The 57,671-nt window shown below is 53.6% G+C and carries 49 protein-coding genes and 1 pseudogene (1 of these 50 only partly in view); 35 read left to right on the top strand and 15 right to left on the bottom strand.

The window, feature by feature from the left end; genetic code table 11:
* From CA54_RS10420 to CA54_RS10410, 3 genes are all read left to right on the top strand, one after another.
* On the top strand, positions 1–326 hold the 3' portion of the coding sequence (locus CA54_RS10420; RefSeq protein ID WP_146370709.1) for a doxx family protein. It extends 166 nt beyond the left edge of the window; only the last 326 of its 492 coding nucleotides appear in the window; its start codon lies off the left edge, out of view; its stop codon occupies positions 324–326.
* Positions 327–361: 35 nt separating this feature from the next.
* Complete coding sequence (locus CA54_RS10415) at positions 362–1,921, top strand: cytochrome B6 (RefSeq protein WP_197532362.1); 1,560 nt, start codon at positions 362–364, stop codon at positions 1,919–1,921.
* Between the two features lie 466 nt (positions 1,922–2,387).
* Positions 2,388–3,719, top strand: a complete 1,332-nt coding sequence (locus CA54_RS10410) for a hypothetical protein (protein ID WP_197532361.1) — start codon at positions 2,388–2,390, stop codon at positions 3,717–3,719.
* 265 nt (positions 3,720–3,984) lie between these two features.
* Here CA54_RS10410 and CA54_RS10405 read toward each other — a convergent pair whose 3' ends face one another.
* Entirely contained in the window at positions 3,985–4,323 is a 339-nt protein-coding gene (locus CA54_RS10405) for a hypothetical protein (protein ID WP_146370708.1), read from the bottom strand.
* A 260-nt stretch (positions 4,324–4,583) separates the two neighbouring features.
* Here CA54_RS10405 and CA54_RS29255 point away from each other — a divergent pair, with 260 nt between their 5' ends.
* From CA54_RS29255 to CA54_RS10375, 9 genes and pseudogenes are all read left to right on the top strand, one after another.
* A complete protein-coding gene (locus tag CA54_RS29255; protein ID WP_197532360.1) occupies positions 4,584–4,751 on the top strand; it encodes a hypothetical protein in 168 nt (55 codons plus the stop codon).
* Between the two features lie 112 nt (positions 4,752–4,863).
* Positions 4,864–5,112 (top strand): hypothetical protein, encoded by a 249-nt coding sequence (locus CA54_RS10400; RefSeq protein ID WP_146370707.1) that lies wholly within the window; start codon positions 4,864–4,866, stop codon positions 5,110–5,112.
* Positions 5,113–5,168: 56 nt separating this feature from the next.
* Positions 5,169–5,336, top strand: coding sequence for a hypothetical protein (locus tag CA54_RS29250; protein ID WP_197532359.1), 168 nt, complete (start codon positions 5,169–5,171; stop codon positions 5,334–5,336).
* Positions 5,337–5,622: 286 nt separating this feature from the next.
* A pseudogene (locus tag CA54_RS30185) lies at positions 5,623–5,988 on the top strand (Crp/Fnr family transcriptional regulator); the annotation flags it as partial.
* A 195-nt stretch (positions 5,989–6,183) separates the two neighbouring features.
* On the top strand, positions 6,184–7,482 hold the full coding sequence (locus tag CA54_RS30090; RefSeq protein ID WP_315851700.1) for a patatin-like phospholipase family protein: 1,299 nt from the start codon (positions 6,184–6,186) through the stop codon (positions 7,480–7,482).
* Between the two features lie 251 nt (positions 7,483–7,733).
* On the top strand, positions 7,734–8,075 hold the full coding sequence (locus CA54_RS10390) for a DUF3302 domain-containing protein (RefSeq protein WP_146370705.1): 342 nt from the start codon (positions 7,734–7,736) through the stop codon (positions 8,073–8,075).
* Positions 8,072–9,367: an HlyD family secretion protein gene (locus tag CA54_RS10385; RefSeq protein WP_146370704.1), complete on the top strand. Its 1,296-nt coding sequence runs from the start codon at positions 8,072–8,074 to the stop codon at positions 9,365–9,367. Before CA54_RS10390 ends, CA54_RS10385 begins: the two co-directional genes overlap by 4 nt.
* Before the next feature lie 71 nt (positions 9,368–9,438).
* On the top strand, positions 9,439–10,431 hold the full coding sequence (locus CA54_RS10380) for a hypothetical protein (protein ID WP_146370703.1): 993 nt from the start codon (positions 9,439–9,441) through the stop codon (positions 10,429–10,431).
* Positions 10,432–10,783: 352 nt separating this feature from the next.
* The gene (locus tag CA54_RS10375) at positions 10,784–13,273 is read left to right on the top strand and encodes a patatin-like phospholipase family protein (RefSeq protein ID WP_146370702.1); all 2,490 of its coding nucleotides are present in this window, start codon (positions 10,784–10,786) and stop codon (positions 13,271–13,273) included.
* Positions 13,274–13,343: 70 nt separating this feature from the next.
* On the opposite strand, the gene CA54_RS10370 is transcribed toward CA54_RS10375, so the two are convergent.
* Positions 13,344–15,068 (bottom strand): DUF389 domain-containing protein, encoded by a 1,725-nt coding sequence (locus tag CA54_RS10370; RefSeq protein WP_197532357.1) that lies wholly within the window; start codon positions 15,066–15,068, stop codon positions 13,344–13,346.
* A gap of 318 nt (positions 15,069–15,386) precedes the next feature.
* Here CA54_RS10370 and CA54_RS29995 point away from each other — a divergent pair, with 318 nt between their 5' ends.
* Positions 15,387–15,518 (top strand): hypothetical protein, encoded by a 132-nt coding sequence (locus tag CA54_RS29995; RefSeq protein ID WP_261343716.1) that lies wholly within the window; start codon positions 15,387–15,389, stop codon positions 15,516–15,518.
* Positions 15,519–15,542: 24 nt separating this feature from the next.
* On the opposite strand, the gene CA54_RS10365 is transcribed toward CA54_RS29995, so the two are convergent.
* Positions 15,543–16,292 (bottom strand): hypothetical protein, encoded by a 750-nt coding sequence (locus CA54_RS10365; RefSeq protein ID WP_146370700.1) that lies wholly within the window; start codon positions 16,290–16,292, stop codon positions 15,543–15,545.
* Between the two features lie 67 nt (positions 16,293–16,359).
* Here CA54_RS10365 and CA54_RS29245 point away from each other — a divergent pair, with 67 nt between their 5' ends.
* The 6 genes from CA54_RS29245 to CA54_RS29240 all read left to right on the top strand — a co-directional run bounded on the left by CA54_RS29245 (position 16,360) and on the right by CA54_RS29240 (position 24,286).
* Positions 16,360–16,533 (top strand): hypothetical protein, encoded by a 174-nt coding sequence (locus tag CA54_RS29245; RefSeq protein WP_197532356.1) that lies wholly within the window; start codon positions 16,360–16,362, stop codon positions 16,531–16,533.
* A gap of 151 nt (positions 16,534–16,684) precedes the next feature.
* Positions 16,685–18,340, top strand: coding sequence for a DUF1559 family PulG-like putative transporter (locus tag CA54_RS10360; protein ID WP_197532355.1), 1,656 nt, complete (start codon positions 16,685–16,687; stop codon positions 18,338–18,340).
* A gap of 72 nt (positions 18,341–18,412) precedes the next feature.
* Positions 18,413–20,014 carry a DUF1553 domain-containing protein gene (locus CA54_RS10355; protein ID WP_146370698.1) on the top strand — a complete coding sequence of 534 codons (1,602 nt, stop codon included), beginning with the start codon at positions 18,413–18,415 and terminating at the stop codon, positions 20,012–20,014.
* Between the two features lie 55 nt (positions 20,015–20,069).
* Entirely contained in the window at positions 20,070–21,431 is a 1,362-nt protein-coding gene (locus CA54_RS10350) for a DUF1501 domain-containing protein (protein WP_146370697.1), read from the top strand.
* The gene (locus CA54_RS10345) at positions 21,428–23,029 is read left to right on the top strand and encodes a hypothetical protein (protein WP_146372353.1); all 1,602 of its coding nucleotides are present in this window, start codon (positions 21,428–21,430) and stop codon (positions 23,027–23,029) included. The genes CA54_RS10350 and CA54_RS10345 overlap by 4 nt, the downstream gene beginning before the upstream one ends.
* 1,101 nt (positions 23,030–24,130) lie before the next feature.
* Entirely contained in the window at positions 24,131–24,286 is a 156-nt protein-coding gene (locus CA54_RS29240; protein ID WP_197532354.1) for a hypothetical protein, read from the top strand.
* 116 nt (positions 24,287–24,402) lie between these two features.
* Here CA54_RS29240 and CA54_RS10340 read toward each other — a convergent pair whose 3' ends face one another.
* Complete coding sequence (locus CA54_RS10340; RefSeq protein ID WP_197532353.1) at positions 24,403–25,164, bottom strand: TIGR02391 family protein; 762 nt, start codon at positions 25,162–25,164, stop codon at positions 24,403–24,405.
* Positions 25,139–25,867 (bottom strand): hypothetical protein, encoded by a 729-nt coding sequence (locus CA54_RS10335; protein ID WP_146370695.1) that lies wholly within the window; start codon positions 25,865–25,867, stop codon positions 25,139–25,141. Before CA54_RS10335 ends, CA54_RS10340 begins: the two co-directional genes overlap by 26 nt.
* 105 nt (positions 25,868–25,972) lie before the next feature.
* On the opposite strand from CA54_RS10335, the gene CA54_RS10330 reads away from it, so the two are divergent.
* From CA54_RS10330 to CA54_RS10285, 10 genes are all read left to right on the top strand, one after another.
* Positions 25,973–26,644: an AAA family ATPase gene (locus tag CA54_RS10330; protein ID WP_197532352.1), complete on the top strand. Its 672-nt coding sequence runs from the start codon at positions 25,973–25,975 to the stop codon at positions 26,642–26,644.
* An 875-nt stretch (positions 26,645–27,519) separates the two neighbouring features.
* Positions 27,520–27,753, top strand: a complete 234-nt coding sequence (locus tag CA54_RS10320) for a hypothetical protein (protein ID WP_146370692.1) — start codon at positions 27,520–27,522, stop codon at positions 27,751–27,753.
* Positions 27,731–28,432 carry a hypothetical protein gene (locus tag CA54_RS10315; RefSeq protein ID WP_146370691.1) on the top strand — a complete coding sequence of 234 codons (702 nt, stop codon included), beginning with the start codon at positions 27,731–27,733 and terminating at the stop codon, positions 28,430–28,432. The genes CA54_RS10320 and CA54_RS10315 overlap by 23 nt, the downstream gene beginning before the upstream one ends.
* A 12-nt stretch (positions 28,433–28,444) precedes the next feature.
* Positions 28,445–29,131: a hypothetical protein gene (locus CA54_RS10310; protein ID WP_146370690.1), complete on the top strand. Its 687-nt coding sequence runs from the start codon at positions 28,445–28,447 to the stop codon at positions 29,129–29,131.
* A gap of 184 nt (positions 29,132–29,315) precedes the next feature.
* Positions 29,316–29,777 (top strand): DUF2924 domain-containing protein, encoded by a 462-nt coding sequence (locus CA54_RS10305; RefSeq protein WP_146370689.1) that lies wholly within the window; start codon positions 29,316–29,318, stop codon positions 29,775–29,777.
* Positions 29,774–30,895 (top strand): recombinase family protein, encoded by a 1,122-nt coding sequence (locus tag CA54_RS10300; RefSeq protein ID WP_146370688.1) that lies wholly within the window; start codon positions 29,774–29,776, stop codon positions 30,893–30,895. Before CA54_RS10305 ends, CA54_RS10300 begins: the two co-directional genes overlap by 4 nt.
* A gap of 26 nt (positions 30,896–30,921) precedes the next feature.
* The gene (locus tag CA54_RS29235; RefSeq protein ID WP_197532351.1) at positions 30,922–31,227 is read left to right on the top strand and encodes a hypothetical protein; all 306 of its coding nucleotides are present in this window, start codon (positions 30,922–30,924) and stop codon (positions 31,225–31,227) included.
* Positions 31,224–31,610, top strand: coding sequence for a hypothetical protein (locus CA54_RS10295; protein ID WP_146370687.1), 387 nt, complete (start codon positions 31,224–31,226; stop codon positions 31,608–31,610). Before CA54_RS29235 ends, CA54_RS10295 begins: the two co-directional genes overlap by 4 nt.
* A 309-nt stretch (positions 31,611–31,919) precedes the next feature.
* The gene (locus tag CA54_RS10290) at positions 31,920–34,613 is read left to right on the top strand and encodes a CHASE domain-containing protein (protein WP_146370686.1); all 2,694 of its coding nucleotides are present in this window, start codon (positions 31,920–31,922) and stop codon (positions 34,611–34,613) included.
* Positions 34,606–35,211: a response regulator transcription factor gene (locus tag CA54_RS10285; RefSeq protein WP_146370685.1), complete on the top strand. Its 606-nt coding sequence runs from the start codon at positions 34,606–34,608 to the stop codon at positions 35,209–35,211. Before CA54_RS10290 ends, CA54_RS10285 begins: the two co-directional genes overlap by 8 nt.
* Positions 35,212–35,517: 306 nt before the next feature.
* On the opposite strand, the gene CA54_RS10280 is transcribed toward CA54_RS10285, so the two are convergent.
* Positions 35,518–35,724, bottom strand: coding sequence for a carbon storage regulator (locus tag CA54_RS10280; RefSeq protein WP_146370684.1), 207 nt, complete (start codon positions 35,722–35,724; stop codon positions 35,518–35,520).
* 725 nt (positions 35,725–36,449) lie between these two features.
* On the opposite strand from CA54_RS10280, the gene CA54_RS10275 reads away from it, so the two are divergent.
* On the top strand, positions 36,450–38,921 hold the full coding sequence (locus CA54_RS10275) for a PAS domain S-box protein (protein WP_146370683.1): 2,472 nt from the start codon (positions 36,450–36,452) through the stop codon (positions 38,919–38,921).
* Positions 38,922–39,568: 647 nt separating this feature from the next.
* Here CA54_RS10275 and CA54_RS10270 read toward each other — a convergent pair.
* From CA54_RS10270 to CA54_RS10240, 7 genes are all read right to left on the bottom strand, one after another.
* The gene (locus tag CA54_RS10270; protein ID WP_146370682.1) at positions 39,569–40,768 is read right to left on the bottom strand and encodes a DinB family protein; all 1,200 of its coding nucleotides are present in this window, start codon (positions 40,766–40,768) and stop codon (positions 39,569–39,571) included.
* Positions 40,769–40,943: 175 nt separating this feature from the next.
* A complete protein-coding gene (locus tag CA54_RS10265; RefSeq protein WP_197532350.1) occupies positions 40,944–42,929 on the bottom strand; it encodes a DUF4838 domain-containing protein in 1,986 nt (661 codons plus the stop codon).
* A 595-nt stretch (positions 42,930–43,524) separates the two neighbouring features.
* Positions 43,525–44,127 carry a recombinase family protein gene (locus tag CA54_RS10260; protein WP_146370680.1) on the bottom strand — a complete coding sequence of 201 codons (603 nt, stop codon included), beginning with the start codon at positions 44,125–44,127 and terminating at the stop codon, positions 43,525–43,527.
* Between the two features lie 170 nt (positions 44,128–44,297).
* The gene (locus tag CA54_RS10255; RefSeq protein WP_146370679.1) at positions 44,298–45,278 is read right to left on the bottom strand and encodes a hypothetical protein; all 981 of its coding nucleotides are present in this window, start codon (positions 45,276–45,278) and stop codon (positions 44,298–44,300) included.
* Positions 45,279–45,365: 87 nt separating this feature from the next.
* Positions 45,366–46,208 (bottom strand): ArdC-like ssDNA-binding domain-containing protein, encoded by an 843-nt coding sequence (locus CA54_RS10250; RefSeq protein ID WP_146370678.1) that lies wholly within the window; start codon positions 46,206–46,208, stop codon positions 45,366–45,368.
* 168 nt (positions 46,209–46,376) lie between these two features.
* Complete coding sequence (locus tag CA54_RS10245) at positions 46,377–47,030, bottom strand: AAA family ATPase (protein ID WP_146370677.1); 654 nt, start codon at positions 47,028–47,030, stop codon at positions 46,377–46,379.
* Between the two features lie 835 nt (positions 47,031–47,865).
* Positions 47,866–48,885 carry an AraC family transcriptional regulator gene (locus CA54_RS10240; RefSeq protein WP_146370676.1) on the bottom strand — a complete coding sequence of 340 codons (1,020 nt, stop codon included), beginning with the start codon at positions 48,883–48,885 and terminating at the stop codon, positions 47,866–47,868.
* A gap of 300 nt (positions 48,886–49,185) precedes the next feature.
* On the opposite strand from CA54_RS10240, the gene CA54_RS10235 reads away from it, so the two are divergent.
* The 5 genes from CA54_RS10235 to CA54_RS10215 all read left to right on the top strand — a co-directional run bounded on the left by CA54_RS10235 (position 49,186) and on the right by CA54_RS10215 (position 55,358).
* Positions 49,186–49,929: a DUF3299 domain-containing protein gene (locus tag CA54_RS10235; protein ID WP_146370675.1), complete on the top strand. Its 744-nt coding sequence runs from the start codon at positions 49,186–49,188 to the stop codon at positions 49,927–49,929.
* Entirely contained in the window at positions 49,910–51,496 is a 1,587-nt protein-coding gene (locus CA54_RS10230) for a metal-dependent hydrolase family protein (protein ID WP_146370674.1), read from the top strand. The genes CA54_RS10235 and CA54_RS10230 overlap by 20 nt, the downstream gene beginning before the upstream one ends.
* A 97-nt stretch (positions 51,497–51,593) precedes the next feature.
* The gene (locus tag CA54_RS10225; RefSeq protein WP_146370673.1) at positions 51,594–52,721 is read left to right on the top strand and encodes an alkaline phosphatase D family protein; all 1,128 of its coding nucleotides are present in this window, start codon (positions 51,594–51,596) and stop codon (positions 52,719–52,721) included.
* A 142-nt stretch (positions 52,722–52,863) separates the two neighbouring features.
* Positions 52,864–54,174, top strand: a complete 1,311-nt coding sequence (locus tag CA54_RS10220) for a carbohydrate porin (protein ID WP_146370672.1) — start codon at positions 52,864–52,866, stop codon at positions 54,172–54,174.
* 293 nt (positions 54,175–54,467) lie between these two features.
* Positions 54,468–55,358, top strand: a complete 891-nt coding sequence (locus CA54_RS10215; RefSeq protein WP_146370671.1) for a sialate O-acetylesterase — start codon at positions 54,468–54,470, stop codon at positions 55,356–55,358.
* 400 nt (positions 55,359–55,758) lie between these two features.
* On the opposite strand, the gene CA54_RS10210 is transcribed toward CA54_RS10215, so the two are convergent.
* Together CA54_RS10210 and CA54_RS10205 are read right to left on the bottom strand one after the other, a co-directional pair.
* Positions 55,759–56,280, bottom strand: coding sequence for a hypothetical protein (locus CA54_RS10210; protein ID WP_146370670.1), 522 nt, complete (start codon positions 56,278–56,280; stop codon positions 55,759–55,761).
* Between the two features lie 667 nt (positions 56,281–56,947).
* A complete protein-coding gene (locus CA54_RS10205) occupies positions 56,948–57,508 on the bottom strand; it encodes a hypothetical protein (protein ID WP_197532349.1) in 561 nt (186 codons plus the stop codon).
* Positions 57,509–57,671: the final 163 nt, after the last annotated feature.

Genomic DNA, 57,671 nt, shown 5'->3' with positions numbered 1-57,671 from the left:
TAGCGACGCAGACTGTCATGATTGTCAGCTTTCATTTCTTCGATGCGCAGTCCGCGCAATTTGCGCTGGCGATCCTCGAAACGGCGATTGGCATAGGATTTCTTCTCAATATTTTTCCGCGCATCACGTTTGTTCTCTTTAGTGCTCACATGATTGGGACCTTTTTGCCGTTGGTGTTGCTGCCGGAGCTCACTTTCAAAATTGCTCCGCTGGCTCCCAACATAGAAGGCCAATACATCTTCAAGAACATCGTTTTTGTTGCGGCCGGCTGGACCGTTCTATTGCCGCAAGTTCTTCCGCGGCGCCAAAGCGATAGTGAAAACTAAGCACATCTATTTTTATTCGTTCCAAGGAAATTCCAATGAAGTCGTTTATCAAGAAGAATTTATCCAGGGCAATTCTTGTGCTCGTTCTACTGGGTCTAACGTTTGGCATCCACCTGACGTACGACAAATATCGCGGGACGGGGCTTAGCCGGATTCCGGTTGGCAGCGCCAGACTCGAAGCCGCAGAACCACAAGAAACCGGCGATGTTCCTGTGACTGCCAAAAACGTATCGTACCGCCGTATCTCTCCGGTGAAGCCGTTCGAGGAAGACGGGCTTAAGCTTTACCCCACGATCACGAAGGGGATGCGTACGCCGTTCGATCTTTGGAACTACTACGGACGCGGCGGCTCATCCTTCGGATCGCCTATCCTTCCTATGCGGTTCGAGCAATGGCTCGAGTTTCATCGCAAACAAAAACCGGAACTGATGGCGGATGTCCATGCTTATATGAATGATCGTTTCGACTTCTCCGGTGAGGCGATTGAAGGAAAATCTATGTCGGGTGGCAAGCCGATCATGCGCGGCCCCGTGGCCCGTCTGGCCTCCGTGAAGTCGTTCGAAGAACTGGCGGCGATGACGCCAAACGAGATTCGCGAGCAGGACCTGTTTCCCTACAAGCCTCTGGCCCATCCGCTGCAATCAAACGCGCACATGCTGTTCCCGGAAACGTGGATCAAAGCGCACCCCGAACATCGTCGTATCGACGTCGACCTGGATATTCCGGATGAGTATTTGCCGGAATTCCCCCCCCCATTATTTCTCTCAAATCACAAGGAACTTGGGGACGTCACCAACGGCCAGGAAGTCACCTTAGACAACTACTACGAAATTTTCGACGGACTGCTAACTCCTGAGCAGATGGAGGGACTCAAGGAGTTATTACGGCCCACGCCGACCACTTGGTTCAATCACACCGATCATCGCGTGACGGAAAAGCCTTCGAAGGGAGTCGCGTGCTTCGATTGCCACGTGAACGGACATACCAACGGTGCCATTGAACTGGGACCTGACTCACGGCCGAATATGGCCCGTCTCCGTACCGACACACCGACCATGCGGGGCAACTACAACCTGATGCAACTCTCGTCGAAGCGCTCGATACGCAGCATGGATCACTTCTCCGAAGTGGAAGAGTATTTCGATGGCGATCCGGGTATGCAACAAGCGATCGGCCCCAGAGCCGCAAAACGCGAAGTCACGAACCGGATGGGCGACTTCAATTCGATCATCGACTACCCGCCGGCGGAAAAGCTGAATCCACTCATGCGTCTCATTCCAGAACTTGCAACGCAGCAAGAACTTCGAGGAGAGGAGCTATTTCATGGAAAGGCCCAGTGCGCGAAATGCCACTACGGCCCCGCCTTCGTTGATGACTATATGCATGACTTGCGCCTGGAGCGGTTCTTCGTTTGCCGTCCGGAAGGTCCGATCAAGACGTTTCCGCTGCGAGGCATTAAAGACTCCCCGCCCTACCTGCACGACGGACGATGCCCGACACTGCATGACACTGTGGAATTCTTCAACCTCGTGCTAGAGCTAAAACTCACCAAGAGGGAGAAAGACGACCTTGTGGCCTATCTGCTCTGTCTCTAGTTGGCAGGTGCGGTTGGCCGGGCGCCTCACGCGCAGAATCGTCATGCCGATTTTGGCCTACCGCACCGATTCTCATTTTTTCTCGCCAGACGATGAGGCACCAACGGATTCTTGGTAGACTCGGCGTCGTCTTCCGCCGCAGACCGACAGCTGATGGATCCGGTTCTACTCCCCAGTTACGTGACATTTGGACCGCAAGCGAGATTTCGATACCGTCCAGGATCTGAACCAGCCCCCTGCCCCGCTCTCGAACCTCGTGACCGTGGAGCAGCCTTCTGTATTGGTAACGGAGTCGGCCTAGTGAACTTTGACATCCATTCCCAAGCTCTGTTATTAACTTGCTTCGTGAGAACGACATCTTATTATTGAGTTGGTCTTAGATTCATGCGTCGAGCAAATCAACTGCGGGAACGCCTGATACTAGGCACGAACATGTCAACAATCGCGAAGACTCTGGGTCAAGGCAATGAACACGACCGACGATTACGCCGATGTGATCTCCAAAACGATCGGGATGGTGCGTGACGAGGCAACTCAACGCCTGGCCCAAAAAAACGGCCTCCACGTTCTGGATGTTACTTGGGAAGACACGGCACGATTTGACAATTCTGCTGTCGGGCCGAACATCAGCGATATGACAATTCAGGTCCAGCACAAGATCGCTGGCAGCGACGAATTCGAACTCAGCTGCATGCCAGTCATCCGGTATCCGAACTTTTCAGACCTGAGTGCTGACATCTCGCCCGACGAGTTCTACTTGCTGGTGGGCAACGAAAAGGAACAGCCGCTGGAGAAGATCACCCTTCGTGAACTGCTGCGAAACCTCCGCACTTACCTCACAGATTCTAAGAGTTGGAAAGGGGACGGCAAATCGCTACTGGCAGACGACCGTGACTCCCATGTTTTGGTCAGCTCTCAAGCCTGTTTTTTACCGATTCCGAAGGACGGCATCGCCGAATTCAACCCCGTCTTGTTCAACTACCAATCTCGTGCCGGCGACCCAGCGGTCCTCACGATTCTTGCCACGCGGGAAGGTACGAGCGTCACGGTAATCGACAATACCCGTGATGGGTTCGAGGCGGGCGAAACCTGGGGCCAACGGTTATTCTTCAATCAGAACGGAGAACGAGCCAGCCTCACCGGGCAGAGAAAGAGCGACTTTCTGGCTGCAACCGATGATATAGCCACAGGAGAGTCGACTGAGGCGCCGTCTCCCGAAGATCGTGAGGGACTGAATCTGGTGTTGCTGATCCAGGTGCCGCTCAAACAGAAGGAGCCCATGCAATTTGATACAATGCCTGTCGGCTTTGCCGGGGGAGACACCGGCATCCTCATGTACTGCGATGCAGGACTGAGCGATGTTGAAGAAGCCGTCATCGGACACGGTAAGGTCGAGGGGCCGTTCACAGAGATCGACGGTCTGGAGATCGAGCGTGACGACACGTATCCGATTCGAGTGACGGTGCAGTTTTACAAAGCCACGAGCAACGGTGTCGTCTCGGAACAGGACATGATGGACATCGCCAAGCAGATCAACAAGGTCTACCAACAAGCCGACTACGTGGGGAGTCTGGTCGTGGAAGGCCCCACGGGCCGGCCTACCGAATATCACGGAATGCACGTTGAGCCACCGCACTGGTGGGAAGCCTTCTGGCAGCGACATGGCGAGAACACGGGGCAGACGCGTGAGCAAGCGATCGCCATGATGCGAAAGCTGCTCGGTGAAAATTGGCAAGAAGTGTCAATGGAAGAAGCGGAGCAGGCAATCGCCCAGAAAAAGCCACATCTGAAGGAGTGAATGAGCAGCGGCTTGAAAGTAACGAATAGCGACGCGATTCCACCACTGAAATGCCAAAGCATGAAGTAGCATTTGACGTTCCCAAGCGACCCTTGGGCCGATCCGACATTGAGTTCACTGTTAAGGAAAACGGCAGCGTCCTCGGAACAATGACCGTTTCCAATGGTTCCATCGTATGGTTCCCGAAAGGAAAAACCTACGGCTGCAAGATGGGATGGGCATCCTGTGCGGCTTGTCTGGGAGATTGGTGAAGACTGGCCGGCTTCTACTCGTCAAGCTTTGCCCTTAACTGGTCCAACTCGGCCTCCTTTGCTGCCAACGCTTGGCGGAGTTGTTGAACCTGGAATTTTTCGTACAGACTTTTTGATTCGGGCCTGCCGTCATAGTCTTCGTTGTCTTCAGCTGCGGCGATAACCCCTTTATCGTAAAGTTGTTCTTCTAATTCAAAAAACCGTTGTTCCAGACCATAGTGTGGGAATTGTTCATGGAACCTCCATGTCAGTTTTCTTAAGTTGACTTCAAAGGTGATCAGTTTCTCTTGCACGGCTTCTTGGAAGTCCCTGAAATCTGTTTCGAGGACTTCCATTTTTTCTTCAATGTTCATGGACGGTTCGCTCCCTTGGGTTGTTGGGTGACACACAGCACCGAACGTCTATCGTAACCCATCACCGGCGTCGATTCACTTGGGTTCCACCGCCGATGTTGCGGTTTTTGGCCTGGTTACCCCGGCCTGGGTCCCTATCACGACTTAGGCCACCTGAGCGGCCGTTGTGGACGCTCGACGGGGCGTGCCAGTAGATAGCCAATTGCCTTGTTGAAAACACCCCTTGAAATGTTGGCTGCGTCGCGCTCAATGTATTTTCCATGAGCCAACCCCAGCAAACGAACGTGCTGTTAGAAGTCGCTTCTCTGTTGATGCAGCTGGCCACGAAATTCATCCAGCCCTATTCGCACCCCAAAAGCCCGCAGAAATTCACACAGTCGCAGCTGTTGACGATCCTGATTCTCAAGGCGTACTTGAAAATGACCTAATCGCAGCATCATCGAAATTCTCGACACGTCCAACCCATTGAAAAAACGGTTGGACCTCAAACGCTTGCCGCACTACTCGACGCTGAAGTAATTCGCCAATCGATCGCACGTCTTGGAAATCGGCGATACCATGTTGGCGGAGATCGTAAAGGAATTCGCCACCGATGCGGACGAGGCGTCGATCGATTCGACCGGTTTGGAAACGTCGTCAGCCAGTGCGTACTTTCGCGCGCGGAGCGGAAAAACACGGAAGAAATATGTGAAACTCTCGGTCTGTATCGTGGCCGGCTCGATGTTGCCGGCTGGTTTGGTGGTCAGTTGGGGACCGTACAACGACAAGCGTGAAGCGCCTGAATTGTAATCCAAGGTGCGGCACGTCGTGCGGACAGCAGCGTCGGCGGTGAGTATCGGCAACAGATGACGAAACGGCGGCTGAAGAAAAACGGTTACGGCCGGCGCTGGTTGGTGGAATCGTTCATGAGTGGCTTGAAACAGACACTGGGTTCGGCACTGGCGGCCCGCTCCGAGAGCAGCCTATTCACCGAAGCCGGCCTCAAAGTTCTGGCCTACGCCCTGCGGCGTTAGCTCGCGATGCGGGACGGTTGGGTTAGTTTTCAACAAGGCAAAACTGGTTGGAGCTGTCCAATCTTGAGATCGGGATTCGGGGTGGCGCGGAAGCCGGAATCTGATATTGCTCCTGCATGGAACGGGCGATTCGGCATTTAAGTTGAGGACGCCTTTGGAAACATTGCCGTATCATATTGTCGTTGGGGCACTTTTTTGTAACGATGAATAGTTTGTCGCCGTCGGCACTTCCCGTCCAAGCGCGAAGTGGATCATATTGTTGGTTGCTGTTTTAATGTAATATCTTGTGAAAGGATTTGGCTTGTCGGTAACTAATGACAAACTTCTCCTGTTTCGATCGCATGATTGTTCAAGCGGATTGAGTGAACATGCGCTGCAAAAAATTAGTGACGCTGCAGAACTCGTGCAACTTGAGCCAGGTGATTATCTTCATCATGCGAACCAGGCGGTTATGGCGGTTTCACTCGTCGTACATGGCCGCCTGAAACAGTCTGTCGTTGACATGCACGGCAACGTCCTTTTGCAGCGGTTCTTAACGCGCGGGTCGCAGTTCGGCGTCTTGGGTGCTGCACAAGCCGATCCAGTGCCCGTGGACGTAATCGCGGTCGAGCCATCTGCGGTGCTAAAGTTAGACTTTGAAACGACCCTTCGGTTCACACGCGAACACGCGACGTTTGGCCTCAATCTGACTCGTTCTATAACGAACATGGTTCGGCAAGTCTTGCTCTCGGATCGTCGACCAAAGACGCCGTCTCTTGTTACCATTTTTCACGAATCACAAACTAGTCGACCGTTGACGCGGAGATTGATTCGACGTTTGTCAGACCTGGGGGAAACGCCTTGTTTGATGAGCGATCAAACGGACGGAGAATTAATCGACAGCGTTCCCTTTCGGTCACTCATTGACGATGGAGAGTACCTGACACGTGAAGATTTTCGCCGTCAGATCAATCAATGGTCAGATTCGGGGCGAGTCATTGTCGATGTAGACGGGGCTTTGGATCCAATTCACGCTTCGTTGCTCGTCGAATTTAGCGAGCAAGTGATTTGGTGTAGCAGTCACGACAAAATTGAGTCAAGCGTCTATCGCCTCAAAGCTATTGAAGCGCGGGCACCGGGATGGCGAGATAAGATCAATCTTGTCTGGATACTTGAAGACGATTCCTGGGTCGCGCCGTCTGCCACGGAGTTACGCGGTCTCGTTAATCGAGATTTCAAAATCTCGTTTTCAGAGCCTCAACCAAACCAAGGGCGTATGCTCCTGGATGGTTTTGAACGGCTCGTGCATCATCTGCGCGGCGTGCGGATTGGTCTGGCCCTAGGAGGAGGAGGTGCCCGTGGGATGGCCCATTTGGGAGTCCTCAAAGCCTTAGCACAAAGCGGAATCGTTGTCGACATGATTGCCGGTACCAGTGCCGGGGCTATGACAGGAATACTCGGTGCGGCGGGACTGGACGCCGAACACTTGACCAAATTATTTGCCCAAGACTTGAAACCCGCATGGCCATTTCGACTACTGCCCCGTGGTAGCCATTTGTATTTGTTGTATAAATATCGATTAGGCCAGTTCGATCGGATGTTGAGGAAATATATCTCGAACTGGACTTTGCAGCAGTTGCCGGTGCCGGTGAAATCGGTGACGGTCGATTTGGTGTCCGGAAAACCGCTAGTACGCGATAGCGGCGATGCCACCGATTCCATTTTGGAGAGCATCAACATCCCAGTGTTTTCCAAGCCAATTGTCCGTAATGGACAGGCGTTAGTTGATGGCGGATTAGTGAATAATATTCCGGCCGACGTGCTCGTTGAGAGTGGCTGCAATTTTGTCATCGCCGTGAGTGTCACGGCAAAACTGGAACTTGAATTCGCCAAAAACCGGCCGGATACGCCGACTTCAGAAATGACATCCGCCTCGATATTGCAAACGATTTTGCGAAGTTACCTCGTCCAAAGCGTGAACATGCACTCGTTCGGAGTACAACCTGCCGACGTCGTGATTGAACCGGATGTCACGGGAATCGATTTGAGCGAATTCTCACGAACCAACGAACTGGCCGCCATTGGTGAAAAGGCGACCCTCGAAGCCATTCCCAAGATCAAAGCCCTTTTGACTCAACTTGATGATCAACTGTTTCCCGAGAATTAGGAATCAGAAATTGTGCAATATACGTCTTTCCCGATATCTTCCGGGCGAATCGCGTTTGGGGGTCATTTCGAATTGCCAGTTGTGTGACACTTCTACGACGGTCCGGGGTAGAATGGACGCCTTGAATGGGCCAATCAGAAGTAATACTTCGGACTGCTGTTTGACTGACGTCCCGTGCTTATTTAGGCGATGAAAGAATTGGAAGGAATTCTTCTTTCAAAACATCCCTGTCTTCAAATGGATCAATTCTCATGAGTGTCCTTGATATTGCCGCTCTTTTAATACTTATCATTCTCGCCCTGCTGATCGGTGCGCTATTTTGGTACCTGGGAGCACTCCCAGGCCACATCGCCAAAGAACGAGATCATCCGTACGAGCAGGCCATCATGGTAGGAGGCTGGACAACGCTAATCCTGGGCGCTGTCGCTTGGCCTTTCGTACTGATGTGGGCCTATACACCAATCCGATTCGGTGGAGATAAAGAGCGATCAGATGAAAACAAGGTTGATCTGCATAATGAAATCAAGTCATTGCAGGTTCAAGTTGAAAAGCTGACACAAGAGTTCAAAGCACAAAGAGGGGCAAATCAATGATCTTGGTTCTTGTCGCCGCCTGGCTTGGATTTCTTTCGCTTCTGGTCAGATTTGGCATCCTGAAAAGCTGGACTCGATGGATGAAGCTTTCCCCCTTGGTGATGTTCCTGGCTTGCCAAATATTCTTATTAATTCCGATGAGTTTTGGAGCACCCAGCGGTAGAGCGGTGGTCATGAAGAATACGATCCAGATCATTCCGAGTGTCTCGGGGATGGTGATCGATGTTCCCATCGAAAGTGAAGTGGAATTGCATAAAGGACAGGTGTTGTTCACGATAGATCCAGCACCCTATCAGGCTGAAGTGAATCGCCTAGAGGCCGCCCTCAAGGAAACTCAGCAAGCGGCCAAGATGTTGCCGTCGGATCTTGCGGCTGCCAACGCTGCTGTTCTTCAGACTGAGGCAGCCCTCATCTCGGCAAACAAGCAGGCTGAGTCATTGAAAGTGTTGGTTGACGCTGCCGATGCTTCGGTTGCTAAGCAAAAGGCCCAAGCTGAATTGGCGAAGGCAGAATTTGGGCGTGCTAAGGAGCTTGCTGCCAGCAAAGCAATGACTGAGGCTGAATTGGAAGCCAATGAGCGAAATCTTGCAGCAGCCAAGGCAGGCCTCGAAGAAGCGAAAGCCAAACGTCAGCAGGCTCAACTTGCACTTGATTCGCAAATCGACGGTGTCAACACGATCGTGATCCAAGCCGAAGAGGCGTTGCAAATAGCTCAAGCTCGTCGGGTTAAAGCCAAACTCGCTCTCGAATCGACCATCAATGGCGAAGACGCTGACGTGGCTCAAATTCAAGCGCAACTGGAATTAGCCAAGATTAAACTTTCCTGGACTTCGGTGGAAGCGCCAACAACGGGGTTCGTCGTGAATGTTAGTTTACAGCCCGGCGCTATGGTGCTTGCCGAAAAAAGTGAGGTCTTGTCGTTTGTTGACGAATCAACACAGGTGATAGGTGCTCAAATCGACCAAATTCACTTGCGCCATATCGAAGTCGGTCAACCGGCCGAGGTAATCTTCAAACTCTATCCAGGAAAAGTGTTTGAAGCTCAAGTTGACAAAGTTATCCGAGCATCTCCATCAGGCCAGGTCGCGCCAAGCGGCTTCGCCTTGGAATCTTTTGAAATCTCACCCGATCCTTTTTGGGTACGGCTGGCGATTAAGGACAAATCATTGTCGTTTCCCCCAGGAGCGGTAGGAACAGTGGCCATATATACCAACCATTACAAAGTGTCCCACATTTTTCGACAACTTATCCTGCGTATGGAGAACTGGTTGAATTACTGCCGTGCGGATTGAAGAAAAAGTCCTGTCGAAGATGCCAGGTAATTTTCTAAGGTCAGTCGAAACGTTATTCATGGTGGTTGGTCATGCGAGAGGATCACATCGAGTCGGAGATCGCCTCCGACGAGTCGATGCCTGTAATGTTGGCGAAGTCCAAGTACGCTGGGCAACCGGTGGACGTCACTAGCAGGCGGTCGATTGAGATTCTACAAGATCGCGAAGACAAGGCAACGATTGCGCGAGAGGCCAGCCACACCGAAGTAAATTATTTCTACCACGAGGGCCGATTTTGGCGTGCGGTTATTCCTCTGAATGGCGTCGATCAGATCTACGGCCAAGCGTTCAATTTCTCAAAACCCAGAACACGACGGTGTAAAGACGGTCGTGAGATTCTGTTCGATAAACATGGGCTGCCACGGCGTACGATTCCGTTCCTGAATCATGTTCAAAGTCGTTTTAAACTGAAGCCAGATCAGCCGGTCGAGCTGTTTCCCTTGGGGAGTGATAACGACGATTGTCCCGTCCACCGGATTCAAGACATCATCTATTCACTTGAGGCGGTCGGCCCGGTCGGAGTTGGTTTCAATCTTCGGGATGGACTTTCAGGAAACTTGTTGAGCGCTCATCGATTCATGTCGATTGAGGAAATGGTTTTTGAGCGGCTTGTGGTCGAGAACGAGTACGTCACAGAATCTCCGCCGCTGCCGCTGGACGAGCGGGAAAAGCGCGCGGTATTGATTGGGTCATTGCTGCACAGCCACCAAGCCGGCATGAGGGAGCGATACTACATTTACCGGCTATTCGGAACGAATAATTGCACTTCAAGCCCCTTCCAAATCGTGGACAGTGTCGTGAAATATCGATGGCCTCAGCGAATCGGTTCCGCACTGTATCGCCTACCATTCAGTCCTCGTTTCTATCTTTGGGTACGAGGATTGGATTCGGATCCGTCGATTCGCAAACTGGTGCGGAGCGAATTTCAAGCATATATCGCTGGCTCCAGTATTCAACAGCGGAAACAGGAGTATTTACGAGGAGTGGCTCACGATCGACAGTGCATCAGTAAAGAACTTTCGTAGTATCTTGCGCGGATCGTCATTGCGTCCCTGACTCGCATAAACAAGCGGTTTACGTCGCAGCATGAAGCTCCAGTTTGTTTAAGCACCTTCTGTTTTTTACGGGAGCTCTGCGAGCCCCATTTGTCGAGATCGAGCTGAGGTCACCCCCCGCACAAACTCCGGTAGCGTCAAATGTCTCGACCTTGTAAACGATTTCATCGTCATAAACCGTTCTCCAATGTTCCAACTGCCTGCTTTTGTTGATTTCTCATCTGATGCGATGAAAATCTTCGCGACACGACGCAATACCTCAGGTAGATTGGAGAGAAGAGTTTGACTGAGGTTTGTTGCGTCTTTGCTGAGGAATTGGGGCATGGATCGGTTGGGACTGGCTTTGTCCGGCGGTGGATTTCGCGGAGTCCTGTATCACTTGGGAGTCGTACGCTTCCTACGTGACGCAGGGATCCTCGATAAGGTCACGCATATCACATCAGTCTCAGGCGGAAGTATCATAGGCGCGCACTTGGTCCTGAATTGGGACAAATACTGCGGCTCCGATGAAGATTTTGATCAGATGGCGGATGAGTTGGTTCGATATGTGCAACTCGACGTTCGCAACCGCATTGTACGTCGGTTTCCCTTCGCTTCGGCGCTTAACACCTTGCGACGGCTTTTACGAATGGGCAGCAGTCGGCGGCTCACACGGGCCGGCCTGCTGGAGAAGTTCTACGAGAAACACTTGTACGGCGATACCAGCTTATTCCAGCTGCCTGATCGGCCGCGGTTGCATATTCTTTCCACCAATCTAAGCGAAGGCTGCTTGAGTTCGTTTCACAAAGACGGTCTGTTGCTGCAACGCCGCGTGCCAGGGCGTCGCGACCGGTTTGAAAGCGTCCATATGGGATTGGCTACCGTGCCGATGGCTGTAGCGGCTTCGTCAGCATTTCCCGGTTTTTTTCCGCCGCTAGAGATCAACGGTTCTGAGGTCGGTGCCGAGGCGGGCGAATTCATTTGCCAGGCCTTTACCGATGGCGGGGTATACGACAACTTGGGTTTGCGGATGTTTCGCTGCATCGAACAATCCACGGTACGCGAAACAACGCCATTGAATAAAGCCGATTTCCTAGAGCTTGACGACGTAACCGCTGCGTTGATTTCAGCCGATAATTTGCCGGAAAACACACCGTTACGACGCCTGCGCGAGCTATTGATAGCGCACGATCCCAAGCGACTTGGGTGTCAGGAACCGCGACCCGAAAATGACATCGCCGATGCGCTGATCGAAGGGCTGTGGGAGATCATCCGTTCGAAAGCACTGTATCGCGACTCCAGTTTTAGAAACATGGAGCTTGCCGACGCGAGTGCACAAATGTTGTTGAATTACGTGATTGAGTCGAACCGCCATCCGGATATGAACGACCAACTGTGGCTCAATCGGCAGATTGTGGAAGCGGCGCTGCGTCAGGTGATCGGTAAACCGTGTCTCCGCATCAGCCGTAAGAAATTCGACGGCATTATTGTTAGTGACTCTTCCGGAAAATTCAAAGTCAATCCTAACAGCCGCGCAGAGGGATTGTTGCGAACGACGATGCGGGCATCAGATATCCTTATGGACCGCGTCTGGCAACTTGAGGGTGAGGCGTTTGAAAATTCGCCGGGCGTATTATTTTTGCCGATTTCGGATATTGTGGAGAAGTCTCAGGACCGGACAGCTCCGCATCCGGAAATTCAATATCACGCGGCTCGGATACGCACGGATATGGACCAGTTTTCCGATCTGGAAGTGCGAGCACTTGTCCAACACGGATACTGTGTAGCCCGCAAGGGGTGCCGCAGACACTCTGAAATATTCAAAACTGACATACCCATGCAGGCGCCTTGGGACCCGATTGTGGCGGCAAGTAATAATGGCCAACCGCTTGATTCCGTACTACCTGATCTCAACGATGTCAACACGGCCACCTCATTGGCCCGCGAATTGCAAGGTTCGTCGCAGCGGAGGGTCTGGAGCACGCTTCTCAGTTTCCGCGATTGGCCCTCCTATATCTGGGGACCGTTGATGGTCTGCCTCGCGTTATATCTGCCCTATTCGATCTACAAGATGAACCAACACGCTCGCCAGCAGGGCGTCGTCCTGTCGGCGCTTGCCCAATCCAGCCCGATCTACGGCAAGGTCATTGAATTGATGGACCAAGGTCCAGCCGGTCCGTTGCCCTCAGTCGAATACGAAGTCGTGACCGCCATTGATGACGCGGATTATACCGGATTCGAAATTATATCAGACTCTCGGATCTATGATCTTCGTGGCTGGGAAGAAGGGACGAATGAGCAGGGTGAAGTCACAGCGTATACGCGGCTCCGTATCCGCCGGCGTGAAGAGAATATGCACAACACACATGTGCGTCTCATTTATGAAACGAATGCCGACACCCTTCGCGGCACCATTCAGCCACAGCGAATCAGTCCAAAATGGAAGCGGATGAGTTTGGGCAAAGGCCGCTATCGATGGGAACTTGACATGGACTTCAGCCGAATTCCAATGGATGACGACGTGGAATTGATGTTGGATTTCAATCTCAACCAGGAGGTGGCCACCCAGTCCAACCACTCAGGGAAATTTTTCTTCTCAATTCCGTTCAGAACGGGATTGTCACAGGTTTGGGTGCTGATGCCCGAGGGCCGCACTTACAACTCCTTCGAGGTCAGCAGCTTCCCGATTGGCCGGCCTGATCAGGTAGAACTGGTGGTGCCTGATTCTAAGGTGGAATTGCCGTTTGGCTCTATCGCCACGTTCCGGCTGATCAACCCTGACGCAGACCACCGCTTCGAGTGCCGTTGGACATGGACGGAATCGGACGAGTGATGACCGTTCCAAATGCCCTACGCAGGCTGCCATCCCATTCGCTACTGTTTCCAGGACAGAATCGATCCCGTCATTGCCTACCTTGCAGGCCTTCGTCAGAGTCGCTGAGCCATAAACCTTGCAATGCGATGACGATGACCGGCACTTCTGGATCATTCATTTCTACTCGTACGATCGCTCTCAGTTCGTCGGCATATGACGGTGGAAGATCTTGATTTGAGGCGATGTGAATCAGGACACCCTCATGGACACTCGGCCGCCCGAGAAGTGTGATTTCTACACCACTATCCTGGGCCACACGTTCATGGAGGGCGCGAGACACGGCGCGCGTGACTGGGTATATCGCAGTTTGAGAGCGACCTTCGTCAAATTGTCCAAGTAACATAAAGCTAAGCGGACCAGAGATAATGACCATCAGGCCTACGAGTCCCCATCGTCCCCACCACGCCAAAAAGCGATGTCGGGGCAGTGTTCGATAAGGTGCTATACCAAGAAGCGCAAATGTGAATCGGGAAGCCACGATGATTGCGATCAGGTTTGTTCCAAACAGCAGCATTGCTCCTAGCGAATTGCCGTACGATCCATGAGACAGTGATAGTCCAGCAGCGCAAACCGGCGGCACAAGCGCCGTAGCGATTGCCACACCCGCTACGGCGCCCGAGAGATTTGGCCTCGCCATTGCAAACGTGGCAGCCATCGCTGAGAAAAATGCAATGAGCAAATCCCAAATATTGGGTGCTCCGCGCGAGAGGACCTCGGGAGGTAGAGTTTCGCGTGCAGGTGTGATGATCCCCAACAACAAACTAATGGCAAACGTGAGAAGGGTTCCATAAGCAATGGACGTTGCACAAGCCTTTGCCAATTTCAAATTGGCTTGTGCCAATGCGAGACCGGTACCAATCATTGGCGTCATCAGAGGTGCCAAGAGCATCGAGCCGATCACGACAGCGGTCGAATTCTGCATCAAACCTAGTGTGGCAATGGCCGAGGCCAGCGCCAGCATCCCCACAAAATCACTATTCCAACGAGAGCCTTGGCGCAGGTCTTGCAGTAATTCAGCATGATCTCGAGGATTGACATGCGGAAACCACTCCACGATTGATCGAAGCCGAAGCGGTGGATTGCGCTTGATGATGATGGCCGTTGTTTCATTCAATGACTGCCTCAGCGGCCAAATGTCACGGGTGCTTTCGCTACCCGAGATGATCAGATCATGGCCCTCGTAGCATTTGCGTATCCCGCGATGACGAATCCGATCCACGACCACCTTGGTTTCGAATGGTTCTTCATCCAGGTCCGCGTCGTGTAGTAGAGACTGAATCGCCCTTTCGCCCGCATGCTCCGCTTTTGCATTTGATTCGTCCTCAATCGTGGCAATCGTGAGTGTGGCGTTGGATTTACGACGCAGTTGGTCGGCAAATCGCAGTGCCGCCATGTCGTGCGGCCCGGAATTGGCGATCAACAAAATTTTCCGAATGTCTTTGAGTGGAGTCTGACCAAATAGAGCCATGTAGGTGGCACAAGGTGCAGAGCGAATCAAGTCTTCCGACGTCTGAGTGCGTATTCCTGTCACGTCGAGAGATTCGATCGCGAAACGCACCGTCACGAGTTTGCTGGCCCGTACAGATCGACACCTTTCCACAACCGTATCCACAATATTCCGTGCAGCGCTTCCCCCGACAACTGACTGTGTATCGCCATTCTGTTTCAAAAACGCGCGGACAGCCGCCTGAGTTTTTCCTGCTGAATCGCGCTCATAACAGATGTATTCCACCGTTTCCTTGTCGCCGTTCAAAGCTTGAGCCCACCGAACGACCGACTGTGAAGCATCTGGATGAGGAACAAATGCGATAATAGTCATTTTGATTTACTTCGTACGGAGGCAAGGCATGTGTGTTGAATCGAGCGACGCATGGGTCGTTTGCGATTAATACGTTTGATGTTATCGAACCTGTGAATGAGACCGCCCTGACCTGCCCCCATAGCTGACACCAGTCACATGACTGAGTGTTCAATTGTATCAAGGACTGTTCTGTTCGAATCCTGGAGCGTAGCGAATGCCATCGAACAGAACAGCTTCGTCTCCGGCACCGGGACTCGATAGCCAAGAGAAATGTGGAAGACGCTCAAGAGGCGGGAGCAAGCGGAATTGCTGCAATTGCTGGTGGCTGATATGGAGTTCGACGCCGGTGATAACAGCATTGCGTTTGAATTTCATACGACGGTGATTAAGGGGTTGGCATGATCACGGTGAAACGGAAGCTGCACTTTACAAAGGTCTCCAAGCGGCGGCAACGGATTCAGAAGGATCCGGTCGCCACTGAGACTGCGGGAGAGGGGCGCGTGCCATGGATTTCGCGACTGATAGCGTTGGCCATTCATTGTTGTGACCAATTGGTCCGTGACGGTGAGGTGGCGGAGCAGACCGAACTGGCCCGGCTGTTCTGGAGGTACCATATGTAATCGGGATTCCCATCCGGCCCGTCCTTGACGGCGCGCCTCCTTGCGCGTTGCCGTTGGCGAGGTCCATCGGGTTCAGCGGGGTGAACGCATAATCGCTGCTGGCGGTGGGGGTGAGGAAGCGGCCGGCAGTGGGATCGTACCAGCGACTCCCGGCGCGGTACAAACCGGTCGCCGCGTCGAGTTCCATGCCACCGATGTACAGCGGCACGGCGGCGAGATGGTCGTCGGCCAACCCAGCCGGATCGCCAACGACGTCGTACAGATTCCCAAACTCATCCGTTAGCCGGTGCAGCAGCAACCAAACGCTGTTGGCGGTATCGTAACGCCCGACCGTACGAATCACGGTGCCCGGGTCGGCGAATAACCAAGTGGTGTGTGTTACCCCGGTTGCCGTGTCGCCCAGAGCAACATCGACGGCCGCTAGATTGCCGAGCGGATCGTAGAAGTTCGCCCGGCGGATGCCGGCGGATGTGGTTCCGTCGGAAAGATCGATTGCCAGCGACTGCCGCCTGCGCCAGTGCGTACGCGTGGCAGTGTAACATCCCCGATAACTCAACCAAACTCGACGTCAGTGGATCAATGTGTCTGATCGCGCGCGAATGCCCTTACGTGGACCGTATTCAATGATCGAAATCTGGTCTCAGCACCATGTTTTTATCTACGACATCCATGGCCTTGTTGAAAACAGGCCTGGAATTGTTGCCTTCATCGCGCCAAATGTAATTCCCAAGCCCATTCGATTCCAAGTCAATTTCCAGTCGAATTACGCCATTTTGGCAAAAATGATCGTCGGCTAAACAAATCTTCATTGAGGTTGGTTCTATTCTATTGAGGGGAATGTCCTTATGTGCACGTTACAAGCAGGCCTCAAACCCTAAGCCGAAATACTATTATCGGATAGGGGATTACAGACCGCATCGCCGGTTTACACAATCAAAGGGATACGCCGTGAAATATTTGCATCCACTCTCGATGGTCACCGTTGTCTTGGTGGCCAGTGTACTCTCGCTCGCCTGTAACCGTGTCGGGCTAGCTCAAGTTGAATCGAAATCCGAATCACCTGCGGAAGGCAAGTCTGCTGTAACGGGATTGGAGTATGTCCCGCCGGATGCCATGCTGGTCGCTTCCATCCGGCCGGCCGCTTTACTTTCCCATCCCGCCGTAAAAAATTTGCGTGACATTGTCGCCAAAGATGAAATGTCACAACGACTGTTTGGCATGCCTTTGGCCGATATTTCACAGATAACCGCCATCCCCTTGCCAGCGGATCGACCGGACGCACGCGATGCATTTGGTTTTGTAATCCATACGGTCAATCCAATTGATGAGCAGGGTATCTTAGACGTGGTTGCACCCAGCGCGGAAAAGAAAAAATTCGAGGGCCATGTTTACTATCAAGACAAACCGCGCCGCCAACTACGCTATATCTATTTTCCGGACAATCGAACTGTGATCTTTGCAGACCAGGAAGCCGCTTTCCAACATCTGATTCACGCGGGTCGATCCGGTGCCGGCTCCGCAGATTGGACCAAGTCCTGGTCTGCTGCCAAAGATGCGCACGTTGCAATCGTTGGCAATCCAGATCAAATCAAAGCGTTTATGGACAAGGCCACGGCGGGAGCTCCTGAAGGCGCACTGCAAACCATCGCACCACTTTGGAATAACGGTACAAACGCAATTGTATCGCTGGTTTTGGACGAGCAATTGAAGCTGCGTGGCCAATACACCTGCAAGACGCCGGCAGACGCGCCCGAAACGGAGAAGGCACTCAAAGCAGTGCTGGCCTTGGCAACATCTCGATTCGAGAATCTGCAGCAACAACTGACCAGCAATACGCGGACTCCCAAGCTCGCGTCGACGTTCACAGGTTTGGCCCTGCAACTATTAAAAGAAATCACAATAGAGCAAAAAGGCCAAATAGTTCGACTGCAAGCTAAGATCGACGCACAAACGACCTCGCAGCTACTGGCCCAATTGGCCACGGAAGTGCAGAGCTCCCGAAATAGGGCCCAACGACGTCTGTCGTTCAACAACATCAAACATTTGGGGCTTGCCATGCACAACTACCACAGCGTTCATGGTCACTTCCCGCCACCCACCTTGTTGGGACCGGATGGTAAGACCGTGCATAGTTGGCGGGTGGCGTTATTACCGTATCTTGACGAGCAGGAGTTGTACGACGAATACCACACGGATGAACCTTGGGACAGCCCGCATAACAAGAAATTGGTCAAAAAAATGCCTAGCACCTTTGGGCACCCGATCGCCAAAACAGAACCGGGCTACACATCGTATTTCGTACTGACCGGCAAGGAGACAGCCTTCGTCGGCAAAAAAGGAACCTCAATCCGTGATATTGTGGATGGAACGAGTAATACGATTCTCGTTGTCGAATCTAAGCCGGAAGTTCCCTGGACGAAACCGGTGGACATCCTCTACGACTCCAAGAAACCGTTACCGAAACTGGGCGGATATGATCCCGAAGGATTCTGCACGGGGTTTTGCGACGGTTCAGCACGTTTTCTTGTCCATGGCACCCTCGAAAAAACATTTCGCGCGTGGTTTACAATGGACGGCGGTGAATTGATCTCGAACAACCCCTGAGTTGATGCCCTCACGACGACTTGTCGTTGTCGGCCGTTGCCCGCATTCAGTGTCCTTTAAAGCGCAAGTGTCATGAGATACCTATTCAATATCGGTTGGATCTGCGTGCTCGGACTGTGGTTGCTCTCAACATCACTGCACGCGCAACAACCGGTCACAAACGCTGACTTGGAAAAAGAAGTGACCCGTGTGGCAGCTCTCATCGACAAACATATCGTTGAGCGCTGGGCCGCCGAGGGGATTTCTCCCGCCCCAGAAGCGGATGACGCCGAATTTTGCCGCCGCGTCTATCTTTCGATTGCCGGACGGATTCCTCATGTCTCTGAAATCACGGACTTTCTGGAGGAGACATCCTCCAGAAAGCGGCGACATCTGGTTGACGTGCTGTTGGAAAGTAACGGGTACGTCAACAACTTCACCATCGTGTGGAGCAACGTGCTGATCCCCGAAGCAGACCAAAATATTCAGACTCGCTTTCTCAAGGCGGACTTTGAGCATTGGCTGAGCCTGAAATTGGTTGGCAAACAAACACGCTACAATGAAATGGTCACGGAGTTATTGGTCGCATCATTGGCAGATGGTATAGGAAATGGCAGTGACGCGGGTTCGCCAACCGCGTTCTATCAGGCAAAAGAATTCAAACCCGAGAATCTTGCGGCGGCGACATCAAGAATGTTTTTGGGAGTTCGCCTAGAATGCGCTCAGTGCCACGAGCATCCATTTGACGGCTGGTCACAGAAACAGTTTTGGAGTCAAGCGGCGTTTTTTGCGCAAATCCGCAGTCCCCGCCAGCAAACCAATTTATTCAGCCGCATTAGCCAATCGGTAGACCGCGCAAAAATTGCGATCCCTGATTCGGACACGGTCGTCGAAGCTGCGTTTCTCGACGGCAACCAGCCTACACGAAAACAGGGGCAGAGTGTCCGGGAAGAGTTCGCCGAATGGATCACAGCGCCAGAGAATCCGTATTTCGCCAAAACCGCCGCCAACCGTATGTGGAGCCATTTGTTTGGCATCGGGATCGTGGACCCCGTCGATGACTTTAGCGACATCCACCCACCAAGTCATCCGCAGTTGCTCGACGAATTGGCGCGAGAACTGATCGCGCACGACTTTGACTTAAAATTTCTGATCCGGGCGATCACGGCCACTCGCGTCTACCAGCTTTCCAGCCGGCAAACCGACCCCAGCCAAGCAGACCGCCAACAGTTCGCCAGAATGCTTCCACGCCCCATGTCGCCGGAACAATTGATCAACAGCCTGTCGTATGCCATCGGCCGCCCCGATTACGCGCGCGCCCAGAACTTCAACCTCGCAAGGACAACGTCAAGCGACCTTTTCGAAGTATTCGGCGGCAACAGCGAATCGCCATCGGAACGGACGGCCACGATCTTGCAAGCTCTGACGATGATGAACAGTCAATTGATCGTCCAGGCCACAGACAAAGAGACCAGCGGTACGTTGGCAGCGGTGCTAGACATCCCCTGGTTAAACACGCCCGAACGCATAGAAACTTTGTATCTGGCAACAGTGAGTCGGCCGCCGCGCGCCGAAGAACTATCTCGTCTTGTGAAGTACGTGGAGAGCGGCGGCACGAAGAACGACCAGGCCCAAGCATTGGGCGACCTGTTTTGGGTGCTGCTCAATAGCACTGAATTCTTGCTGAATCATTGAATCCATTCGATTGAAAATCCAAGGGTGCGCTTCGATACAAATCGGGAGAACGGTAATGTTCAAGAATCGAAAATCAGCAGATAAAACACTCTCACGTCGTGATTGGCTCAGGCTTTCCGCATTGGGGGCCCTGGGAGGCTCGCTATCCGGATGGTTACCGGCGTTGGCGGCGGAAACAGCCAACAGCCCTCAACGTAAGCGTTCCTGCATACTCCTTTGGATGTCCGGCGGACCAAGTCAGATCGATACGTTTGACCTTAAGCCCGATCATGAAAACGGTGGCAAGTTCAAACCAATTGATACGGCCGCTCCTGGAGTTCAAATCAGTGAACACTTGCCGCAAATGGCCCAAGTGATGCAGCACGTCGCGCCCATTCGTTCGATGACCACAAAGGAGGGGGATCACTCACGCGGTACCTACCTCATGCGAACTGGACGCCCGCCATCGGGACCGGTGCAATATCCCACCCTGGGATCGTTCCTGTCCAAAGAGCTGAGCGCCGCAGAGGCCGAATTGCCCGATTTTGTCAGCATCGCTCCCTACCGCATCTTAAACGCGGCAGCCTACAGCCCGGGATTTCTGGGATCGAGGCATGCTCCACTCATTGTCGGCGACTCCCAAGCGGCGCCGCAAGGGGACGGCGATCGCTATGAGCAGTCGCTGAAAGTAAAAAACCTCGACCTACCCGGCGGAGTCGATCTGGCCCAGGCCGATGCCCGGCTCGCCATTCTGAAGGAATTCGAAGCGGATCACATCAGCAGGCGACCCAGCGACTTTGCCAGCAGCCATCAGTCCGCGTATCACCAAGCCGTCCGTATGATGCGCTCCGCAGCCGTCAAGGCCTTTTCACTCGACGACGAACCGGCGAAGCTACGAGATGCTTACGGGCGAAATCAATTTGGCCAAGGTTGCCTGTTGGCCCGTCGATTGATTGAGCGTGAAGTGCCGTTCGTTGAGGTCTCGTTAAACAATGTCGCCGGATCGGCCGGTCTGGGATGGGATTCGCATCGCAATAACTTTCCGGCGGTCCAAGGGCTTTGCGATGTGCTCGACCCTGCGTGGGCAACGTTAATTTCTGATCTGAAGGATCGCGGGCTACTCGAATCGACACTCATTGTCTGGATGGGCGAATTTGGGCGAACACCGAAGATCAACCGAGGATCCGGCCGCGATCATTTCCCAGCTGCCTGGACGACCGTGCTGTCGGGCGGCGGCATTCAAGGCGGACAGGTCGTGGGTGCCACTTCGGCAGACGGCATGCACATCCAAGACCATCCCGTCCCGGTCCGCGATCTGATGGCCACCATTTGCCGCGCGTTGGGAATCGATCCGCAGAAACAAAATATGTCCAACGTCGGCCGTCCCATTCGATTGACGGACCCCAATGCGGTCGCCATCAAGGAGATTCTCGCATGAGAGCCGTCCTGCTGATCACGATTCTTGGGTGGAGCGCTACGACTGTATCCACAACGGAAGCAGATACTCTTGAATTACTCTACCTGGCCAATGAACGCCCGCTGATGATTCGCCTGCACCCGCAGATTGACCAGTTGGACGTGTCAGAAATATGGCATGCTTATGAGGAAACGTTGTTTCGCCGATTGGATGCCGACAGCGACCTGAGCCTGTCCACGGACGAAGCAGCCGGTGTACCGACTCCCACGGAGTTACAGGGGATCGGGTTGGTCGACTCCTCAGTTGACCTGACACGGACTGTCGACGAAAGTCCGCGTGACGGAAAAGTCACCAGAGAAGAACTGGCGACGTATTTCGACGATTTAGGTGTGCAGAATTTGTCCATCGTCGACGTCAGCCGTATTTCCAGCGTCCAACTGACGAGCCGTGGGCTGTTTGAGCGGATCGACGGCAACGGCGATCAAATGTTGTCTCAAGTGGAGTTGCGGGGTGCGTACACCTCGCTACAAAAATTCGACCGTAACGATAATGAATTTATCGACAGTAGTGAATTGGGCCTGGCCCTGGGGCGGATCGGTATTACGCTCGCCGGATCGCAGCGGACGATTCGGGCAGCGGATGCAAAATTCATACGGCTCCCTAATGATGCAAAGACTTCACTGGGTGAAGCTGTCTTGGCATATTACGACACCGATTCTAACGAAAGCCTCAGCCGCGAGGAATGTGGATTGCAAACTGAGAGATTCGCAAATCTTGACCGGAATGGTGACGATGCACTCGACCTAGCCGAACTTGATCAGTTTCTCCTTCCTCCGATTCCGACAGTCGAGGCGACGCTGCGGGTCGGCACGGACGGCCTGGGATCTGTCGAAGCGACTCCTGCCGATACCTCGCAATCATCACCAACTACACGGCGGGTCGACGACGAACATTCGATCGTAACCCTGGCGCATACACAGATAAACCTCCACGTTAAATCGCAATCGGCAACGCAAGACAGCCCCGAGCGGTACAAACGAGTATTCAGCAGCGTTGATACCGACAAGAATGGATATCTTGACATCAATGAAGCGCGCCGCTTTAAAAACTTCCGGAGTGCCTTCGAGGCAATGGACCGGGATCGGAATGAGCAGATCAATGAGCAAGAAATGCTGACCTACATGATCAACGCGACGGCGTTGGCCAAGACATATCTGATTCTCACCGTGACGGATCAGGGCCGGGGACTCGCTGAGATTCTCGATGCCAACCGCGACACCAGACTGAGCCGCCGTGAATTGGCCCATGCGGTCGAACGGCTCAATACGTGGGACATCAACAGCGATGGCCAAATCGACCAGTCCGAAATCCCACGGCAATTCGAACTTTCGCTGAGCAGTGGCAATCCCAATCAACTACGTGTCGCCGGCGACCGTTCCGCTTCAACGAGTCCGAATCGTGGATCCGATTCGAAGACTCCCACATGGTTTGGTCGGTTAGACCGCAACGGTGACGGCGAGGTCTCCCGACGCGAATTCCTCGGTTCCGCAGCACGTTTCCGCCAATTCGACGAAAACAACGACGGCCTTATCAGCTCAGACGAGATTTCTCGTAATTGACGGTTGTGTAGCCGCCGAGAGATGCTATCAACCTCTCATCAATCGATTACCTGCCCGCAGCGATGTCAACATCACCGCTCTGGCCAGAACTATGAATGCTCAATGAGGACGTGATGCTTCTGGAGTCAACTTAAGTCAGTGTTCGCAATCATTTTACGAAACGCCAATTCCTCAGCCTCAAGCCGAGAGACTGCTTAAGTTATTGAATGTTTGGCTAATATAGACTTGTGGCCACTAGAGTACGTCCGCGGCCCTGCCCTAGGTGAAAAAACAAATCGCCGCGGACTGCCTCTGGTCCTACAGACGTACAACAACAAAATTTCTCACACGACCGAGCAGATGGGGATACCTCATAACCGCTGGGTCGGTCCAAGCATCAACCAATCGGGGTTATCGCTCCTCATAACCCGAACGTCTGCCCCATAACACGCGAGTCGGCACCAGCAGAGACAATTGGCCAACCGGGTACAAACGGCGAGCGATAGGTGTCGCGCGCGACGGTCTCACCAGCCAAACGGAACGAGACACCCTCGGCGTAACCCCTTTCCAGAACTCCCCTACCAACGAACAAAGCCGAAGCCCAAGGCCTCGGCTTGATCCATTCACACGCGGGTACCATTTGGTTCGATCGCATGCGTTAAATGGAGCGATCGAGACGCTGTTCGAACTTTTTCAAAGAGACAACACAGAGACCTGCAAAGAGTCTTTTTGACTCTTTGAGCGAGTGAGGGGAGTTGCACGAAGCAAGTGGGATTACGCCCAAACCGTGCACTGCAGCGTGAGGCAAGTTTTCGATCCGGTTCGCGGTTTTTTTGGACGAAAATGCCAAATCCGACCATTTTCCACCGTGAACTCGCCAAGTTTTCCGGTAGGTAAACAGTAGGGAGTAATTTTTTCTTAATGTAAGCGATGTTTTTGGTTTTTTCGTGAAATCGTACCAAATCCGTCGTCGCACCCCGCGCAAACGCGGTAGGTAAGTAATAGAGAGTGTTGCAAATATCCTCTCACCAACGCCCTCATCGCGTCGTTGAAGAACCGATGCTGGCACGTCGTGCCTAAGGCCTGGCTCACTTTGGGTCCCGCCAGGACGCCGCGCTGATCGTGGCCTTCCTGCTGGGCAAGCAGTCGCCCACCGTGGAGTTCTTTGGCTTCGACCCCGATCCGAACTGCCTCGCCGCCACGTGGCGGGTGTACTTCGACTACGGTTGTGCTTTCGGCGACTTCCGTGCCGCCTACAAGGCTAAGGGCGAAGCGTGAGCCTCGTTGGTCGGGCAGCACAGCCGGTTTCTTCTTAGGTGCTGGTCACGTCGCTCATTCCCTTTTGTCGGTTGCAAAGTCAATGGCTCGCAAATCCATGTGAACTGGCGATTGTACTATGGCGATGGCCTTCTCTCGTCAACGATGCTCATTAATTGGCTCGCGAACATAAGTAGTTGTGCTGCTTCGATCGGATCAATGAAATCGCGCGTTCCATGTGCGGCAGGATTCCTGAATCTTCCCATCGCACAGGCAAATAGATGTGACATCGCATCTTGCTCCCCTGAAAGTTCAGTTGTGTCAGTTAGTGGCCCGGCGTTTGGTGCAGCATGGAACACCTGGCGAACCAACGCAACTCCCGCATCACCCGGAGAAAAGCCGCCGGCGGCGCGCACCTCAATTTCGACCTTGCGAAATGCTTTCAGGCCTGCGCTCTCGAAATCACCGATGAGGTATTCCCCAAGAGCGATTTGTCGAACTGTGGGATGCAGTAAGTCTGGGTTGAGGAGACGACGTTTGCGATACTCTTCTACATCCTCGTGGGTTTGGCAATCCAATCCACGGCGTGTGATGAAGAACCCGTGCTGGTTTGACGAGTCTGGATCGAGAGCGATGAGCCCCTCGGTCGCCAGCCAATTCCAAGCTTCTCCATTTGATCGGCGCAAGTCCGCGGACCTGAGGAATCTCCTTTGTGCATACTGTTCAACGATCGACGCCACAATACCGTGAATGTCCAACATACTTTCAGAGTCTTGAGATCCCGACGTTCGAAATTCTCGTAGATGTTCGAGTAAAAACCCTGCAAGAATTTCAGTCGGAAACGCAAGAACCTCCTGTGCAGTCTTAAAACGGTCAGAAATGTTCAACATCGTCGTCATTTGATGGGGCCTTCCCATTTACAACGTCCGACAGAAAAACCGACTCAGGCCACATTATTTCGGGTGGAGGTGCTGCACCTGTATTAAGCCATTCAGCAAAGTCCTGGTGCATCACCACGGCCGCCGCGGAAACGTAGTTCAACACGGTGCGAAGCGATCCATGAACCTCGAAGAGTAACTTTTTCTGTGGCGTGTTGTTCAAAATAACACGAAATGTGTCCAGGTGCCTTTTTGACGTAGCGGGAAGGCTATGAATCAAGTGAGTTCCATACAACATCGCATTGAAGAGGTCTTCCGTAGTGTGAGTCGGCACAATCAATCCAGGGGACTTCCAGTAATTTAGTCCGGCCTCCCTTTCTTTGGCCATCCATGCCATTTTCGCCGGCGAATCGACAGCACGGATGTATCGATCACACGCATCTGTGAATAGGCGATCTTTGTGGGCAAACAGTTGGCGGAAATAAACTGCCACATAGACAAATGACTCCAAATCGGGAAAAGTTCCCGGCCTGCTATTTCCGCACGAGTTGAAAGTGCATTCCTTTTGCAACCAAAGACTTCGCGATATTTGGGCGCGAACCTGTATGAAGTGGGCGACGATGTCGGAATCCTCTTGCGTCCAAACAGTACTTGACCTTATCCCGGCCGGTCCACGTCTGAGCACGGTTTCAGGTTTATGCAAAACTATAGGGAAGTTTTTCATCGATTGGGATTCCTTTTGGGCCTCCGCTGATCGAATTCCAAGATCGCATCAGAACCGCGATGAACAGAGTATTCAATGTCTCATAGTGACTGTAGTTACGAATCAATGGTTCGCGAACACCTCCTCAAGCTTGCCAGCGACCTGCCCTACTTGGCTAACGCGAAGGCCAAGCCGATCGGCGCGGTATTGGCCGAGGTGCGGGCCAAGCTGCGGCAGATCGAAGACGCCGCGGGCACGGTCGAGCAGGCGTTCACGCGGATCACCTCCGAGGAGTTGGACAACGGCAATTTCGATCTCACGTATCTGATCGACGGCGTACTGGTGAAGGACCAGCCCGCGGGACTTGTGGCGCCGAAGAAGTCGCTGAAGTCCAACATCAGCATCGACTTGGCAATCTCGTTGGCCACCGGCGGAACATTCCTCGGCTACTTTCGCGTGAACGAGCCGCAGCGAATGGCACTGTTCTCCGGCGAAAGCGGAATGGCCACCATTCAGGAAACCGCGCGCCGCATCAGCAAAGCGGCGGGCGTGTCGCTCTCCTCAAACGGCGTGATCTTCAGCGATAGCGTGCCCAACTTCGGTGACACGCTGAACATGCAGTCGTTCCGGGGGTTCTCGAAGCCGACGGCATCGAGGTGGCGATTATCGATCCGGTCTACCTCTGCCTCCCCTACGATATTAATCCCGCCAACCTGTTCGACATCGGCCGCATGCTGCGCAACGTTAGTGACGTCTGCCGCGATGCGGGGGCCACGCCGATCCTGGTCCACCATTTGAAAAAGGGTATCGCCAACCCATATGTGCCGGGGCAATTGGAAGACATCGGCTGGGCCGGTTTTCAGGAGTTCTTTCGCCAATGGATGTTGATCAACCGCCGCGAGCCGTACGAGGTAGGGTCGGGCCTGCACCGCCTGTGGTTCTCGACCGGCGGCAGCGCGGGGCATAGCTCTCTCCTGGGCCTCGACATCTTTGAGGGCATCTACGATCCCAGCGGAGCCTCGCCGCGCGTGTGGGACGTCACCACGCTTAAACCACACGAGGTCAATCGGGCGTCTGAAGATCGACGTGAAGAGGCGAAGGAAGCCAAAGCGGAATTCCGAGTGCGGACGCGACTGGATCGCAACCGCCGCAAGATCATCGACGTCATGGTTGGCCAACCCAATGGGCACACACTCAGCAGCCTGGCCGACCAAGCGCGTATGAGTCGGCAGCGGGCCAGCGAGGCGATTGAATCGCGGGTGGAAGATGGCCAACTCATAGCCTGCAAAGTGGTTAAGGGTAAAAACAAGCGCGAACTCGATGGCTACCAATTGGCCAATGACGACGATGGCGAATTTAACCCGGACAGATTGACCCGGATCGCTTGTCCGTCCGGGTCAAACGTGAAAAAAAAACTGGCCCACTAAAAACTGGTCCGGGTCAAATTGGCTCTTTGGTGGGCCATATGTTTGTAGGCCAGTGTGTATGCCGGGCGCCTTGTGCCGCTCACCGGACTGGGACAGGCCGCCCTCCAGGCGGCCGGCCGTCCCAGTTCGGTGAGCAGCGGGTGAGCGGGTACTCCGAAGAAATGCTGTTCTTCCTGTTGCCAGCGGGAACAGCCGCGCTATTAAGCACAGTTTCTTTTTTTGTACTGAATTGAAATTGGTGGGCCCATGCCCTTTGAGCGCGTACTCCCCATCAGCCAACTGCGGGAAATTCTCGGTTTCGCGTACAAGGTCGTCGTCGAAACCGACGAGCCGATCATCGTGCAGCGTTATTCGCGGCAGGATGTCGCGCTCGTGCCGCTGTGGGAATGGCGGTTTTTGAAAGAGCTGGAGGAGCGGGTGAAAGCTGGTGATTTTTCTTCGCAGGAGGAGTTGGACGATGCTGACGAAGTCGATGAATGACATTTTTATGCGTGCCAAACGACTTTGCCGTCGTGTCGCAACACGCGATTTGGACGTTGTGCCGCTGTATTTGGTGCTGCAATCTCAAATGCCCGTAGGCCGTGTGACTCACAATTACTGCAACGGCTATACGAGCCCCTGCCTCGATCTCTATCTGCGTGACGTGATCGCCGACAAATGGTGGGGACGCGGGGCCTGTATCGTCGTGAATGACGAGGCTCTCCAGGAGGCCTTTGAGCCGGAAGATATCGAAATGGCCCTGCTGCACGTTGTGATTCACGAATTGGTCCACGTCATCGACCGGCCTGCTCCGTTTCGTCCACGCCCCAGCGTTGCGCCGACGGTCATTGCCAAAGAGGCCGTCCGAGTGGCCGAAATTGTGGCCAGCGATCCCCAGGACGACATTAGGCCCGCGCTGTGGGTCGGGCATGGAAGGCGCTTTATTCGCATCGCTCTGCATTTGCAATACCGCGTGGAACAAACGGGGATGCGATTGTCGCCCGGCATGCTCTGCGCCGGACCCACCTACGGTTTGTCGCACGCCGAACGGTATTTAACCGCCTTGGGTGATGAACCGGCCGACATGATTGAAATGACATTTCGGGATATTTGCCTGACTGATCCGCCTGAAACGTTTTCCCGGCTGTGGTGGCGGGACTCCGACAACTCTGCTCTTTAGAAAGGAACTTTGATGGAACTAACAAAACTGTTTGAAAAAATTGCCGGCAAGCACCGCGCACGGCAACAGTCGCGGAAGGCCGGCTATCGGGAACTGATCTCGATGATCGCTGACGGCCGCGATCCCGATGCAGACTTCTTGGATCGCGTACTGATCGACAACGGCAAGTCGCTGGCTGATGTGCGCCAGGCCGTTGATCTGCTGCTGGAACGCCGCGAGTTGCGGAAAACGTACGATAGCATTCCCGCCATGAACCAAGAGTACGAAAACCTACACGCACAGATTGGCGAGGCGGAACGCATCCACGATGAGAGGACGCAACCGCTGTATTGGCGTATCGAGCAGATCAGACAAACGCTGAACGAAGGTCGAAACGTCCGCGCACGGCTTTGGGAAACGTGTGCCGACACGGAACTCTGCGGCCAATTGAGCCATCTGCGGCAACGGTTGACCTCGTTGCACGACCAACAGTCGCAGTTGATGAAGAACAGCAGCGACCTGCGGAATTGGGCAGAAACGGATCGCGTTAACTCCAACCAAGGCGTACTGCCGGCGAAAGCAGAATCCTTGAAGGAGCGGGCTAAGTCCCGCGAGGCAAAGGCCAAGCAACTCGAAGAGGAATTGGCAACCGTTCGTACCCAGATCGCCGAATGCGATCACGAAGAATCTCGGATTCGTGAGTTGATGCTCGTGCCGTAGGCGGTGTTTGTCCCGGAAATCCTTGCCGCGCCGTCGTGTGACTCGTGCCCGGTCTGCAACGGCGTGCTTATTTGTGAGGAACGGCTAAATCCACCGCCCACATGCCTTGATGCCGGCAACGATTCGAGGCTCACTGTGTCCACGTGTTAACGGTCCCAGAGAACTTCGAAAACAGGAGCGATGAATGAACCTCAACCGCGAAATCACGATTTTGCAGGCGATGAGCGTCGGTGAATTGCGCGAGCGGTACGCAGAGTTGCACGGCGAAAACTGCCGCAGCCGCCACCGCACGTATCTAATCCGTCGCATCGTCTGGAAATTACAGGCCCGCGCCGAAGGAGGCCTAAGCGAACGGGCTAGGCAGAGGGCAGCGGAATTGACGGACGTTGCCGAAGCGCGGGTCACGCCACCCAACGGTAACGGGATTCCGGCCAAACCCCGCACACGCCCCAATGATCCGCGCATCCCGGCGCCGGGCAACATGATCGTCCGTGACTACAAGGGGCGGACGGTCCAAGTTCTGGTCACCGAGGACGGGTTCGAATATGAGGGCGAGCCATATGGCTCCCTCTCAGCGGTCGCCAAAGCGGTGACCGACTCGCACATGAACGGTTTCCGATTCTTCAAATTGGAGGACCGGAAATGAGCCGTAGTGTGAAGAAGGGAAAGGCGCCCGAAATCCGCTGTGCGATTTACACCCGCAAATCATCAGAGGAAGGCTTGGACCTCGAATTCAATTCGCTCGATGCCCAGCGGGAATCGGCCGAAGCGTATATCGCCAGCCAAAAGAATGAAGGCTGGACCTGTTTGTCCGCTCTCTATGATGATGGTGGGTTTTCGGGTGGGAATGTCGAGCGCCCCGGGTTGAAGCGGCTATTGGCCGACATCGAAGCGGGCAAGATCGACTGCATCGTAATTTACAAAGTCGACAGGTTGAGCCTCAGTTTGATGGACTTCTCACGGATCATGGAGACGTTTGAAAAATATAACGTCTCGTTCGTCAGTGTGACGCAGCAATTCAACACCACGCACTCGATGGGACGGCTGACGCTGAATATTCTGCTGTCGTTTGCCCAGTTCGAACGCGAAATCATTGGAGAACGGATTCGTGACAAAATCGCCGCCCAGCGCCGCAAGGGCAAATGGGCGGGTGGCAAGCCGGTGTTGGGCTACGATGTAGACCGATCAGCAGCCAGTCCCAAACTCGTCATCAATGCCGAAGAGGCGGCCCGCGTCCGGCAAATCTTCGAGTTGTACATAGATGAGAAGTCGCTGTTGCCGGTCGTCGACGAGTTGGAACGCCGTGGCTGGGCGAACAAATCCTGGCTGAGTAAAAAAGGCCAACCCATGGGCGGCCTGCCGTTCGACAAAGGCTCGCTGCACCGCTTGCTAACGAATCCACTGCACGCCGGCAAGATCCGGCACAAGGAAGACATCTTCGACGGCGAACATAAACCAATCGTCGAAGCCAACCTGTTCGAAAAAGTGCAGAAGCGGCTCACTCGTAACGGCCGGTCGGGACAGGTTCGTAACAAGCACGGCGCATTGCTCAAGGGGTTGTTGACCTGCCGCGCTTGCGACAACGCGATGACGCATACCTACACCTCCCCGCCGCCGAGATCGAACGGGCCGTGGTCGACGAGATTCGCGGCATTGGCCGCGACCCGGCGCTACGGGGCGAAGTGTGGCGGCAGGTACAACAGCGCCACGACCGACAACTGGCCGCGATACGTCGCGAACACGGCGGCCTCAAACGGGAACTGACGCGGCACCACGCGGAAATACGCCGGTTGGTCGCCACTGGCCGCCAGGACGACGCCACGTTGGCCCATATCGCCGACTTACACGACCGAATTGCGCGGGCGGAAACTCGGTTCGGCGAATTGGGGCGGCAAATCTCCGAGGTGGAAAGGGACCATGTCAGCGAGGCAGACGTGGTGGCGGCGCTGGCCGATTTCGACGGATTATGGAAGTCGCTCAAGCCGCGGGAACAAGCAGAGTTACTGCAGTTGCTAGTTGCCGGTGTGGAATTTGACGCCGGTGACAACAGCATTGCGATTCAATTTCATCCGACGGCGATTAAGGGGGTGGCATGATCACGGTGAAGCGAAAACTGCACTTTGCGACCGAGGCCAATGGAAGACAGCGGATTCAGAAGACGCCGGTCGCCACCGATGTTGCGGACGTCGGTCGCGTGCCGCGGAAATCACGGCTGATGGCGTTGGCGATTCATTGTGAGCAAATGATCCGCGAGGGCGAAGTAGCTGACCAAACCGAGTTGGCCCGGCTGTTACATGTTTCGCAGCCGCGGATGACACAGATCATGAATCTGCTGCTCCTAGCACCCGATATTCAGGAGGCATTGTTGTTCCTACCTCGAACAGTTTCCGGTAAGGAGCCAATTCACGAGAAGCTGCTGCGGCCGATTGCGGCAGTGCTGGATTGGGCGCGGCAACGGGCGATGTGGGCTGGCAGATAAATTGCAGTTTGTAGCATGAATCACCTGAATATTGCGTCACAACAGGATTTCCGGGAAGCACTTACGCTGTCAAGGGCCAGCCTAACTACAAGGGGAGCGTCCGGCAACAAAGAGCGATCGCCGAAGCGGGTAGCACGACAGAAAAGTGCAACGATTTTTCAGAACACTCTCCGCTGACCACATCCAATGGGCCGTGCGTCACAAAACCACAGTCGCTATAATTCGCCCACGCTGCTGTGGTAGAAAGTGAATCACCGGAGTATCGTTACCATTATTCGCAACAAGTGGTGGACTCAGAAAGCACATCAAATGGCGAAGTGGCTGATATATTCGGCGCTGATGGCGGGTGGGTATTTTCTTTCCGGCCGCATGGGGCAATTCTTGGCGGTACCTCCAAGCTATGCCACCGCGATTTGGCCCGCGTCGGGCATCGCGCTTGCTGGTGTTCTTTTGATGGGCTATCGCGTTTGTTTTGGATTATTTGTTGGCGCTTTGTTGGTCAATGGCTGGACACCGCTTTCAACTGCTGACTGCTTCGATGCTGCAGTATCGTCGTTACTGTTAGCGATTTCTATTAGTTTGGGCGCTACCGCGCAAGCAGGACTGGGGGCTATCCTAATCCGACGTCGAGTCGGGTTTCCCAACGCGTTGATACAAGACCGACAAATTGTGGAGTTTCTGGCAATTGGTGGTCCTCTTGCGTGCCTGGTGGGGGCAACCGTTGGAGTTACTTCGCTCGCGTTTGTAGGGGCCGTTGATGGATCTCATTTTGCGCTAAACTGGTGGACTTGGTGGGCCGGCGACGTAATTGGCGTCATTATCTTTGCACCATTGACATTAATCTGCTTCGGCCGACCACGGAGTGCTTGGCGATCACGTCGGATCTCAGTAGCACTTCCACTTTTTGCTGCGTTTACATTCATCGTAGCTGGATTTGTGTCTACTCAAATTTTCGAGAATGCCAACGCACGCCGGGAGTTTAACGAGATTGCCGATGAGGCTGGTCAGCGTTTGGAAGAACAACTTTTGGATCCCTTGGATAGTCTTCATGATCTGCAAGATTTCTGTGCTCATTCCGTAGATTTAAAACACTCCGAATTTGCGTCTTTCAACCGATATTTACTGACGCGACATCCTGGCCTTAATGCAGTCGCATGGCTTCAACGTGTCCACGACTCCGAACGAAACGAAGCCCGATCGCAGCCTCGTGAACCAGGATTGTTTGAAGAACGCGGGCCGAGCGGCGCGCTCAGGCCTGCTGCAAAAAGGGAAGGATACTTTCCGGTTTCCTACATGGAGCCTCAGCAAGCCGAAATGATCTCACCGGGGTTTGACATCGCCTCTAATCCGGCGTTGCGAAATTCCTTGTGGAAGTGCTGCGATTTGGGAAGGCGACTGGTAGCCGGCCCGGTTCGATTGAACAACACAAGGGATGTTCGTCATTTTTTTCTGGTATTTGTTCCAATCTATTCGCATGACGCAGACTCGGTTACCGTTTCAGATCTAAGACAATCTCTTCGAGGCTTTATCCTTGGGGTATTTCACGCCAGCGATGTCGTGCTTGCAGCGTTTCCAAAGCATAACGAGAAAAAGTTTTCTCTCACGATCCGCGATGGAGCGTCGGATGCCCCGGCCATTTACACTCAACTACAGGACGTATCACCGCACAAGACATCCGAGGTGGCGCCTTTTCTCAGGAAGCCCATAAAATCTTCGGTCAATATAAAATTCGCTGATCGTAATTGGATTTGTGAATTCACTCCATCTTCCAGTTATTATACCAGTCAGGTGAATCGTCACACCTGGTTTATTCTCGCGTGTAGCCTTTCATTGACCGCTTTACTCGGAGTTTTCTTGCTAATTCTGAGCGGGCGGACTGCGCGTATTGAAGCATCTGAATCTCGCTATCTCGACCTCTATGAAAATGCGCCTGACATGTTTCTCTCTATTGATGTTTCGATGGAGAGCGTCATTGAGTGCAACAAGACTTTTCTTGCTGCAACAGGTTTTTCCAAGGCAGATGTCATCCACAGGAATTTATATAATCTTTTTGATCCGAATTCCCTAAGCGTGGCTCAAAATGCCTTTCGATCGTTTCTCGTAAGCGGGCAAGGGAACGACATTGAGTTGTCGCTTCTTTGTTCTGATGGCCAGTTAATCGATACGAGCATGAACATGTCTGCGGTGCGCGACGCGCAAGGTGAGTCCGTGTTTTGCCGGGCAGTATTGCGTGACATATCAATCAAAAAGCGGCTTGAAACCCAAATTAGAAACCAGGAGATCAAGTTGGCTCATGTTGCTCGCCTTAATATGATGGGTGAAATGGCAACAGGCTTAGCCCACGAAATCAACCAACCTTTGGGGGCAATCGCGGCGTATGCCGAAGGGGCGGCAATCCGTATACGTAATGCAAACTCCGACGCTCAGAGTTTATCGCGAATTATTGATCGCATTGCAGCTTGTGCGCATCGGGCGAGCGAGGTGATACGCAGACTCAGACAATTCGTGCGAACTCGTTCGTCGAAATGGCAAGAAGTGGACATGAACCAGTTGGTACATGAGGTCGCGCAATTCGTAGAACCTGACGTCAAACATCGTCACGTGAGGCTGGGGCTTGATCTTGCCGAACCTCTTCCGGGCATTCACGGGGACGCCGTCCAGATTCAGCAAGTACTTTTAAATCTTGTGCTTAATGGCTGCGACGCGATGTCGGAAATCGAACCCACGCAACGACACTTAACGATTCGCACCCGTCTCAGCGGCCGGGATAGTGTCGATGTTCTAGTCGAGGATTGTGGGCACGGATTCCCTGAAGGTGTGAACGAACAGGTGTTCGAGGCATTTTTTTCGACGAAAGAAGATGGGCTCGGAATGGGGTTGGCAATCAGTCGCTCTATAATAGAATCACACGGTGGTCATATTTGTGTGACAAGAAACCCAAAAGGCGGCGCATCGTTCCAATTCTCTTTGACTGCAACTGATGGAGATCTGAGCATTGACTAGAGAAGCTACCGTATTTCTGGTTGATGACGATCAAGATCTTCGAGATGCACTCGTCTGGCTGCTGGAGTCAGTTGAATTGACTGTCGAAACATTCGCGTCAGCACACGAGTTTTTGGATTCGTACGATCCCGAAAGAGCCGGATGTCTCGTTCTCGATATTCGCATGCCGGGAATGAGTGGATTTGAATTGCAGAAACAGTTACGAGAAAAAGACGTGAACGTTCCGGTAATTGTGATTACTGGGCACGGAGATGTTCCGATGGTCGACCAAGCTTATCGAAACGGAGCCTTTTCGTTTTTAGAAAAGCCCATTAACCAACAGAAATTCTTGGACGACATTCACCTTGCTATCAAGCACGACTTGGATATTCGACGCGATCGGCCGACGGATTTCTTAGTAAAATTAAAGACCCTCACGCCACGAGAAAACGAAGTGATGGATCTTATTGCTGCAGGCAAAACGATGAAGGAAATCGCCAGTCAACTAGAAATCAGTATTCAGACATGTTCGAAGCACCGAGTTCGAGTTCTGGAGAAGATGAATGTTGGAAACGACGTTGAGCTCGTGCGTTTGATACTTTCGGCCGACCGTGGCTAACAACTTGTTGCACCGCCCACGCTTGGGCGACTTGACAACCGCACTCTGCCTTGAAAGTCGCATTCTCGCCTTGAAACCACGGCATCGCAAGCGTGGTGAGTTGGGCCATTCATTGTCCTCGCTTTCGGCGACACCACGTGTATGACACGGATGGTCCCCGGACTTTAGCAGCGAGTTGTGCCCTAAGGTTGGATCATTGTTATCCAGAGGCCGTGACAATCAAACGCTCGAAAGTTCCGGTCAATCCGTGAGCGGTGACTGGGCCAACCCCCTTCACTCCAGGTTGGAGTGTGAACGGTTGTTGCCTCACCCCAAATCCGAATACTCGAATTGCGAATCGTAAGAATGCGACGACTCAAGACAAAGGTCCGTCAATTCGCTCCGTAGCACTTGAATATCGTGCGGTGCTTCTATGCCGATTCTTACTCGATTGCCCTTGATCGCTATCAACGTAATAACGATGCCTGAACCAATGGTGACTTTTTGTTGAACTTTGCGTGACAATACCAGCATCTTCCCCTCCTTAGGATCTAAAACGAATTCCACCCCCAACTTAACCTGATTGTACGGAAACCTATGCTGCCCGTACATCCGCAAAATACTTGCCCGCATATGCGAAAATTTCGCATAGCATGCGAAACATGATCGTAACAAAGACGACATAATCGATTGTCACATTCATGAACATTATTTCCTCAGCAGGATTTGAATCACGCAAGGGCATGAATACCGACGAAAATATTATTGATCGTGTGGTGCTCGCTTTGCACGTCGACAAAATTCAACCTAGAGTGTGTCGAATGATAGTGCTTGTCGAATTCGAAAATCGACAATGAAGGCTCATTCGAACCATGATATTGAGCTAGGACATTTAGCAGCTGAATGGTGGGATTAATCAAAGCCCATCTAGAACAACGCAGGTTTAGATTGCCAATTGGCGACTCTGTGAACTCGTTCTGCCCATTGCTCCACTTTGTGAATTGAGTAAACGACACAGCATTCAAAAAAACTGTTGACGCCGAACGCCTCCTTTTCAGTTGAAGAGCGCGAACGCTCAGAATCCGCTATTCCGTGTGCAGACCTCGGCACTCAACCGGTGGACATGTTAGGTGTATTGACCCGGTTAGTTTTTCGCCAATTGTCACCCTAAGCTTCGGCGACGTGGTTGATGTGCGCCTAAAGATGTCCAAGAAGCAGCTTGGAAATGGTAGGAAAGTCACCCGATAGAGTACTAAGAAATGAAAAACTCCAACTGCTACGAATTCAACGAACTCTCAGTAACGGAACTCGACTTCCATTCGACGCGCGATCAACAACGACGTGCGCAGAGTGAGAAAGAGCTTGATGATTTTTTTGAAAACGGAGCAGTAGGAATGCATTGGGTCGGCCCCGACGGAATTATCTTGCGCGCTAACCGGTATGAGTTAGAATTGCTAGGGTATACCCACGAGGAGTACGTGGGCCACCACATCGCCGAGTTTCATGCCGATCAAAACGTGATTAACGACATTCTGAAGCGGCTCGTGGACGGCGAAACTCTGAATAATTTCCCAGCGCGGCTACGATGTAAAAATGGCTCAATCAAACACGTTGTGATCAATTCCAACGTTTACTGGAAAAATGGTGAGTTCAAGCACACTCGCTGCTTCACGCATGATCTCACGGCAACAAGAATTGCTGAGCAAGGATTCCTAGCAAGCGAGGCCCGGATGAGCGCGATCCTCAACTCGGCCATTGACGCCATCGTGACAATCGACACGCATGGCCGCATTGAGTCGCTCAATCCTGCTGCGGAGAGAATGTTCGGATACACGGCAAAGGAGATCCAAGGAACAAACGTTAACCGGTTGATGCCGTCGCCGTTCAGTGAAAACCACGATGGCTACCTTGCCAACTACCTGAAAACAGGGCAAAAAAAAATCATCGGCATCGGTCGCGAGGTCGTGGGATTGCGTAAAGATGGAACGACATTTCCCGTCGAACTTGCAGTGAGTGAAGTGAGACTGGGCGATTTGCATTTGTTCACCGGAATCGTGCGCGACATTAGCGAACGCAAACAATCTGAACGAGCGCTGGAAGCTGCCAATGCAAAATTGGCCGGAGTTGTTGATGCCGCCACACAGGTATCGATTATCGCGACCGACGTCGATGGCACGATCACGCTGTTTAATACTGGCGCGGTGCAAATGCTTGGATATGAAGCGGCGGAAATGATTGGAGTCAGCACTCCGGAAATATTCCATCTTGAGTCTGAAGTAGTGCGACGCGGTGAAGAGCTATCGCTGGAGTTGGGTCGCAATGTCAGTGGTTTTGAAGTCTTCGTCGCCTATGCGAGGGAAGGCCAATTCGAACGTCGAGAATGGACGTATGTGCGGAAAGATGGCCACAAAGTCACGGTCAACCTCGTTATAACCGCGATTAGGAACTCCGACGGTAAAATCAACGGTTTTCTGGGAGTCGCGGAAGATGTCACCGAACGCAAACGCCAAGATGCCGCGTTGCAAGCAGCAAAAGAGGCGGCGGAATCAGCAAATCGGGCGAAAAGTGAATTTCTCGCAAATATGAGCCATGAAATCCGCACGCCGATGACTGCTATTCTTGGCTACTCGGAACTTGTTTTGGATAACGTCAGTGATCAAGAGAACATTGATGCGCTCAAGACAGTCCAGCAAAGCGGAGAACATCTCCTCGGAATTATCAACGACATTCTTGACCTCTCCAAGATCGATTCAGGAAAACTGAGTGTCGAGCGCATCAAATGTTCGCCAACCCAGCTTGTCTCTGAGGTGGCTGCCTTGATGCGAGTGCGGTGTAACGAAAAAGGTCTTCCACTTGAAGTCCAATTTGATGGTCGGATGCCTGCGACAATTCAATCGGATCCCACACGACTGAAACAGATTCTCATCAATCTCGTCAGCAACGCCATCAAATTCGCTGAAGACAACAAGGTCGGTCTGACTGCCAGTTTGTTGGATGCCGAGGGAGATGAGCCCAAAATACAATTCACGATCATTGACTCGGGCATCGGGCTAAGGGAAGAGCAGATGACCCGTCTTTTTAAGCCATTCGAACAAGCTGATAATTCGACAACTCGCGTATACGGCGGTACAGGATTGGGTTTGACGATCAGCAAACGGCTTGCCATCCAGCTCGGCGGAGACATTACCGCCAAGAGCACTTTCGGCGAAGGCAGCACGTTCATCGTTACCCTTGAAACCGGGTCCTTGGACGGTGTGCAAATGCTTGACAATCCGACAGAGACTTTGTTCTCAAAGTCTTCCAAAAAGAAGCTGGCAGTGAACACAAAAAAACTTGATTGTCATGTGCTGCTTGCTGAAGACGATACTGTGAATCAGCGGCTCATTACCTTTCTGCTAAAGAAAGCCGGCGCTGTTGTCACTTTAGCCGCGAATGGACAGATCGCCTACGACCTCGCCCTCGCTGCACGAGATGCGGGAAATCCATTCGATGTCATCCTGATGGATATGCAGATGCCCGTTATGGACGGCTACCATGCGACCGGCAAACTGCGGGAAGCGGCCTACTCTGGTCCAATCATCGCGCTCACGGCGCACGCCATGAGCGCGGACCGGGACAAGTGCCTTAATGCTGGCTGCGACGACTATACTACAAAGCCAATTGACCAGACGAAGCTAATAAAGTTGGTGGCCGAGCAGGCCGAGCATCAGCAATCCCAACTGTCTCGCTGAGCCTCTGAGAAAAGCCGTTTGAGCAGCCGAAGAGCAACTAGGGGCCTAGCTTGAACTGACAAAATAATGACAGTTTGAATTGTGCTGTCTCAAACGGCCATCGAATTTCCGGCTGACGCGCCTCATAACCCGACCGGCCAACTCATAACACGAAGGTCGGCAAAAAGCAGAGACACCAGAGACTTTGGGCAAAACCGTTCCATGCCCTGGCCAAGAGTCTTCGCACGTGATTTTCTCACGTCCCAAACAACGAGCGAAACATTCGCCGCAGCCCTCGTCCACAAAACCCGTACCAACGCAAAAAACCGAGGCCGAAGACCTCGGCTTGATTCGTCTACACGTGGGTACGGATTCATTTCGAAGGCGTGCGTTAAGTGGCGGGGACAGGATTCGAGCAAACGGCGTTTCCCCCGGGGAATACGCAGGTTTGCTGCAAGTGTGGCGCAGAATACGGCGCAGTTGATGACGACTTGGCTCGATTGATCGAACTATGGCTTGTTATACCGGCGGACTTGAAAGCGGAAATCATGGCGATCATCGAAGGAAGAAATGCGTCGAGTTGATAAGACATTACGGGATCGATACAGCATCGATTTGTCCGCGTTCGTGCTCAATATGCTCAGAACTGCAGAATCTTGGTAGCTGCATCACTCCTTGGGCCAATCCGGTAGGTCGAACTTTTTGATCGTATTGGCGGTGTGTTCGTTGTAATGGCTTTCCATTTGCTTGAGCAAACGGCGGGGCGTCCAGCGACTTCCGGGGGCCTTTTGGTCCAGGTTCAGGCCGTCGAGCAAATAGGCGAAACGCTGTGTGAAATCGCTGACACGTTGCGTTTGCCGGGCTTCCTCGCCGCCGTCCCAATCTGAGTGCGCTGCCATATAGTCGGGCGGCATCTGTTTTGGATTGAGGTCCATCACTGGAATCGCCGGTTTCTGGGCATGATAAATCTGCGAGAAAAACAGCAGTTGCCGGCCCATCATATGTTCGGTATTCCATCGTGGTGTATGTGTGCCATTCCCTGGCCGAAAGTTCAATTGCAGCGGCGAGAGTTTGGCGAACACCTTCTGCGAGTTACGATTGGATTTTTCCATCCCGGCAAATAACGTCGCCAATTCATCGGGCATCAGCCAAGGCGAATCGTCGAGTACAACAACCTGTGTTTGGTATTCCGGGCTGCGTGATTGGGAGACGGCAAGTGTGTTGTGGTCGGTCCGCATTACTTCCTCCTCCGCACCGATGGCCTTGCGAAACGTTTCAGCGCTTTCCCGTTGGCCAGCGTCAATATTGCTAAGCAGTACCAATCGCGGAGCAATCGATTTCACGAGTGCGATCACGCGGGGGTCGGTCAGCCGCGATGGATCAGCGGTCGAGAGCACAAGTAGATCCACAGATTTCATGTCGTTCACGAGAACGTCCGCAGGCGCCGCCAAACATTCGTCTGGTATAAACGCGAGGCGCGTCCCGTCAACTTCCAGCAGCAGGGGATTTGCACTGTCACCCTTTGCCGGCAACGTCTTGATGTGAATTGCATTGGGGTCCGTTTCGGTGAACGCTGCTGAGGGAACCCAAGCGGCCTTTGCGGCATTCGGCTTACGCGTGAGGTAGTGATCGATTGTTTCAGAAGTCGAAACTGATTGATCGGGTGCGCGAGGCAGCTGTTTCAGGGCGTTTCCGTCGGGATTGATGACGACGTGGAACCCCCAGTGGCTTTCCAGCGAAACCATATCTCCGGGCCAATTGCGGATTGCCAGTGGGTCGCCGTCAGCGGCCCGTAACGTCGCGGAATTAACGAGCAACGGGCATGTAAATAGAACAAGGCTGGTAAGGATCATTGGTTTGCGAAGCATTCGTTGATTCCCCTGACAAGTGATTTGGCCCAAATAGTGGCCTGTCCCACGGAAGGTACCACGCTGGTCTTGAATTTCACAGCAATTCCAAGGGTACGCCCCCGGCTCTTCCGAGGGAGTCACTTGGCAATGATGACTGAATATGAACGACGCCGTCACTTCACAATAGCATCTGTCAAAAGTCTTTCAGCAAATCCTCTTCCCGCATGCTCTGGTGAAGGCCGATCAATACGTCGCTCGGCAGGTAGTGGAGAAAAGGCGCGCCGAAATTCTGGCCTCGCTTCGCGTAGATGATTTCAGCCGCATCGTCCTGAGGCTTATTTTTCATATCAAACACCGGATCGTCCTGATTGACCGATCGCATCCATCTCACCAGATCTCGATACGCTTCCTCTGCCTCGGCACTTTGATAGTACGACCCACCGCCGACAAAGGCCGGTCGGGCTAGATCGGGCGGCAACTCTGATTGCTTATCTTCGGAAACTTTCACCGACACGGTGCCCGTTCTTTTTTTAAGTGCCAGCAGTTCAGAAATGCGACGCGAGAAATCATAACCTGCCCAAACGCCGTACAACCTGCGCTCATAAAGTGATTTCCCCATGACGAGCGCTTGGGCTTTGTCCATGTAGCCGCCCAGCTCTTTGACCAGTTTCGGGGTGAACAGCATATGCATTCCCCGACCGCCACTAAAAACATGATACGGATTGTCTTTCAAGGCCATCATCAAGCGTTCGTGATAGGCTTTCATCGGTTGGGCTGCATCACCGTAGTAATTCTGATAGTAGAGATCCAACTCCGCATCGATGTCCAAATCAGGGTTCCATACCAAACGCGTATACATGTAGAAGTCCAATCCGGCGGGCCCCCACGACACGGCTGCTGGCAGGTAGTGCCCCCGAATGCCAAGCTCGCGGTAATTTCTCATACGGTCGGCAAGGGTACGAGTGATCGGCAGCGGGCCGGGCCAGCCATAGCCGTTGTAGTATAAAAAGGTCGTCAGGCCCGCTGGCTCTAGGGCCGCCCAATCTTTGGCCATTTGCACAAACAGAGCGTTGTGTCGATTTGACTTGTCCAGCAGCGGTTTTCGCCAATCGTCCCAGCCGTTGATCGGACACAGCATGATCTGTGCGTTTGGCTGCAGTTTGTCAACGTTCGACGGCGCAGCCGTATGGTTGGAATATGCCAACCACTGTACCTCCAGCCAAGGGGCTTCCTGAGCCACCATCTGAGCCACCAGATTGCCAAGTCGGGACACTCGATTGCTCACGCGGCCGCCAGCACGTGGGTTGCGTGGCTCATCCAGTGCAAGGCATAGATCGCACTGGCAGGCTCCGCCACGAGCATCACTCGGCTCCACCGAAAGGCTCGACAGTTCTGGGTTCGCCTTAGCCCTGGCTATCAGTTTCTTTGCGAATATCCGTTGGACTTCTGGGTTGCCAACACAATGGTCGTACGGCACACGTTCGCCGTCAACCAGGGCAAAATACTCGGGGTGCTCCTCAAAGTATTCCGACGCAGGAATCAAATACGGCCAATTGTGTCGCCCTGTCTCGTGCTGTTCCATGCCGCCGAATCTCACTCCGATGCTAGGTGAGCCATAGCCAGAGTTGGTGCGATTGCGGACTGCCCAAATCTGTGCGAGTTCAATATCTTTGCGTGTTTCTTCCCGGGAATAGGACATGCCGCCGCCCATGGTCGAACGCGTCTGAAAAGGCGGTATCGACGAAATCGTTTTCCCCTCCGGCAGTTTGATTTCAGTCATTTTGGGGATATGCGCACCCCAAGGTTCCGGCCGATACCACCGAACACCAAGACTCTCTAAAAATTCATACACTCCGTACAACGTCCCGGAATCTCTGGCGGGGCGGCCTGGTGATGCCGGTCGGCGACCGCCCACAATGACTAGTCGCTGGGGCTGAATATCGATTACGTATTGCTCAACGTTCAATTCGGCGATGCTCTCGTCGTCGGTCAGCTTGCTTTGGCCTAGCGCGATGACTTTTACGTTGTCGATGGATTTCTGTTGATCGTGGAGAATCTCGATTCTCCTCCCTGTGATCAATTCCAAATGCACAGACATCTCGTCGGCAGCGTACCTTTCTGCTTCCGAAGCGTTTTTACCGATCACAATTACTGGCGCCGCCTCGCCGGGCGCGATCAACGCCATTGTCTCAGTCGCCGCGTCGACGCGACCAGCACACAAGAAGTATAGAGCGACAACCATGTAAAGTGTTTTTCGCATAGCTCGTCTTTGCTCGGTAAGTGAGAATATCAGTCCGGATCAGAATACGGTGTCACACCTATTATAGAATAAGCCGACATTTCCTGGATGACATCTGATCTGATTTCACAAGCCTAGGCATAAGCCGCCTGCAGTTGTCAAGCTCACTGAACCGGCGTAGTTCAATTCGACCGCCTTCGCGAAGCCACGGTGGCAAACTACACCAACCATCATTTCAAGCGACTCCCAACTTGCCAAACCGCATCGTACCCACCAGATTTCGCATACGCTACAAACATCTTCACGAGGCTCCGCCAGACAATTGAAATAAATAACCACCACCCACGAAAACTCTTCCACCAGCGACGTCAACGGGATTCGAACCTGTGCCCCCAAGGTTATGAGACTCTGGAATTGTTGGGGCGTTCCCGCTTCAAGGAAGCCGGTCCTGATTCAACGATACCATTGGGTGGGCGTTGAGGGGAACTACGCGTTTTTCTTGTCATCGAATTCAGCTTCACGTTTATTGCCCCTCTCACTCATTTTTCTCCAACACCGCGTAAACAGTCGGTCGCGATAATCCCGTCGCCCGAGCCATGGCAGACTTGCTGGCCCCCTCGCGGCACATGCGATGAATAATGGCGATTTGCTCATCCGCGACCTTCAACTGGCGGCCTGGTTTTGATCCGCCCCAGCGCTTGCCATTGGCCTTGGCGACGGACTGACCGGCGATGATCCGCTCCGCGCGGACTTCGTTTTCGTAGGCGGCGACGGAGGCTAATACGTTGGCGATCAGTCGGCCCGCTGGCGTGGAGAGATCGACGCCATCCTTGATGCTGACGAGGTTGATGCTGCGGCCGACCAATTTATCAAATAGCGCCGTGAGACCACTGGCGGTCCGTCCTAACCGGTCCAGCCGCCAAACGACGACCGTCGACACCCGCCCAGCATCGACGGCCGTTTCCAATCGATTCCAGCCGGGCCGGTTCATCGTCTTGCCGGATTGCTGGTCGCGGTACCACTTCACTGGTATGTCATCGGCGAACGCGGTGGCCCATTGTTTGAGGTCCGGTTCCTGGCTCTTGGTGTCCTGTTTCTTGGAGGAGACGCGGACATAGATCGCGATGTGTCGGGTCATGGGTTTACCTATCTAATGTAAGGTGTGATCTGTAGTTCAGCCGTTACAGTTTTTTGTTGCTGTAAGTCGTTGTTTTGCTTCCCGGTTTGCCCCGATTTTCGATCAGGGATGAGGCTTTACACTTTGGCCCGCGCCCGCCGGGTTGATTGCTGGCCCGGCGGGCGGCTGGCCTATTCGGCCTCAGTGATTTCGCAAGCGGGCTTCGTCGGCCGTTTGAAAAACGAGAAGTATTCGTCGCGGTCGCTGGGGGTGACGGTCGCGGTGAAGCGAACGCCCACTGTGGCGGACTTGCGCAACCAGATCTCGCCGAAGTCGCCGTGAGCGATTAAGCCAGCTGCGTGTAGGTCGTCGAGAATCGCCCGGGGGATCGTGCCGAACGTCTTCCAGCCGGCGGCGGTTTCAATCGTCCCCTTGATCGTTTCGCCGTATTGCGAAAACACGGCTTTGATGCTCTGCAGCGTGCCGACAATCTCGACTTTCCCCGCTGGGGCAGGCAGGCGGTCGGCCAATTGCTGGCGGCGGAATTGCAGTTCGGCTTCATAGTCGAAACCAATTTCCAGCAATTCCCGCAATTGCTTCTCAGCAAATTCCGGGATGTCGCCGAAGCGGATCACGTTGGCCACCAGCCGCTTAATGCGGCCGATACGGGAATCAATCGCCAACTGGGCCTGATGTTTGGCGGACCACTTCCCACAGTCGTGCCACGTCCAGTCCGGGCCGGTGTAGATCTCCCACGCGGCGGACAGGCCCAACTCAGTCAATAGGGCTTGCGCCTTGGCCTTGCCCGCCTTCCGCTGCAGCGCGTCGCCAATCGTCTTGCGGAATGTGCGGAAGATGTCCGGGTCTCCCATATCCAGCTTTTCGGCACAATCGAAACCGGTGCGGATGAGCGTGTTGGTTGGCTGGTGCCAGAATGCGGCGGTGTAAAGGCAATGCGCGCCGCAGACGTGGCAATTGCCGCCGTGGCGGTGTCGGCTGTACATCGCGCCGGTCCGCTGCATGAATTCCCACAAGATGCGGCGTTGTTCGGCCAGCATCGCCACTTCGCCCGGGTCGTCGGTGCGGTCGTATTCGACGGCGATGAACTGATAATCAGCCGGGTCGATGACGCTGGGGCGGTGAACGTCGGTTCTCTCAAGTGCAGTTGCCATGTTTCTCGATTCCTTCAAAAGGGGGCTGGGAAAAGTAACGCCGAGTCCCGCCGGCGAGCGCGGTTCCGGCGGTGATCGGTGCTACGCTCAGGCCGTGGCGGGTTGCTCGGCCAATTGCTCAGCGCTATCTAAAATCAACGCAACCGCATCGCACATCCGCTTGAGGACTTTCTGGCAGGCCGCCAGCGGTTCGATCTCCGCGTCTTTGGCATAATGCTCGATGTACCCCCAGCAACCGCCTAGATCGGCGTCCAGGTCGTATCCCAAGACTTTGAGCAATACGGCGCCCCCCAGCTCTGCGACCGTTTCGCTTTTCCAGTGCTGGCCCTTCTCGGTGAGATTGCCCAAGCGACAATCGGCCGCGTGGATCATTTCGTGGCACCACGTGGAGAGGTTTTCCACGCCCACCGCAATCGCCCGCCCCTCTCCGCTGACGGTGTGCTGAAACCAGCCCAAGGCCTTGCCGAATTGCCCGTTGAACGCTTCGACTTTCAGGCCCCAGGAATCAGCGACTTCGCGCAAGGGCAACTCGGCGAGCCAGTTGTTTAGCTCCGCTTCGCCCGGCAGCGGTTCGCCGTCCGTCTGCGAATAGCCGAAAACAGCCGTCCACTTGAAGCCAATCACGGCGATTTTGTCTTCGCCGGTTTGCTTGTCTTTGATTTTCTTGGTGACCGGTGACAGGATCGTAAACGACTTTTCCCCTTTGCGGACGTGGCGGTCGACCTGTTGCCACTGGCGGAACCCACGCGCGTCGCCGTGACCCATCAAGGCCGTGATCAGCTGGTTATTCCAGGACCACTTGCGGCACGGAATGTCCGCCTTGCGTTGAATGAAAATCGGCGCCAGCGCCGCCGGCAATTGTCCGGGACTTTGGAACGCGTCCAGGATTACGTTTGCTGCCGATTCAGCCTTCCCATAGAATTTCTTCATCGCTTCAATCTCCTATCGCAGATTGGGGTGATAGGCCCGACGGAGTGGTTCAGACTCCGTCCGGGCCGTTTTGCTTTCTGTCCCCTACAGGGAACAAACAGGCGGGAAACAACCCGCCAACAACAGCCGCCGGCGCGCGCAGCTCCGGCGGTTCGTGGTTGGCGGGCCTCAATCCAGCATCTCACCCGACTCAATCGCTTGCAGCATCGCACGGAGATTGTTGCGATGCGTCTTGGCCAGTTTGACGTAAGCGTCCAATGGCTTGCCGTCCAAGCCTTCCGCCCGGGCAATCGTCAACGCGCGTTCCGCAAACGGTTTGGCCAAGTCGCGACGCGCCAGATCAAACCGCAAACAGCGGGACAATAGCGGGGACGTGTCTTCGGAATCTTCGAAGAGCATCGATTGCCCCTCGCAAGTCGTGGTGAAGATCCACACCACGTGCGCCGGCAGTCGTTCTAGCATCACCAACAATTGCCGGATCGCTCGTTTGGATAGGCCGTGCGCTTCGTTCACGATGAATGCGCGGCCGTGGCGGCCATCTTCGCCCAGCGACTTTGTCGCCATCGAGCGTTCCAGGTCCGCCAGCTTGGCCGGCGTGAGTTGCTCCGCGTCAATTTCGACAGTCGCAAAGTCGTCGGCAATCTCCGCCGCGATCAAGCGGGCAATCGTGGTTTTGCCCGTGCCGCTTTGGCCGGATAGCCAATAGGCACGACCGCTGAGACCGCGTCGGCGCAGCGTCTCAATCCGTTTGAGGGTTTTGTCCTGCCCAACCACGTCATGCCATTGTGTGGGCCTGTACTGCTCGTACAATGCGTGAAGCATCTTGCAACCTCCTAAACAGGTTCAAGGTGTTAGGCCGGTTTGATGTTGGTAGCATCTTGCCGGCCGTTTTTCGTTTAGGCTTTCAGCGATAATCGCGAAGCCTCTGAATAGCTAAGCGTAATCGTGTTACAGATTCGCCTATGCCATTACGGACTTACGTCGACGATCCAAAAATAGTTGGCGACGTAACCGGTAATTGCGATATTGAGTTGCAATTACTTTGGGAAAAAATCACCGCCTCGCGCGCGCCCGCTTGCGTGCGTACGCGTGTATGCGCGCGTGACGCGCACCCCCTAGTGACGCGACTGGGCGCAGCGATCGGCCGGCCTGTTTGGGCGTCGTTTGCGGCCTGTTTCTGGGCAGCATGGCGGGCGATTGTTTGGCGGGTGCGCGGGTGAAGAGACGCGCGAGCAAGGGCGTGTCTGGGGAGGAGCTATGGTCACTAGCAGCAGGGGGGGGGGGACCTCCCCATTTTCGCGGGCATGTTATCTTAGGTAGGCCATCTGGGATTTTTGCATTGAAAAGTTGCGGGGCGACATAAGCAAAGTGCCGACAAGGCCCGCGTTGTTTCCGACAGTGGAGTTTACCGATTGCTGTTACGCTTGGTTGTGGCGGATGTAGATCGCTAGCGGCAGTCTCGGAAAAGACGAGATTTCGCGGACCAATCGGGCGTGTCATCGTGTGCACGTTTTACGAGTTTCTGGCAAGTTGATTGGTGAGACGAGTTTCTGACACAATTGCCTCCACCGATACACGGAGTTATGGGCCGTCGCCCGAGTTGGGGCAAAAATGGAAAGATTAATGACTTAACCCGGAATGTGTGCTTCGATGTGCCCTACCTAGGTCGACGCGGTTTCAATGACACGGCGTCGGTTTGTGCCTTGCCGGTCCGAAAGGTACTTGGCGACACTCCAGTCCAGCGTCGAAAGGCACGTGTGAAGTGCGCTTGATCGGAGTATCCAAGTCGGTGTGCGATTTCTTTGAGCTTGTAGTCGCTCTGGGCAATCATGTTTTGAGCCGATTGCATCCTTGCTTCTTCCAGGATGCCTGAGAACGTCGCGTCGATTTCTGATAAGCGTCGCTGAAGCGTTCGCACACTTTCCCCGACCGCATCGGCAACTAATTGGATCTTCGGTGCACCATTACAAAGCATCCCACCAACAACCTGGCGAATGGCAACGGAAAACTCGTGTTTCAAGCGGTTGTACTTCTGGTCATCTTGGGGGAACACCTTTGGATGTAGTTGCTGGGGTAGAAGATGCTGCGGAACCTCGAACGCGGTGACTTGACTTCCGAAGCGAACTGTCGAATTCGAAAAGAGATGGTGCTGTTCAACTCGGTTTGAATCTTTGGTCTGAAGAAAAACCGTCAGTGGATTCCAATCCGGCCCAGCTGCCAATCGTACAGTGGCGATCATCATGGTCAGGACAAGAAGCTCGACATGCTTCTTCTCAGCTTCCTCACCATCTATCGGCCCGCGACAGAACCAGGTCCCACGCTCCGATCGTGATACATAGAAATCGGCACGAGAATACTCGTGAAGCGCCAGCTGGCAAAACGCTTCCAGTGCCTGATTCAGATTTGGCATTTGGAGAAGCTGCTCGGAGAATGCACCATAATCTTGAATCGAGATGTCTCCTGCCGCCAGACCGAGATCATCGATCCCCTCGCTCTGGGCTGCCGATCCGATGAAGCCCCACGCTTGGTGGGCTGGAATGATGGCTTCCGGATCTTCTAGGACTCGCTCGGACAGTCCGACCCGCTCAAGCAGACGCCGCCGAGGTGCTCCGAGACGATCGAGTACCGCCCCATAGGCATAGACGTACTTCGCTCGGACTAACGGGATGATCTGCATGCTGAATTGATCAAGAATTATGGTGAATTGGTCAAGAATTGCGGTCTTTCGAAAGAACGATTTCGAATTGCGACCTCACAGATCGCCTGAACTCAACTCTCGCAACGCCTTTTGAGACAGGGCCTTAGGTTTCCTGGCGATTCAACTGACCGCCCGTTCTCGCCGCCAGCCAAACATTTTGTGGCACAAAATGGCAAGTCGCCCAATTGCGTTATGTCTAAACTGCCTATAAGGAATAACGTAACCTGAAGCATCTCGCATCGCCAGTCGGTACCAGCGAATCATCCGAAAGAGCTACTTATGAATCACTACTTTCAAATATTGCTCGCAGCGATAGTGGTCTGCGCATTGCCGTTCGACAGATCATTCGCGGAAGAGGAAACAAGACCGAAGAACGCCGCAGGTGAATTTGAAGCTGCCCCCCATCCAAAAACGATCCGGTGGAGTTATCTCGCCCCCGAGAACGGCAAGCCGTTCAATGATCCTTTTTCTAAACTGACCCAGAATCAACTCTCAGACCTCAGTTACGTAGTTCGCGTTCAACGTTTGATTGCACAAGAGAAAATCAAGGCGGATGGTGTCGATGCGAAGGAGGCTGCTGAACTTGCTCGCAAGCTGAAGAACGAAGGCGTCGACATCGACTGGCTCATGGTGCAGCGAGAACGTGTCCGACAAATCCGCGGTATGCAAGTCGAAGGTCTTTCGAAGTCGATTGCCAAGTCGCTGGGCGATAAGCAAGTGACGCTGACCGGCTACGTCATCCCAATCAAGACCATCGAGGGTCGGTTGACGGAGTTTTTTCTAGTTCCAACGAGCGCCGTCTGCAGTAACGAAGCGGCGCCCTCTCCGCTCCAGGTGATCTTCATATCAACGGAACCAGGTATTGCCCGTCCCGGCATAAGGATTCCTGTGCGAGTCACGGGAACGGTCCAGGCAAAAACCACGAAGAAGTCCGTACGCAACGGAGTTGCAGTCACGACCATTCAGTCTGCGTACACGATGTTACAACCAGAGATCAAGGCCTATGCCCAACGAGGCAATTAGAGGCATCACTAAAGAAGTAGGCCCACAACGAAATCACAAAGACAAGTTCCAATCAGAAGAAGTTACCGGAGAAACAACCATGAAACGACTGACTAACTGTATGTTCTACTTGGCCATCGCCAGCAGCCTATGCGCCACATCGGCTCTCTTCGCTCAAGAAGGCAAACTCGAAATCCCACCGGTCATCGTGATCAAAAACGTCCACGTCTGGGATGGGACCAGCGACGCGCTAAAGAAAGAAACCGATGTTCTGATTGTTGGGGATAAGATTAAGCAGGTCGCTAGAAACATTCCGACGGGAGGAGACTACGAAGTCGACGCAGTCCGGAAGACCTCGAAAAAAATCGCGGGCGGGACAGCAACTGGGAATTTCCTAAAGCTCTCCGTCACCGATGATAAAGGCACGGCAGAGAAAGTCTCGGTGAAGGTGGAGGTCATCGACGGCAACGGCGGGTACCTCATTCCCGGCCTGATTGATTCTCACCAGCACATCATGCTGTCCAAAGGTACAGGGCCAGATGACATCATGAACAAGGCGCTGCCACTCAAAGTTGCTTACGATGCCATCCCACAAGGCAAGATCATGCTGATGATGGGTGTAACCACCATCCGTGACACCGGTGGTCCCTCCGTAGAACTAGGGCGGGCAATCGACGCCGGCCAAGTGGATGGGCCACGGATCTACTCCTGCGGTCCGATGATCAGTTGCACCTCCGGACATGGTGACTGGGGCGGGCAAACACCGCACCAGGCGAAAGAATATCCTGGTAGTGCAGCGTGGTGGATGTCGGCCATGGGGCTTTCCACACTGGCGGATGGACCAGCCGAGGTTCGCAAGGCAACGCGATTCGCGTTGGCCCAAAGTGCGGCTCAGATTAAGATCATGGCTGGGGGGGGCGTTGCTTCGCTGAAAGACCCGCTTGAAAGTGTCGGATATTCAGAAGCTGAAATGCGTGCTGCGGTCGAAGCGGCGACCGACTATGACACCTATGTCTGTGCACACGCCTATAACGACGAATCCGTGAAGCGCTGTATCCGTGCAGGGGTCAAGGATATTGTGCACGGTCACCTTCTCAGCGAAGAGGTTGTCAAGATGATGGCCGAGAATGACGTTTGGCTCGGAAGTTTGTCTTCGCCGTATGGACTGATGGACGTGCCTTGGTTTACGGATGAAAACCGCCGCAAGGGACGAGAGGTCCTCGCGGGCTACGAAAACGTGATGAAATTGGCCAAAAAGCACGGAGTAAAAATGGGCTTTGGTACCGATGCGGCTGCGGGCATGGTGGAAACGATCCTCTACGAATTCACGATGCGTTCCAAGTTCTTCACTCCCCTAGAAATGCTCAAGCAGGCCACCTCGACGAACGCAGAATTGCTGCGTTTTTCCAAGTCTCGGGATCCCTACAGGGCGGCCCCGCTGGGTGTTGTCAAGGACGGTGCCTGGGCCGATATGCTGATCTACAGCGCGAATCCACTTGAGGACATCAAGGTGGTGACGGAACCGGAGAAGAATCTCAAGCTTATCATGAAAGGTGGCAAGATCTACAAAAACGAACTTGGCGAATAACCGTAGATTACTTAGCGGGGCGGTCTCAGAATCGCCCCGCTTTCCACCATCGCGAGCAAATACTCCTCCAAATCAAGGTGCATGCCAAGAGCGAACGATGCTTCCTAAAACCACAGTTCCATTCCAGACGATCGGACTTCTAATTGGACTGACGGCACTCTTGCCGGCGCAAGAATCACAGAGGAAATTCCGTCCGCTTCCAGCCAAATCTGACACGATCCACCGGATCGCTTTTGGATCCTGTGCAAAGCACTGGCAGCATCAGCCGATTTGGAAAACGGTCGTCGCAACGCAACCGGATCTTTTCCTCTTCCTCGGTGATGCGATTTACTCTGATACCGACGGCAAGACGGCTTGGGCAATTTCCGAGCAACAATTGCAAGGTGAATGGAATCGGCTTGCCGACAAGCCGGAGTTTCAGCGGTTTCGCGATCAAGTCCCAATCATGGCAACCTGGGACAATCATGACTACGGGACACATAACGGTGGGGCCGAATTTCATTTGAAGGAAGCCTCCAAGCGACTCTTTCTGGACTTCTTTGGCGAGCCACTGGATTCACCACGACGGCGTCGAGCGGGCATCTACGATGCGAAAGTGTTTGGCCCCGAAGGCCGTCGCGTGCAAATTATTTTGCTTGACACCCGCACGTTCCGCGGACCTTTCAAGCGTGACATGCGCAGTAAGCAAGAGCGAGTAAAGATCGGCAAGGTCGGCGGTTACCTGCCGCACGACGATACCGATCTCCCCATCCTCGGCAAAGCGCAGTGGGCGTGGCTGGACAGGCAACTTCGACAACCTGCGGAGATACGCTTGGTCTGCTCCAGCACTCAGATCATTCCCAACGAGAAAGGCATGGATGAATGGGGCTGCTTTCCTCACGAGCGACAACGGTTGTTCGATTTGATTGAGACGACTGAAGCCAATGGTGTCATTCTGCTTAGCGGCAACGTTCACTTTGCCGAAATCTCCAAAATGGAATCCAAGCCATATCCGCTCCTTGATTTTACGTCCAGTGGTCTGACTCATATCAACCAAGCCTATGCCGAAGCGGGAAACAAGTATCGCGTTGCCGGCCCACTTGCTAGGTTGAACTTTGGATTCGTCGAAATCAACTGGTCCGCTAAGCCCTCCGCACAGATCACATTGAAGGCTATAGATGGCAACGGTTCCGTGGGTTTTGCCCATAGCATCTTTCTGAGTCAGCTTCAGCCCGCAAATCGATAGAGGATTGCGGGCGGCATCCTTAAGGACATCCTGTTGTGCCGGCAGTATGGTCTGCAACGGATTTTCTGATGAATTGGGATGGTGGTGTCGAGACTAGATTGACACAGCGTTAACATCTTCAGTTTCATCTTGAAATGCAATCATGGATCGATTCCACATAATTGCCTTCTATAGCGTCTGTGTCATCGTCTTCTCAACGATCGCGACGGCACACGCGCAAGACAATGAGCCGACGGGGCCGAACTTTGAAACGTCCAACGCCCAGTTTGACTCAGGTGGCGATGCCCGCTCCATTTACCAAGACATTCCCCAATTTGGTGGACCCAGCAGCGTTGGCGGACAGTTGGCCGAGGATGCTACCGTCGTGCCACAATACCGACTTCAAGGTCTGCAGGATTATTTTAATCCGTGGTATCGGTTCAAGGAGCGTGTGAACGACGACATCGGGTTACAGTTCGACATCGATGAATCGATGTTTTACCAAGTGGCCACGGCCAGTAACGGCGAGAGTGACGCTGCAAGCGGACTGGTTCGGTTTTATGGCCAATGGGAACTGCTCAATCGCGGATCGGATAATCCTGGAATGCTGGTTTTCAAGGCTGAGAACCGTCACAAAATGGGCTCATTCCTCACACCTTTTGAGCTTGGTTTTGAAGCCGGTTCAATTCTTCCAACGGGAACATTCTTCAGCGAGTTCAACTTCGGGGTGACGAACTTTTATTGGAAGCAGTACTTTTACGACCGCAATTTGGCGTTTGTTGTCGGTCGGATAGATGTCACTGATTTTGTTGATGTGTACGCGATGATGAATCCCTTGACGCACTTTATCAATTTGGCCTTTTCCACCAACCCAACGATTGCCGTACCGAACCAAGGTCTTGGTGTTGCGGCGGGGGGAATGTTGACGAATCAACTCTATATGCAAGGCGGATTTGCCGACGCCAATGGACAACCGACCCTACCGGGGTTCGACACATTTTTCGACGACGCCGAATATTTCAGCTACATTGAATTTGGCGCTACGTCTTCGAAGGAAAAAATCTACCTCGATAATGTCCACGTCACGTTGTGGCATACCGATGAGAGGCAAGCCGCAGGATCGCCTGAAAGCCATGGCGTTGCATTCACGGCACAACAGTTTTTTAGCGAGAAGTGGCTGCCTTTTTTCCGCTTTGGCTATTCCGACGGCGATGCAGCCTTGATGCAAACGACGTTCAGCACGGGCCTCGGTCTGATGCGTAAGAACCAAGACGTTGCTGGTGTCGGCATCAGTTGGGGTAAACCAGCCGACGGCATGCTACGCGACCAGTTTACCAGCGAGGCATTCTACCGCATCCAACTGACACAATTTCTCGCTCTTACGCCGGACGTGCAGTTGATCGTTGATCCCGCACTGAACTCCGATGTCGATGTACTGGCATTATTTGGCATCCGACTGCGGGCGGCTTTTTAGGCGGCCACTCACCGAGCCAGACTATTTCTCTTTCGGTTGACCTATCTAAGATTCCTTAACGATACACACGGGCTCAATTAACGCGAATTCATGAGCACCGAACTAACCGCTGAAACGGCTTTTGGACAGCTGTTGATACGCACCCTGAAGGCGACCACCACAGCGAACATCCCGAAGTTGCAGAAAACGACCCTTTCTTGAGGCACTCTGGACGTGCCGAAGAACGGTTGCGCCAAGGAATCTGGAACTGTTTGTGGAGTTTTCATTAGGATGAATGAAAGTGAGGTCCTCTTTTGCATTTATTTCTGCGTTCAAGCTATGTTCTATCGTTGCCGATTCTTGCGGTGTCGCTAGCGAGCGTTGGCTATTCCGAGGAACTGCAGCGACCCGACGCTGGTAAGAAGATTAAAGTCTTTCTCTTCGCCGGGCAGTCAAACATGGAGGGCCGGGCCAGCGGTTGCAAAATCACACAAGAGGACCGAACCCGTTTGAAGAATGTGCAAAAGCGCATTCAATTGGCTTTCAACCACGAGCCCATCAGCCCTCTCAAAGTGGTATCCCCTTCGGAAGAGATTCGCAAGATTTACCAGCGTGACCGAATATTTGGTCCCGAACTGTTTTTCGGGATCTCCCTGGCCGAGGCCATGCCAAACGAGAAATTCCTGTTCATCAAACGAACGAGGGGTTCCTCGTCGCTTCATGGTTGCTGGAATCCGGAGTGGAGCGAGGACAAGGCAGTTCTCCTGGGCGAGGCAAAGCATCCCAAACTGTACCGAGAGTACGTCGATTACGTGCGGCAGGTACTCGATGGTTATTCTCCTGAGGACTATGAGCTCTGTGCCATGCTTTGGGTGCAGGGTGAGTCTGACGACAAAGCGCCCGAAGCCGAGGCTGCGTATGGTGCCACACTGCGGAAGCTCATTGAACGCGTCCGGTTGGACACCAAACACTCCACTCTGCCTTTCATTCTGTTCCAAGTGGGCTCACCAAAAGTCGTCGAAGGGATGAGGCAAACTGCAGCCAAGGTTCCGAGCGCGACACTCATTCCCCAGAGTCTGAACCCTGATTCGTCGGACTTCTACGAGAAAATGGAAAATGGTCACTACAACGCTGAGGGCATGAAGAAACTTGGCACTCGTTTTGCCGAAGTATTCTTGCGCACTTACGCGCCCCCGCGGCAGTAGTCGCTCCGGAGATTATTTAACGTGCTGCGGTCTGAAAATACGGAACTGTCGGGCACTTACCATGCTGCCGCAGGATCATAACAGGTGTGCAGATGCCTGGATCGGACAGTGTATTCCATAAAGCCGTTGAGACGACTTAGGAATAAGACACTCCGAAAAACCAACTTTTTCTCGCAGCGTTTGCGATCCACGCTGTGTGGGGGGGGATGATCACCTAAACCGAGTCTCCGCCCGCAGTACGTTCCCTTGCAACCATGCAGTCCGCATAGTCGCTCCTTGCCTATCTTGAAGGCGGATTTCATTCGGCAATTTAGACGCATATCCGAACTAGGGGAGGTAAGACGGGGTACCGGTCTGGTTCGATTTCCGGTCGGATCGGCAATCGACCTTTCGACGATCGTCACCCCTCGTCGTCTCGAATCTCGTCCAGCAGTGCCCTCACCTCATCAATTGCCATGCGTTCGCGCCGCATCACATCAGCTTCACCATCATTACTACTAGTGGCCTTGGCTGCCACGTCCATGAACTTGGCGTAGCTGCGGATGCTGGTTTCGAGCCAGCCAAGTGCCGCCCAACTGGGGGCAGGGGAAAGGGCCAGGTCCAGCCGAACCACGGTCGCACGTCCTGGCTTCTCTTCCACGATCCGGAGTCGATTCGCCTGCACCCAACCAATCTCCGCCGACAGCGAAGCGTTGGCCGGTAGCTCAGACCACGAATCCGGAATGGCCGACAGCCCCTGAATCTGGCCATCGTCTACTGGACGATGCGACCAGGACAATGTCCTATTTGCGGAATCATTAGCGTCCTCAGAATAGGACAATGTCCTATTTTGTAGGGGCGGGTACATGCGGTCCAATTCGCTGTAAACCCACGCCTGCGCGTCGGTCTTGCTCATTCCCTGCTTGCGGGCGGCCTTCATCATGTCTTTGCGTTCGATTTCGATCCGCGCGGCCCGTCGCCATCATCACTAGCCGTAGCCTTAGCTGCCACGTCTACAAACTTGGCGTATGAGCGGATCGAGGTTTCCAACCAGCCGAGTGCGGACCATGAAGGAGCAGGGGAAAGAGCCTTGGCCAGATCCACCAGCGTCGCCCCTCCAGGCTGCTCCTTAACTATCCGTAACCGGTTCGTCTGTACCCACGCCACTTTATTGGATAACGAAGCATTCGCCGGCAATTCGGGCCACTCCGCTGGAATGCTGCCCAGTCCCTGGATCTGCCCATCGTCGGAATGCGCAATTTGCGCATTTGCTAGCGGCCAATGTCCGCTTTTCGGTGTCCGTTCCCGGTTAATCCCCTAATGGTGTGTAAAGCTGGTCGAGTTGGGAACAGACCCAGAGCTGGGCTTCGGCTTTATGCATCTTGCTTCAAGTGAAACATTGGGTCCTTGTTGCCAAACTAAATTCAGATGTGGTGTGCCCCAAAACACACCGATGCAAGTTTGCAGAAGTCCTTAGCTGCTGAGAGTGATGCATCCGCTGCGCATTAAAGTGGAGGCTAACTGATAGCTATGGGGACGTGCGGCCTGTATTTATTGCGGGGCGGTTCGGCAACTGCCCCGCAACAAATGAAATCGACGCAATCGCTATTCTACTTCACATCGAGAGTGATTTTTTTGATCTTCCCCGTAAAGCGAGTTGCATCGCGACCGACGCCGATGTCTTTGGCAACGGGCGTCTGATTATCGAGACCAACGTCGGCCGTCTCATCGGCTGAGAAGATTAGAGGCTGAGTCTTTCCGACTCGGCCTTGAGCGACTGTCTTTCCATCCACGGAAATAGTGACCTTGCCGCCCTTGCCAACGTCATCTTTCTTTTTGCCGTCATAGACGAAATCCAGTACGACCGTTGCGGCCCCTGCAGGTACGGCGCTGGAAGCAGCGACAGTAAATCGTTCGAGTCCGAAGTAGTTGTAAGTATATACGGGTTTTCCGTCTTTCATATACAAACACCAGCCACCAAAACGCCCGCCCTGAGTCAGGATTACACCATCTGCCCCTCCCTTGGGGATTTCGAGCTCGGCTGTAATCGTCTTCGAGCGATTCTTCACATTCATAAACGTGTTCTCTAGCATGCCGTCCATCCCGTCGTAGAGCGTAAGCGAGGTTCGGTCGCCCAAGATGTCCGGGCGGCCGGCTATGGCGGGATTCATTCGTGCGATTACCCGGTCGTCAATGGGCAGCGCGTTTGACCTGCCCCCTTTAACCGAAACCAGAGCTTGATATAGGATTTGGGCTTCTGGTTCCAGAAGAAGGAGGCAATCATGCCGAGGAAGCGTCATACGTCAGAACAGATTATTACCAAGCTCCGGGAAG

This window comes from Symmachiella macrocystis (genome assembly GCF_007860075.1).
GTDB classification, from domain to species: Bacteria; Planctomycetota; Planctomycetia; order Planctomycetales; family Planctomycetaceae; genus Symmachiella; species Symmachiella macrocystis.
Note: the sequence above shows the minus strand (reverse complement) of the source record. Positions and strands in the feature narration are given on the sequence as shown.

What these genes read in the sequence shown, in the direction of transcription:
- CA54_RS10240 (WP_146370676.1), bottom strand. Translation starts at nt 48,885, where the DNA reads ATGCAGATCATCCCGTTAGTCCGAGCGAAGTACGTCTATGCCTATGGG.
- CA54_RS10290 (WP_146370686.1), top strand. Translation starts at nt 31,920, where the DNA reads ATGGCGAAGTGGCTGATATATTCGGCGCTGATGGCGGGTGGGTATTTT.
- CA54_RS10275 (WP_146370683.1), top strand. Translation starts at nt 36,450, where the DNA reads ATGAAAAACTCCAACTGCTACGAATTCAACGAACTCTCAGTAACGGAA.
- CA54_RS10220 (WP_146370672.1), top strand. Translation starts at nt 52,864, where the DNA reads ATGGATCGATTCCACATAATTGCCTTCTATAGCGTCTGTGTCATCGTC.
- CA54_RS10205 (WP_197532349.1), bottom strand. Translation starts at nt 57,508, where the DNA reads ATGAATCCCGCCATAGCCGGCCGCCCGGACATCTTGGGCGACCGAACC.
- CA54_RS10260 (WP_146370680.1), bottom strand. Translation starts at nt 44,127, where the DNA reads ATGACCCGACACATCGCGATCTATGTCCGCGTCTCCTCCAAGAAACAG.
- CA54_RS10410 (WP_197532361.1), top strand. Translation starts at nt 2,388, where the DNA reads ATGAACACGACCGACGATTACGCCGATGTGATCTCCAAAACGATCGGG.
- CA54_RS10305 (WP_146370689.1), top strand. Translation starts at nt 29,316, where the DNA reads ATGAACCTCAACCGCGAAATCACGATTTTGCAGGCGATGAGCGTCGGT.
- CA54_RS30090 (WP_315851700.1), top strand. Translation starts at nt 6,184, where the DNA reads ATGAGCGATCAAACGGACGGAGAATTAATCGACAGCGTTCCCTTTCGG.
- CA54_RS10210 (WP_146370670.1), bottom strand. Translation starts at nt 56,280, where the DNA reads ATGATGAAGGCCGCCCGCAAGCAGGGAATGAGCAAGACCGACGCGCAG.
- CA54_RS10250 (WP_146370678.1), bottom strand. Translation starts at nt 46,208, where the DNA reads ATGAAGAAATTCTATGGGAAGGCTGAATCGGCAGCAAACGTAATCCTG.
- CA54_RS10415 (WP_197532362.1), top strand. Translation starts at nt 362, where the DNA reads ATGAAGTCGTTTATCAAGAAGAATTTATCCAGGGCAATTCTTGTGCTC.
- CA54_RS10310 (WP_146370690.1), top strand. Translation starts at nt 28,445, where the DNA reads ATGGAACTAACAAAACTGTTTGAAAAAATTGCCGGCAAGCACCGCGCA.
- CA54_RS29255 (WP_197532360.1), top strand. Translation starts at nt 4,584, where the DNA reads ATGAGCCAACCCCAGCAAACGAACGTGCTGTTAGAAGTCGCTTCTCTG.
- CA54_RS10255 (WP_146370679.1), bottom strand. Translation starts at nt 45,278, where the DNA reads ATGGCAACTGCACTTGAGAGAACCGACGTTCACCGCCCCAGCGTCATC.
- CA54_RS10355 (WP_146370698.1), top strand. Translation starts at nt 18,413, where the DNA reads ATGAGATACCTATTCAATATCGGTTGGATCTGCGTGCTCGGACTGTGG.
- CA54_RS10335 (WP_146370695.1), bottom strand. Translation starts at nt 25,867, where the DNA reads ATGAAAAACTTCCCTATAGTTTTGCATAAACCTGAAACCGTGCTCAGA.
- CA54_RS10235 (WP_146370675.1), top strand. Translation starts at nt 49,186, where the DNA reads ATGAATCACTACTTTCAAATATTGCTCGCAGCGATAGTGGTCTGCGCA.
- CA54_RS29250 (WP_197532359.1), top strand. Translation starts at nt 5,169, where the DNA reads ATGACGAAACGGCGGCTGAAGAAAAACGGTTACGGCCGGCGCTGGTTG.
- CA54_RS10350 (WP_146370697.1), top strand. Translation starts at nt 20,070, where the DNA reads ATGTTCAAGAATCGAAAATCAGCAGATAAAACACTCTCACGTCGTGAT.
- CA54_RS10320 (WP_146370692.1), top strand. Translation starts at nt 27,520, where the DNA reads ATGCCCTTTGAGCGCGTACTCCCCATCAGCCAACTGCGGGAAATTCTC.
- CA54_RS10225 (WP_146370673.1), top strand. Translation starts at nt 51,594, where the DNA reads ATGCTTCCTAAAACCACAGTTCCATTCCAGACGATCGGACTTCTAATT.
- CA54_RS10230 (WP_146370674.1), top strand. Translation starts at nt 49,910, where the DNA reads ATGCCCAACGAGGCAATTAGAGGCATCACTAAAGAAGTAGGCCCACAA.
- CA54_RS29995 (WP_261343716.1), top strand. Translation starts at nt 15,387, where the DNA reads ATGTGGAAGACGCTCAAGAGGCGGGAGCAAGCGGAATTGCTGCAATTG.
- CA54_RS29245 (WP_197532356.1), top strand. Translation starts at nt 16,360, where the DNA reads ATGATCGAAATCTGGTCTCAGCACCATGTTTTTATCTACGACATCCAT.
- CA54_RS10345 (WP_146372353.1), top strand. Translation starts at nt 21,428, where the DNA reads ATGAGAGCCGTCCTGCTGATCACGATTCTTGGGTGGAGCGCTACGACT.
- CA54_RS10295 (WP_146370687.1), top strand. Translation starts at nt 31,224, where the DNA reads ATGATCACGGTGAAGCGAAAACTGCACTTTGCGACCGAGGCCAATGGA.
- CA54_RS10280 (WP_146370684.1), bottom strand. Translation starts at nt 35,724, where the DNA reads ATGCTGGTATTGTCACGCAAAGTTCAACAAAAAGTCACCATTGGTTCA.
- CA54_RS10330 (WP_197532352.1), top strand. Translation starts at nt 25,973, where the DNA reads ATGGTTCGCGAACACCTCCTCAAGCTTGCCAGCGACCTGCCCTACTTG.
- CA54_RS10405 (WP_146370708.1), bottom strand. Translation starts at nt 4,323, where the DNA reads ATGAACATTGAAGAAAAAATGGAAGTCCTCGAAACAGATTTCAGGGAC.
- CA54_RS10385 (WP_146370704.1), top strand. Translation starts at nt 8,072, where the DNA reads ATGATCTTGGTTCTTGTCGCCGCCTGGCTTGGATTTCTTTCGCTTCTG.
- CA54_RS10315 (WP_146370691.1), top strand. Translation starts at nt 27,731, where the DNA reads ATGCTGACGAAGTCGATGAATGACATTTTTATGCGTGCCAAACGACTT.
- CA54_RS10390 (WP_146370705.1), top strand. Translation starts at nt 7,734, where the DNA reads ATGAGTGTCCTTGATATTGCCGCTCTTTTAATACTTATCATTCTCGCC.
- CA54_RS10375 (WP_146370702.1), top strand. Translation starts at nt 10,784, where the DNA reads ATGGATCGGTTGGGACTGGCTTTGTCCGGCGGTGGATTTCGCGGAGTC.
- CA54_RS10380 (WP_146370703.1), top strand. Translation starts at nt 9,439, where the DNA reads ATGCGAGAGGATCACATCGAGTCGGAGATCGCCTCCGACGAGTCGATG.
- CA54_RS10300 (WP_146370688.1), top strand. Translation starts at nt 29,774, where the DNA reads ATGAGCCGTAGTGTGAAGAAGGGAAAGGCGCCCGAAATCCGCTGTGCG.
- CA54_RS10270 (WP_146370682.1), bottom strand. Translation starts at nt 40,768, where the DNA reads ATGCTTCGCAAACCAATGATCCTTACCAGCCTTGTTCTATTTACATGC.
- CA54_RS10340 (WP_197532353.1), bottom strand. Translation starts at nt 25,164, where the DNA reads ATGACGACGATGTTGAACATTTCTGACCGTTTTAAGACTGCACAGGAG.
- CA54_RS10245 (WP_146370677.1), bottom strand. Translation starts at nt 47,030, where the DNA reads ATGCTTCACGCATTGTACGAGCAGTACAGGCCCACACAATGGCATGAC.